The 57,671-nt window shown below is 48.2% G+C and carries 46 protein-coding genes and 1 pseudogene (2 of these 47 running past the window's edge); 20 read left to right on the top strand and 27 right to left on the bottom strand.

Features of this window, described 5'->3' with window-relative positions:
* Nucleotides 1–2,754, top strand: partial view of a PVC-type heme-binding CxxCH protein gene (locus AC1XTG_RS11300; protein WP_484842065.1) — the 3' portion only. The gene continues 138 nt to the left of window position 1, outside the view; the window shows 2,754 of its 2,892 coding nt (coding positions 139–2,892); its start codon lies off the left edge, out of view; the stop codon is at nucleotides 2,752–2,754.
* 80 nt (nucleotides 2,755–2,834) lie between these two features.
* On the opposite strand, the gene AC1XTG_RS11295 is transcribed toward AC1XTG_RS11300, so the two are convergent.
* Nucleotides 2,835–4,031, bottom strand: coding sequence for a DUF748 domain-containing protein (locus AC1XTG_RS11295; RefSeq protein WP_056282649.1), 1,197 nt, complete (start codon nucleotides 4,029–4,031; stop codon nucleotides 2,835–2,837).
* 134 nt (nucleotides 4,032–4,165) lie between these two features.
* Here AC1XTG_RS11295 and AC1XTG_RS11290 point away from each other — a divergent pair, with 134 nt between their 5' ends.
* The gene (locus AC1XTG_RS11290; protein WP_484842064.1) at nucleotides 4,166–4,537 is read left to right on the top strand and encodes a hypothetical protein; all 372 of its coding nucleotides are present in this window, start codon (nucleotides 4,166–4,168) and stop codon (nucleotides 4,535–4,537) included.
* A 36-nt stretch (nucleotides 4,538–4,573) separates the two neighbouring features.
* Entirely contained in the window at nucleotides 4,574–5,041 is a 468-nt protein-coding gene (locus AC1XTG_RS11285) for a GNAT family N-acetyltransferase (RefSeq protein ID WP_056282656.1), read from the top strand.
* Between the two features lie 65 nt (nucleotides 5,042–5,106).
* Here AC1XTG_RS11285 and AC1XTG_RS11280 read toward each other — a convergent pair whose 3' ends face one another.
* Together AC1XTG_RS11280 and AC1XTG_RS11275 are read right to left on the bottom strand one after the other, a co-directional pair.
* Nucleotides 5,107–5,499: a hypothetical protein gene (locus AC1XTG_RS11280; protein WP_484842063.1), complete on the bottom strand. Its 393-nt coding sequence runs from the start codon at nucleotides 5,497–5,499 to the stop codon at nucleotides 5,107–5,109.
* A 157-nt stretch (nucleotides 5,500–5,656) separates the two neighbouring features.
* Complete coding sequence (locus tag AC1XTG_RS11275) at nucleotides 5,657–6,397, bottom strand: lysophospholipid acyltransferase family protein (protein WP_484842062.1); 741 nt, start codon at nucleotides 6,395–6,397, stop codon at nucleotides 5,657–5,659.
* Between the two features lie 142 nt (nucleotides 6,398–6,539).
* Here AC1XTG_RS11275 and AC1XTG_RS11270 point away from each other — a divergent pair, with 142 nt between their 5' ends.
* Nucleotides 6,540–7,526, top strand: coding sequence for an acyl-ACP desaturase (locus AC1XTG_RS11270; protein ID WP_056282664.1), 987 nt, complete (start codon nucleotides 6,540–6,542; stop codon nucleotides 7,524–7,526).
* A gap of 50 nt (nucleotides 7,527–7,576) precedes the next feature.
* On the opposite strand, the gene AC1XTG_RS11265 is transcribed toward AC1XTG_RS11270, so the two are convergent.
* The 10 genes from AC1XTG_RS11265 to iolB form a co-directional block, all read right to left on the bottom strand.
* The gene (locus AC1XTG_RS11265; protein WP_484842061.1) at nucleotides 7,577–9,568 is read right to left on the bottom strand and encodes a T9SS type B sorting domain-containing protein; all 1,992 of its coding nucleotides are present in this window, start codon (nucleotides 9,566–9,568) and stop codon (nucleotides 7,577–7,579) included.
* Between the two features lie 163 nt (nucleotides 9,569–9,731).
* Complete coding sequence (locus AC1XTG_RS11260) at nucleotides 9,732–11,165, bottom strand: S41 family peptidase (protein ID WP_484842060.1); 1,434 nt, start codon at nucleotides 11,163–11,165, stop codon at nucleotides 9,732–9,734.
* Nucleotides 11,166–11,348: 183 nt separating this feature from the next.
* Nucleotides 11,349–12,251 (bottom strand): myo-inosose-2 dehydratase, encoded by a 903-nt coding sequence (iolE, locus tag AC1XTG_RS11255; protein WP_484842059.1) that lies wholly within the window; start codon nucleotides 12,249–12,251, stop codon nucleotides 11,349–11,351.
* Between the two features lie 163 nt (nucleotides 12,252–12,414).
* Nucleotides 12,415–14,280 carry a 3D-(3,5/4)-trihydroxycyclohexane-1,2-dione acylhydrolase (decyclizing) gene (iolD, locus tag AC1XTG_RS11250; protein ID WP_484842058.1) on the bottom strand — a complete coding sequence of 622 codons (1,866 nt, stop codon included), beginning with the start codon at nucleotides 14,278–14,280 and terminating at the stop codon, nucleotides 12,415–12,417.
* Between the two features lie 25 nt (nucleotides 14,281–14,305).
* Nucleotides 14,306–15,256 (bottom strand): class II fructose-bisphosphate aldolase, encoded by a 951-nt coding sequence (locus AC1XTG_RS11245; RefSeq protein WP_484842057.1) that lies wholly within the window; start codon nucleotides 15,254–15,256, stop codon nucleotides 14,306–14,308.
* Nucleotides 15,257–15,428: 172 nt separating this feature from the next.
* Nucleotides 15,429–17,042 (bottom strand): sodium:solute symporter family transporter, encoded by a 1,614-nt coding sequence (locus AC1XTG_RS11240; protein WP_056282679.1) that lies wholly within the window; start codon nucleotides 17,040–17,042, stop codon nucleotides 15,429–15,431.
* 146 nt (nucleotides 17,043–17,188) lie between these two features.
* Nucleotides 17,189–18,226, bottom strand: coding sequence for an inositol 2-dehydrogenase (gene iolG / locus AC1XTG_RS11235; protein WP_484842056.1), 1,038 nt, complete (start codon nucleotides 18,224–18,226; stop codon nucleotides 17,189–17,191).
* 66 nt (nucleotides 18,227–18,292) lie between these two features.
* The gene (locus AC1XTG_RS11230; protein ID WP_484842055.1) at nucleotides 18,293–19,759 is read right to left on the bottom strand and encodes a CoA-acylating methylmalonate-semialdehyde dehydrogenase; all 1,467 of its coding nucleotides are present in this window, start codon (nucleotides 19,757–19,759) and stop codon (nucleotides 18,293–18,295) included.
* 98 nt (nucleotides 19,760–19,857) lie between these two features.
* Nucleotides 19,858–20,865, bottom strand: a complete 1,008-nt coding sequence (gene iolC / locus AC1XTG_RS11225; RefSeq protein ID WP_484842054.1) for a 5-dehydro-2-deoxygluconokinase — start codon at nucleotides 20,863–20,865, stop codon at nucleotides 19,858–19,860.
* A 158-nt stretch (nucleotides 20,866–21,023) separates the two neighbouring features.
* A complete protein-coding gene (gene iolB / locus AC1XTG_RS11220) occupies nucleotides 21,024–21,884 on the bottom strand; it encodes a 5-deoxy-glucuronate isomerase (RefSeq protein WP_484842053.1) in 861 nt (286 codons plus the stop codon).
* 125 nt (nucleotides 21,885–22,009) lie between these two features.
* Between iolB and AC1XTG_RS11215 the strand changes: the two genes are divergently transcribed.
* From AC1XTG_RS11215 to AC1XTG_RS11195, 5 genes and pseudogenes are all read left to right on the top strand, one after another.
* A complete protein-coding gene (locus AC1XTG_RS11215; protein WP_056282691.1) occupies nucleotides 22,010–23,041 on the top strand; it encodes a LacI family DNA-binding transcriptional regulator in 1,032 nt (343 codons plus the stop codon).
* Between the two features lie 235 nt (nucleotides 23,042–23,276).
* Nucleotides 23,277–24,134, top strand: a pseudogene (locus AC1XTG_RS11210) (DUF3857 domain-containing transglutaminase family protein); the annotation flags it as partial.
* A gap of 15 nt (nucleotides 24,135–24,149) precedes the next feature.
* Nucleotides 24,150–25,748 carry a DUF2569 domain-containing protein gene (locus AC1XTG_RS11205; protein WP_484842323.1) on the top strand — a complete coding sequence of 533 codons (1,599 nt, stop codon included), beginning with the start codon at nucleotides 24,150–24,152 and terminating at the stop codon, nucleotides 25,746–25,748.
* A 39-nt stretch (nucleotides 25,749–25,787) separates the two neighbouring features.
* Nucleotides 25,788–26,675: a helix-turn-helix domain-containing protein gene (locus AC1XTG_RS11200; protein WP_484842052.1), complete on the top strand. Its 888-nt coding sequence runs from the start codon at nucleotides 25,788–25,790 to the stop codon at nucleotides 26,673–26,675.
* Nucleotides 26,676–26,763: 88 nt separating this feature from the next.
* Nucleotides 26,764–27,765, top strand: coding sequence for an aldo/keto reductase (locus AC1XTG_RS11195; RefSeq protein WP_484842051.1), 1,002 nt, complete (start codon nucleotides 26,764–26,766; stop codon nucleotides 27,763–27,765).
* Between the two features lie 101 nt (nucleotides 27,766–27,866).
* Here AC1XTG_RS11195 and AC1XTG_RS11190 read toward each other — a convergent pair whose 3' ends face one another.
* The 6 genes from AC1XTG_RS11190 to AC1XTG_RS11165 form a co-directional block, all read right to left on the bottom strand.
* Nucleotides 27,867–29,558: a RagB/SusD family nutrient uptake outer membrane protein gene (locus AC1XTG_RS11190; protein ID WP_484842050.1), complete on the bottom strand. Its 1,692-nt coding sequence runs from the start codon at nucleotides 29,556–29,558 to the stop codon at nucleotides 27,867–27,869.
* A gap of 10 nt (nucleotides 29,559–29,568) precedes the next feature.
* A complete protein-coding gene (locus AC1XTG_RS11185) occupies nucleotides 29,569–32,544 on the bottom strand; it encodes a SusC/RagA family TonB-linked outer membrane protein (protein WP_484842322.1) in 2,976 nt (991 codons plus the stop codon).
* A gap of 365 nt (nucleotides 32,545–32,909) precedes the next feature.
* Nucleotides 32,910–33,143, bottom strand: a complete 234-nt coding sequence (locus tag AC1XTG_RS11180) for a hypothetical protein (protein WP_484842049.1) — start codon at nucleotides 33,141–33,143, stop codon at nucleotides 32,910–32,912.
* A gap of 3 nt (nucleotides 33,144–33,146) precedes the next feature.
* Complete coding sequence (locus tag AC1XTG_RS11175; protein ID WP_484842048.1) at nucleotides 33,147–33,608, bottom strand: DUF6932 family protein; 462 nt, start codon at nucleotides 33,606–33,608, stop codon at nucleotides 33,147–33,149.
* A gap of 33 nt (nucleotides 33,609–33,641) precedes the next feature.
* Entirely contained in the window at nucleotides 33,642–36,185 is a 2,544-nt protein-coding gene (locus tag AC1XTG_RS11170) for an ABC transporter permease (RefSeq protein ID WP_484842047.1), read from the bottom strand.
* A 13-nt stretch (nucleotides 36,186–36,198) separates the two neighbouring features.
* Nucleotides 36,199–36,867 carry an ABC transporter ATP-binding protein gene (locus AC1XTG_RS11165; protein ID WP_031527537.1) on the bottom strand — a complete coding sequence of 223 codons (669 nt, stop codon included), beginning with the start codon at nucleotides 36,865–36,867 and terminating at the stop codon, nucleotides 36,199–36,201.
* Nucleotides 36,868–37,052: 185 nt separating this feature from the next.
* Here AC1XTG_RS11165 and AC1XTG_RS11160 point away from each other — a divergent pair, with 185 nt between their 5' ends.
* Nucleotides 37,053–37,739, top strand: coding sequence for an arylesterase (locus AC1XTG_RS11160; RefSeq protein WP_484842046.1), 687 nt, complete (start codon nucleotides 37,053–37,055; stop codon nucleotides 37,737–37,739).
* Nucleotides 37,740–37,819: 80 nt separating this feature from the next.
* On the opposite strand, the gene AC1XTG_RS11155 is transcribed toward AC1XTG_RS11160, so the two are convergent.
* Nucleotides 37,820–37,984 carry a lmo0937 family membrane protein gene (locus AC1XTG_RS11155; RefSeq protein WP_082489155.1) on the bottom strand — a complete coding sequence of 55 codons (165 nt, stop codon included), beginning with the start codon at nucleotides 37,982–37,984 and terminating at the stop codon, nucleotides 37,820–37,822.
* 172 nt (nucleotides 37,985–38,156) lie between these two features.
* On the opposite strand from AC1XTG_RS11155, the gene AC1XTG_RS11150 reads away from it, so the two are divergent.
* The 5 genes from AC1XTG_RS11150 (at nucleotide 38,157) to AC1XTG_RS11130 (ending at nucleotide 44,290) form a co-directional block, all read left to right on the top strand.
* Nucleotides 38,157–38,984 (top strand): alpha/beta hydrolase, encoded by an 828-nt coding sequence (locus AC1XTG_RS11150; protein ID WP_484842045.1) that lies wholly within the window; start codon nucleotides 38,157–38,159, stop codon nucleotides 38,982–38,984.
* Nucleotides 38,985–39,080: 96 nt separating this feature from the next.
* Nucleotides 39,081–40,325 (top strand): L-fucose:H+ symporter permease, encoded by a 1,245-nt coding sequence (gene fucP / locus AC1XTG_RS11145; RefSeq protein ID WP_056282722.1) that lies wholly within the window; start codon nucleotides 39,081–39,083, stop codon nucleotides 40,323–40,325.
* 190 nt (nucleotides 40,326–40,515) lie between these two features.
* Entirely contained in the window at nucleotides 40,516–41,415 is a 900-nt protein-coding gene (locus tag AC1XTG_RS11140; RefSeq protein ID WP_056282725.1) for an ROK family protein, read from the top strand.
* 73 nt (nucleotides 41,416–41,488) lie between these two features.
* Nucleotides 41,489–42,679 carry an acetyltransferase domain-containing protein gene (locus AC1XTG_RS11135; protein ID WP_484842044.1) on the top strand — a complete coding sequence of 397 codons (1,191 nt, stop codon included), beginning with the start codon at nucleotides 41,489–41,491 and terminating at the stop codon, nucleotides 42,677–42,679.
* Between the two features lie 72 nt (nucleotides 42,680–42,751).
* A complete protein-coding gene (locus AC1XTG_RS11130) occupies nucleotides 42,752–44,290 on the top strand; it encodes an SMP-30/gluconolactonase/LRE family protein (protein WP_484842043.1) in 1,539 nt (512 codons plus the stop codon).
* Nucleotides 44,291–44,338: 48 nt separating this feature from the next.
* On the opposite strand, the gene AC1XTG_RS11125 is transcribed toward AC1XTG_RS11130, so the two are convergent.
* A complete protein-coding gene (locus AC1XTG_RS11125) occupies nucleotides 44,339–44,815 on the bottom strand; it encodes a group II truncated hemoglobin (RefSeq protein ID WP_484842042.1) in 477 nt (158 codons plus the stop codon).
* 28 nt (nucleotides 44,816–44,843) lie between these two features.
* Nucleotides 44,844–46,958, bottom strand: a complete 2,115-nt coding sequence (locus AC1XTG_RS11120; RefSeq protein ID WP_484842041.1) for an alpha-amylase family protein — start codon at nucleotides 46,956–46,958, stop codon at nucleotides 44,844–44,846.
* Between the two features lie 166 nt (nucleotides 46,959–47,124).
* Here AC1XTG_RS11120 and AC1XTG_RS11115 point away from each other — a divergent pair, with 166 nt between their 5' ends.
* Nucleotides 47,125–48,237, top strand: a complete 1,113-nt coding sequence (locus tag AC1XTG_RS11115; RefSeq protein ID WP_484842321.1) for a BamA/TamA family outer membrane protein — start codon at nucleotides 47,125–47,127, stop codon at nucleotides 48,235–48,237.
* Here the strand turns inward: AC1XTG_RS11115 and AC1XTG_RS11110 are convergent.
* A complete protein-coding gene (locus tag AC1XTG_RS11110; RefSeq protein WP_484842040.1) occupies nucleotides 48,234–49,370 on the bottom strand; it encodes an MFS transporter in 1,137 nt (378 codons plus the stop codon). The two genes, AC1XTG_RS11115 and AC1XTG_RS11110, sit on opposite strands and share 4 nt — an antisense overlap.
* Before the next feature lie 72 nt (nucleotides 49,371–49,442).
* Here AC1XTG_RS11110 and AC1XTG_RS11105 point away from each other — a divergent pair, with 72 nt between their 5' ends.
* Entirely contained in the window at nucleotides 49,443–50,192 is a 750-nt protein-coding gene (locus AC1XTG_RS11105) for a DeoR/GlpR family DNA-binding transcription regulator (RefSeq protein ID WP_484842039.1), read from the top strand.
* Between the two features lie 32 nt (nucleotides 50,193–50,224).
* Nucleotides 50,225–50,455 carry a DUF433 domain-containing protein gene (locus AC1XTG_RS11100; RefSeq protein WP_484842038.1) on the top strand — a complete coding sequence of 77 codons (231 nt, stop codon included), beginning with the start codon at nucleotides 50,225–50,227 and terminating at the stop codon, nucleotides 50,453–50,455.
* Nucleotides 50,456–50,526: 71 nt separating this feature from the next.
* Here AC1XTG_RS11100 and AC1XTG_RS11095 read toward each other — a convergent pair whose 3' ends face one another.
* The 3 genes from AC1XTG_RS11095 to AC1XTG_RS11085 all read right to left on the bottom strand — a co-directional run bounded on the left by AC1XTG_RS11095 (nucleotide 50,527) and on the right by AC1XTG_RS11085 (nucleotide 53,519).
* Nucleotides 50,527–52,248, bottom strand: coding sequence for a GMC oxidoreductase (locus tag AC1XTG_RS11095; protein ID WP_056282747.1), 1,722 nt, complete (start codon nucleotides 52,246–52,248; stop codon nucleotides 50,527–50,529).
* Between the two features lie 27 nt (nucleotides 52,249–52,275).
* Complete coding sequence (locus tag AC1XTG_RS11090; protein WP_056282750.1) at nucleotides 52,276–52,806, bottom strand: gluconate 2-dehydrogenase subunit 3 family protein; 531 nt, start codon at nucleotides 52,804–52,806, stop codon at nucleotides 52,276–52,278.
* Nucleotides 52,807–53,180: 374 nt separating this feature from the next.
* The gene (locus tag AC1XTG_RS11085; protein WP_056282753.1) at nucleotides 53,181–53,519 is read right to left on the bottom strand and encodes a DUF3592 domain-containing protein; all 339 of its coding nucleotides are present in this window, start codon (nucleotides 53,517–53,519) and stop codon (nucleotides 53,181–53,183) included.
* A 173-nt stretch (nucleotides 53,520–53,692) separates the two neighbouring features.
* Here AC1XTG_RS11085 and AC1XTG_RS11080 point away from each other — a divergent pair, with 173 nt between their 5' ends.
* Nucleotides 53,693–54,742, top strand: coding sequence for an aldo/keto reductase (locus tag AC1XTG_RS11080; RefSeq protein WP_484842037.1), 1,050 nt, complete (start codon nucleotides 53,693–53,695; stop codon nucleotides 54,740–54,742).
* Nucleotides 54,743–54,746: 4 nt separating this feature from the next.
* On the opposite strand, the gene AC1XTG_RS11075 is transcribed toward AC1XTG_RS11080, so the two are convergent.
* Entirely contained in the window at nucleotides 54,747–55,391 is a 645-nt protein-coding gene (locus AC1XTG_RS11075) for a response regulator transcription factor (protein WP_484842036.1), read from the bottom strand.
* Between the two features lie 547 nt (nucleotides 55,392–55,938).
* Between AC1XTG_RS11075 and AC1XTG_RS11070 the strand changes: the two genes are divergently transcribed.
* Nucleotides 55,939–57,671 carry the beginning of a putative Ig domain-containing protein gene (locus tag AC1XTG_RS11070; RefSeq protein WP_484842035.1) on the top strand. Its footprint extends 1,897 nt past the window's final position, so the window shows 1,733 of its 3,630 coding nt (coding positions 1–1,733); its start codon is at nucleotides 55,939–55,941; its stop codon lies off the right edge, out of view.

Below are 57,671 nucleotides of genomic sequence, written 5' to 3'. Positions count from 1 at the left end.
GATTATGCGCTGGAAGCTACTATGCTCGGGTTTTTCGCGCCTGATGGTGCACGCAATCCTACTTTGAAGGCAAAAAAGGGCGAGCGGGTCAGGATTAGGATTACGAACGGTGAGTTGATGACCCACGATATTGCACTCGAAAAGCTGGGCATTAAAAGTAAGGTTATCCTCGAAAAAGGATCAAGTACCGCCATTCAATTCGAGGCAAAAGAGAGCGATACCTATTTTTGCTCGGTTCCGGGGCACCGTGCTGCCGGAATGGTGGGCAGCTTTGAGGTAGTCGAAGCCGAGATCAACCAGCAGACCGTGGCCGGGCAGCTTCCTGTACGGAATGGAAAACCGCTGAACCTCAATTTTGAAACAGGCAATCTGACGGACTGGACTGCGCAGGGTGAAGCTTTTGCTAATCCGATTTTCAATGCGGATCCATCTCCGGTACATGAAAAAGAACTCCACATTGGTTTTGACGGGAAATACTTTCTGAGCAGCGGTGGTAATACCAATGCCAGGCTGACCGGAACACTTACATCCGCACCTTTTAAGGTTACCCAGCCTTTTGCCGCATTCAAAGTGTCAGGCGGCGCCTTGCAGGATACGCGCGTAGAGCTGGTTCTGGCGGGGAGCGACAGTATCATTTACCACATCACCGGTCAGGGGAGAGCGACCTTGCAGCCCGCGGTGGTCGATCTTCAAAAATACCTGGGTCAGGAGATTTTCATCCGCATTATTGATAATGAAACAGGCATTTCACAGATACCCTATATTCCAAATGATAAATGGGCGCACATCAACTTTGACGAATTCCTGTTCTATCCGAGCCGCCCCGCGTTTGCCAATGAGCTGAAACCTGCGGATATCATTATCCTGCCGCCTCTGGATCTGGTACTGAATGCAGGGCTTTCGGGGGAAAAGGCAGCAGCAGCAATGACGCCGCCGAAAGGCTTCAAAGTCACACTGGCCGCGGCGGAGCCGGATGTGGTAAAGCCGATCAGTTTTACGATTGACGCAAAAGGCAGGCTCTGGGTTGTGGAAGGACATACTTACCCAGTGCGCGCCCCGGAAGGGCAGGGCAGGGACAGGATCCTGATCCTGGAAGATACAAATGGGGACGGTACCCTGGATAGCAAGAAGGTTTTCGCAGAAAACCTGAACCTGATCAGCGGAATAGAAGTGGGAATGGGCGGAGTCTGGCTGGGTTCAGCACCTTACCTTATCTTTATTCCCATTGATCCCAAAACCGATAAACCCGCCGGCCCGGCGCAAACGCTGCTCGACGGCTGGGGTCTGGACGATACGCATGAGGTACTCAACAACCTGCGATGGGGACCGGACGGCTGGCTATATGGTACCCACGGCGTTTTCACCCACTCTAATGTAGGGAAGCCGGGTGCAACAGACGCACAGCGCACAAAGATTAACGCGGGCGTTTGGCGCTACCATCCAACTGCGCAGACGTTTGAGGTTTTTGCAGAAGGTTCAAGTAATCCCTGGGGCATTGATTTCAACGACTATGGTCACCCCTTCATTACTGTATGCGTGATCCCGCACATGTACCATGTAATTCAGGGTGCGCGCTACCAGCGGCAGGCGGGCAAGCATTTCAACCCGTATACTTACGACGACATTAAAACGATAGGCGACCACGTGCACTGGCTGGGCGAGCGCGGCCCGCATGCAGGTAACTTCCGGTCAGCAGCAGCGGGAGGCGGGCATGCACACGCCGGTGCGATGATTTATCTTGGACATACCTGGCCGAAAGAATACCGGAACGAGATATTCATGAACAACATCAACGGCGCGCGGTTGAACATTGACCATTTTGAGAAAAAAGGCTCGGGCTATGTGGCCCAGCACCGTCCCGACTTTATGGCGATGAACGATTCCTGGTCGCAGTGGCTCAATTTCAAGTACGATGCAAGCGGTTCTGTGTGGGCGATTGACTGGTATGACAAGAACCAGTGCCACAGCCCCAATCCCGACGTGCACGACAAAACAATGGGCCGCATTTTCAAGATTACCAATGAAAATGACAAATGGGTGAAGGTTGATCTGACGAAAGCTTCGGATATGGAGCTTGTCAACTATCAGCTGAATGAAAACGAATGGTATGTGCGGCAGGCGCGGACGATCTTGCAGGAACGCGGCGCAAACAAGAAAGTACATAAAGCACTCAAAGAAATGCTGGCCAGAAATCCGGATGCAACAAGAAAGCTGCGCGCACTCTGGACTTTGCATGTCACGAAAGGTCTTGAAGACAAGGACCTGATAGAACTGCTTTCCAGTGACAGCGAATATGTGCGCAGCTGGGCAGTTCAGCTGATGATGGAAGATAAAACAGTATCACCCGAGGCACTGGCGAAGTTTGCAGATATGGCGAAAAACGACCAGTCGGCGGTAGTGCGGCTGTATCTTGCATCTGCCATGACCCGGATCGATCCCGCGCAGCGCTGGGACGTAGTGGATGCGTTATCCCAAAGAGCTGAGGATAAGGATGATCATAATCTTCCATTGATGGTCTGGTATGCCGCAGAGCCGCTCGCCGCGATTGATATGAAGCGGGCGTTACAAATGGCTGAAAAATCAAAGCTGCCAAAAATCCTTCCCTACACGATCCAGCGCGTCGCTGCGATTGGTACCGAAGATTCTAAAAAGGCTTTGAAAGAACTCAATGAAAAGCTCGGCCACAGCGGATCTCACGAAAATCACGAAAACCAGCTTTTAATAGGTAAAGTGCTGGAAAGCAGTAGCAAATAAAATTTACAATATCCCATTAAAATAGCGGCGCCTGCATTACGAATGCAGGCGCCGTTTCAATAAGAGGTAAGAGAGGAACCTCAATCCTTCTTCTTTTTCTTCTCTTTCCGTTCCTCTTTCTTACCCTTTTTATCATCGTCCTTTCCGAATACTTTCTGTAAAAAGGTCTTTTTATCCTCTTTTGGCGCTTTTACTGAGCCTATGGAAATTTCATTGTCAATGGAAGGCTGCAATGCGTGGATGAATGCATTCTGTAAAACAGTAGCTATGGCCAGCCACATATTGGTCTTGGGATCATCAAGCCGGCCTCTAAACGGAATTTTTGTAGCTACCTGATCTTTACGCTGGTTTTCAAAAAGCTCCCCAACTCCGCCCGCAACAGCTTCCCACATTTTACGGAACAAGTTATCTTTCCTGTCTTCCTTGCCCAGAATGTCGAGATTCTGAATAACCGGTTTGACGTAACCTGTAAATGCTTCATCCTTCGCGGCAACTTCTGTGTACAAACCGAAAATGCCATCGTTGACATCAATTTTTGCATATGCCTGAAAGAAGTCGTTCATCTTTACAAGGTTGGTGTTTTTCAGCTCCGCACTCATGTCAAATGTCGGGGAATCGGCAAGCGGGTTCAGCTTGGCGTCGGCTCTTAAAGTACCGTCGTACAAGTTGGCCGTCATGTTCACGGATGCGGGTAGCACAGAGCTGGAATCGTAGCTGTTTCGCAGGTTACGCGCTGTCAAATGCAGGTTTGTCATTTCCAGACCCACATTGGGCTTTGTTGTAAAATCGTTATACTGGATTTTCCCGCCATTGATTTCGGCGAAGTTAATGTTAAGCGGCATGAACTTGTCAAGCACTTTCCTGAAATCAGCAGAGTCCTTTACAATTTCTTTGGGCTCCACTTTATCTTTTGTAAAAACCAGATAAGGTTGTTGCAGGAAAACCTGACCTACGATCTCACCTTTGAAAAGCGCTTTCCATTCTACCGCAAGATCAATCGCATTTGCTGCGAAGAATTTCGTCTGCTTGCCTGTGATAGTATCCGATTTGTTGAGGTAAATGCTGTCAATGCGATATGCGCCGCGAATGATAGCCAGGTCGATATCGTCAATGTGGCCGTAGTAACCATTGATATTGGCCAGACTTTTATTCGCATAATGAAGTACAACGTAGGGTAAAATAAGCCTGATCACAACCAGCAGCACCACGATGCCGATGAATATGTTCAATGCGCGCCTTTTCCTGCTTTTTCTGTGTGTAGTTGATTCGGGGGCCATATTTTAAAGTTTAAATCTGAAATCAACGTAATGCACTGTGCTTTATAAACAATCGTACCAGCTAACCTTTGTACTTATTACAACTTTCCAACCAGGCTTCGTGTCTATCGGGTAATACTATTCCGTTAGCAACTATGAAAAAAGCATTACCTTTTCTGCTCCTCGCTCTTCTTACCTTTTCCTGTAAAGAAAAAAACGTATCCAAAAATGTTGAAGTGTGTGGGGTGAAGGACCCGATCCGGAATCTCCCGTGGCTGCGCGACCTGGTTGAAAAAGCCAAAGCGAACAAGGAAGACAGAGCAATGACGATCAGCCTGGTTGAGCTTCGCGGTGAGCCGGTTATCAATTATACCTTGTCGTACATGTCCTGTATAGGTTGCCATAATTTCCATTGCGACGGCAGCCGCGTCGATATGAGCAGCTATACGGAGGCCGAGATTCAGGAATTCCAGAAGAACATTTGGGATGAGAAGGGCAAGCGAATCGTACTCTGGCCTGAGAAATAGTTCTATTTTTGCTGTTTCAAACACTCAACACTCCTGATGAAGCAGCCGATGATCAATTCAAGTCAACTCCTTATCCGAACCGCAACAGACGAAGACCGCAATGCAGTATACAAAATGATCTGCGGGCTTGAAAATACAACAATCGATCGGCAGGGTTTTGATTTTGTTTTCGATAAGAACTTGAAAAGTAATAACATACGTTACTTTCTGGCATTTTTGGACAACAATCCTGTCGGCATGGTGAGCTGCCATATCCAGCCGCTCCTGCACCACGCTGCGCTGGTATCCGAGATACAGGAAATGTATGTGGAGCCTGAGTACCGGTCTTTACAAATCGGTAAAGCCCTGGTAGAACGCGTAGTGAATTTTGCCAGGAAGCAGGGTGCTATCCAAATGGAAGTTACCTCACGCAATATCCGCGAACAGGCGCACCGCTTTTACCAGCGGGAGGGTTTTGAAAAATCACACGTCAAGCTGGTCAGGTATTTCAAGGATGAAGCATAAAAAAAGCGCCGGATCAGTGACCCGGCGCTTTCCATATTACCCTAAACCTTCAACTGCCATAAATATTAATATCTGTCTCTGCGGTCACGCGCCCAGTGATCGCCCCGTCTGCTGCTCATTCTTCTGGTATCCGCCATCAGGTTTTGCAGATCTTCGCGGATCATACGCGCTTCGCGTGGGGACAATCTGCCGCGGTGACTGAATCTGTGTTCGCGCGCCTCAATCCTTTCATACTGGCTCATCAGCGCATTGGCTTCACGGGACGAAAGCGTTCCGCGCTGCACGCCCATTGCGATTTGCTGGCGAACTTCCCTTTGCAGGTGGTTAATGTCGGAGCCCCGGCCGTTGCGTTCACTATTGTGGTAGTCACCGCGGGTGTCGTAACGGGGACCGTACTGTGCATTAGCGGAAGAAAACCCAAGAACAAGTACTGCGGCGGCAAAAAGTATCTTTTTCATGACCAATAAATTTTAAAGTTCGTTGGTTAGAGGGCCGCACGATATCTAGGTTTAAATGGCCATTGTTAACAATTGTTAAGGCAATGAAGCTTGGTGGAAATTGGTTGAGGGGAGTACTTTGAAAGGGAGGTAATGCGCTGTTTTTCAGTGCTGTATTCTATTCAGAAATGCGGATAACCTTTCTGATTTCTTCCTGTGCTTCGGCGAGAACTTCCTCGACTTTTCTTCCGGCGGGTTCAATGCCGGGCAAGACTGTCCAGCTCAACCGGGCGAAGGATTTTAGTGGGAAAACTCCCTTGGGGTTAAATGCGCCTGTACCGTCGATTGCAACCGGGACGATCAATGCGTCGGGAGCGCGTTTCAGCAAAGTAGCTACGCCTCCCGTCAGAAACGGTCGCATTAATCCGCTGGCTGTGCGGGTACCTTCGGGGAAAATGATAACCGACGATTTCTCTTCCTGAATCAGCTTGCCCAGACGGGCGATTTCCGTGATAGCCTGCTTGCCGTCCTTGCGGTCGATCAATGCGGCACCGCTTTTCCGCAGGTTGTAAGAAATGCTTGGAACGCCATTTGCAAGGTTGATTTTGGATACAAACCGCGGCCTGTACTTTCTCAGGTACCAATAAATAGCGGCGATATCGTAGCTGCTCTGGTGGTTGGCAACAAATATAATGGGACGGTTGTCGGGAAGTGTGGTGCGTTTTTGAAGGGTAATCCGCGCACCTGTGAGGTACAAACCGAATGCGAGACTGAAATTGAGCCATTCTACGGAAGTCCGGTGCGCTTTTGGACCGAAAACGTTAAAAGCAATTACCTGTACTACGTGAAATACGAGAAGCGTAACACAAAAGTGAAGCAGATATAAGACACTTAACAGATAATCGAGGATTTTTTTCATTCGTATTTTTTCTGCAAAAATAACCTAAAACTGTTTTGTTGTATCCCAAAATCTGGAATTCGAAATGACTCCTGTCATGTAAAACTTACAGATTATTGACGTTATTTGTAAAATATAATTGAGCGTTAAAACGAATTTGACAATGGACATCGCACTTTCAGCAGAGAGGCTTGAAGTCATGAAGCACATAGGAAAGGACCTGGATGCACTGATAGCCGAATATCTAAAGCCAATTGACGAAAACTGGCAACCTTCCGACTTTCTTCCGGATTCAAGGAGAGAAAACTTTGCCGATGAGGTGAAACTTTTACAAGAAAGCTGCCGCGATCTGCCATACGATTACATTGCAGTTCTGATAGGGGATACCATTACGGAAGAAGCATTGCCGACTTATGAATCCTGGTTGGTGGATGTGATTGGTGTTAATCAGGTTGACGAGCCGGAATCGGGCTGGGTGAAATGGGTGAGAGCCTGGACAGCGGAAGAAAACCGCCACGGTGACCTTCTGAACAAATATTTGTACCTGTCTGGCCGCGTGAACATGCGCGCCATGGAGGTATCTACCCAATACCTGATCGCCGACGGTTTTGATATCGGTACCGACAGAGATCCATACAGAAATTTTATCTACACTTCTTTTCAGGAGCTTGCAACAAATGTATCGCACAGACGTACTGCAACCCTGGCAAAAAAATTCGGAAACCCGCATTTGTCAAAAATATGCGGCGTGATCGCGTCTGACGAAGCCCGTCATGCAAAAGCCTATAAAGCGTTTGTGACCCGTATCCTGGAAGTGGATCCTTCCGAGCTGGTACTTGCTTTGGAAGATATGATGAGAAAGAAAATCGTTATGCCCGCTCACTTTATGAGGGAAACGGGGATGAAGATGGGAGAGACATTCTCGCATTTCTCGGACGCAGCCCAGCGGCTCGGCGTTTACACCACACAAGACTACATTGAAATACTGGACAGCCTGCTCGTGGAGTGGGAAATCGGAGCGGTGAAGGGGATCAACGAAAAAGCTGAAAAAGCGCGTGACTACCTGATGGCGTTACCCACAAGATTGAGACGAATTGCAGACCGCACGCGGGTTCCAGACCTGAGCTACGAATTCAGCTGGATCAGCTAGTATTCTCAAACGAACTTCAAACGCTCTTCTTTCGGGAAGGGCGTTTTTTGTTAGTGGAGCAGCATCACAGCGCCTTTCTTCTGAATGATCCTGCCTTTTCCGGAGGTACCCTCAATTTCCCAGACGTAAGTTCCGCTTACCGGTTTGGCACCTTTAAAGCGTCCGTCCCAGCCGGTATTCAGCTGGTCGGTTACAAATACCACTTCTCCCCAGCGGTTGTAGATCCTGAAATATTGAATGGACGTAATGTCGTTCAGGACAGGCAACAGTACTTCATTCTTGCCGTCTCCATTTGGCGTGAATGCGCCGGGAATGGAAATGCTTTCTGTCCGTTTGATTTTCAGATTAACCTGTCCGCTTCCCTTGCATCCATATTCGGAAGTAATCTCCACATTGTAAGTCCGATCTTCCTGCAAAATGGTTACCGGGCTCTGGCTTGCCGGATTATTCAGCCCATCGGGCGGCGACCAGGCGAAGGTAGCGCCATTCAGATTCAGGATCTGCGGCGACGACGCACTGAGCTGAAAAGGAACATTGTACTCAATGGTCGCGTCGGGCGTGACGCTCACCTGAATGTTCGGCAGCACCTCCACACGCACCGTATCCGAGATTGTGCAAAAACCTTTTGTAGCAGTTACCACATATTGCGTGCTGCTTTCAGGAGTTGCTGTGGGTGCATTGGACAGAGGATTATCCAACCCTGCATCAGGTGACCATAAGAAACGCTCTCCATTTCCGGTTGCGGATAATGTCACCGACTGGCCTGTGCAAACGACTGTATCAGCATTCACATTCAGGTTAATATCGCTTTTGAAATCCACAGCTATGGTTTTCGCAACGGTGCATTCGTTCTGGTCTTTTACAAACACGCGGTAACTTCCTGTCGGTACTACAAACACGGGATCCGTCTGGTAGTTGACCGAATCGAGCGAGTATTGGTAAGGTTCAACACCTTTGCTTCCATTCAATGTGATTTTGCCGCCGCTACCCGTTTCACAGGTGCCCGACAAGGAAGTAGCTTCCAGGTCCAGCGTACTGATCACAGCTTGTTTTCGGTTGTAGAGGGAATTTCCGCAGGCATTATTGACAACCGTCAGCGCAACATCTTTTGAACCGCCGCTATCCCAGCTTACCACGTACGGCCCCATTCCTGATCCGGAAATAACCTTGGCATCGCCCCATTCCCAGTTGAAGCTGTAACCTGTTCCCGGTGCCGGAATAATGCCGGTGTAGGTAACTACGATGTTCTTGGGGAAGCCGCAGCTTGGATTTGGTGAAATGGAGAAGTCGGCGTAGGTATTGACATTGGCCACAAAACAAATGTCGCGGTAACTAGCGTCAACATCGGTTTGGGAAAAATACTTGTTGCTGAAAGACAGGTAAGCGAAGTTGGCTGAGCCCGATTCGCAGGATTTAAGCCTGTCGTCGCGGAATATGTAAATGGGCGACCCGGCTTTGCCAACATACCTTTTCTGTGCATCATTATAGGAAGTGAAAAGCGTATTGTTGACATACACATCCATCATTCCCGTTTGCCCGTTCCGCGTGAATGTGAGCAGGTAATAAGTGGATTTGTTGAAAAACGGACAAGCGCCGGCAATGCCCGACGGATAAAAATCAATACAACGGTCTTCGGAACCCGGCGTACTTTTGAAATAAATCCCCTCGTCCAATGCACCATTCGAGAAGTCGATAATGCGCGCCCAGGTAGTACCCCAATCCGTCACCTTAATGTACATCTGAATGGAATAATTGTCGGTGATCGCGCCTTCGTCATTCGGGTAGGAGAGCCCCCAGTTGAGCGTGTTGTGGTATACCGTTCTTTGTACGCCGCAGGGAAGCCGGTCATCCGGATAAGTACCTCCCGTGGTACCAGCCGCACAAGATCCCAAAGCCTGCACAGGCGTAAGTGCCGGTCCGCATTCAGGCTGGGCTACAAGCAGGTCTTTGTAAAAACGGTAAGTATGCCGCACAGACTGTCCAGCCGCAGTATGTATGAAGTAAAGGAAAAAGAGAAGAACAGGTAGAAATTTGAATCTCATAGAACAGCCACAACCAGAAACGATGAACGTGAGCAAACAGTAACAAAATTACTTCAAATGCAGGCAAATCAGTGAGATGCCAGCCTTTTTTGTTTTGTTCAAAATAAAGGGAAGCCTGATAATCAGACCTCCCTTCCCTATAACTTATCAACTTTAAGCCTTATTAATTGAGCAATGCAGGTTTTTCCGTGCGGATCATCAGGTTGCGGGGACCTTGCAGATCGTCGCGAAGCGATTTACGGAAAGAGCTCACCGTTTTGGTTGCACCGACGCGCAGGTTGTTGCTGGCAGGAATTCCCATCACATCCATCGCCTTCCGGAGTAAAGTTTCATTTTCGTCGCCGAATGCAAGATAAGGTACTTTCGAATCCTCGGTCAGGTAATCCGGTGTCATACCATTTACAGTGCCGTAATCCGACTTGTCGTTTGCATTCACAGTCTGGCCGAGCATCAGGTATACCCCCCAGTTCCATCTTTTCTGGTCATCGTTTATCAGCGAACCGAAGAGGTTTTTCCCAGCCGTATTTTCCCCGATCGTGATAACTTCCATATAAGGTTCAAGTCCGTTGATCACGAGCTCACTTGCCGAAGCGGTACCATTAGAGGTAAGTACAAAAACGCGGTTAAGGTTATTCCCGATGTTGTTGGCCTCGTTTTGAAATTTATAGTTGAGTGCATCTGCACCTTTCGTGCGTTGCCAGTATGCATTGTATTTGTCATTCCAAACCTCTTTATAAAAGACTTTGGAGGCGGATATGTTTTTGCCGATCAATGAAGCAAGCGTTTTGGCAGAGCTGATGTACCCGCCTGAATTGAGGCGCAGGTCAAGCACCAGTTCGTTTACACCTTTGCTTTTAAAATCTGCGAATATCTGGCGCAGCTCGTTGTCGTACTTCTCTTCATCTGCGGCAGTGCCCGGCACAAACTGGGTGTAAACCAGGTACCCGATTGTTTTACCGTATGCCGGCTTAGAAATCACGGATGAGAATGCAACCGGATCCTCGGTAACCTCCGCTTTTGTGATTGAAACAGTGTTGGTCGTCGCTGTGATGGAGGTACCCTGCAATTGTCCCAATGTAAGTGTGATGGTTTCGCTGGCATTAAGCAGCGTCGCATAATTGCTGGCTGTGAGCTGGGTACCATTTACTTTTAGAAGAATATCGCCGCGTTTCAGGCCAGCCGCAGCAGCGGGACTGCCTTTTACCACATAATTCAGGAACACACCAATGTTCGAGTTTCCGTTATCAATGTAAGACAGCGAGTAGCTGATCCCGAAAATCTTGCTGATCCCGTCAAACTCATTCTGTAATGAGGCAATATCATTGGTTACACCCGAAAATCGGTCGACCGTGGCGCGTTGGTACACAAGCTTCTCAAAGTACTTATAAGGATCAGTATTGGCATCCAGACTTAATTTGGCAGGCATTTCTTTGTACCAGAAGTAGGCATCGTCCATGATCTCATACAGCCAGTTATTGACAGCCACATAGTCGGTACCCGCAGTAGAATCGGCAGCGGTTTGAATATCCGGCGCAACATCCTTCTCCTTGCATCCTGCGGCCAACAGCGCCGGCAGGAGTACATAGAGTAAATTCAATCTTTTAACATTCAGCATATTAGTAGGTTTATATTTTAGGTAAACTACCAGTCCATAAGCACGATCAGATTTAGCGTTACATTAACGAATCTGATCGGTATTACGTATGCATCCTGTTAAATGTGGCGCACTGCCACTGAAAATCATCCGAGTAGGTGCTGCGGAAAGCGGGATTGAAACAAACTAGATCCCAGTTAAGCCTCTGAAAAAGTTTCTGGCGATGATGGCGTATTCCAGGGGGTTTGCTTTTGCGGGGTCTTGCTCGGCTTCGAGTACAATCCAGCCATGGTAATCACTTTCTTTGATGATCGCGAAAAGAGAAGGGAAGTCAATGCAGCCCTCAGGATCGCCCGGAACGGTGAAAACACCGTTTTTTACGGCCGTTAAAAAGCTTAGCCTTTCATCATGTACCCGCTGTAACACATTCGGACGAACATCTTTCAGGTGAATGTGGGCAGTTCTTCCAATGTATTTAGCCAGCGCCTCTACCGGATTTTCACCCGCAAAATGGAAGTGACCGCAATCGTAATTCAGGAAAACATTCTCGGGATCTGTCTCGTTGAGCAGCCGGTCTGTTTCTTCGATGGTTTGAATGCACGTTCCCATGTGATGGTGAAATGCAAGCTTCATCCCGCGATCGCGTGCAATCTTTCCCAGTTCGTTCAAGCCAAAAGTGAAACTGTCCCATTCTTCTTTGGTTTTCAGCATACCTTTTCCTTCCAGGACAGGTACGTCCATTCTTCCCTGACAGCTGTTGCCCGTCTCACCGCCGCCGATCACTTTCGCGCCCATCGCTTCCAGAAAATCAAGGAGCCCGGTGAAGTTTTTTCTGTTTTCTGCAAATGATTTGGTCGTAAGTTCGTAGCTGTTCCATTGGTTGCAAATCTGCAAACCCCGAAGTTCCAGCGCTTTTCTGAGTACATTAATGTCGCGCGGGAATTTATTGCCGACTTCGCAGCCTGTAAATCCAGCCAGCGCCATTTCGCTTACGCATTGCTCAAAAGTATTCTCACCGCCGAGTTCCGGCATATCGTCGTTGGTCCAGTTAATCGGCGCAACGCCCAGTTTGATGTTCTCGAAGTTCATTTTTTTATGGAGGAAAGGGAGGAAGGAGGAAGGGGAGGATGTAATTTTTCCCATTCCAGTCTTCAATCCTTATCCTATGTTTTAAATTGTAGTTAATAGTTAATTTTTCCCCTCCTTCCATTCTCCCTTTCGTCCCTTTCCTCCATTCTCCCTTTCCTCCCTTTCAAAGAAAAACCCGCTGTGTCTTCTTGTTTTCCTGGTAGGTTTCAAATGCTTGCTGTACCTTTTCCGAAGTCGATACTTCTGCTATCGGCACTTCCCACCAGGCGTGGTAGCCTTTTACAGTCCGGTACAAACTGGTTTCAATGTAAATAACAGTTACCCTGTCGCTCGTCTTCGATGCGGCCAGTGCAGCTTCAAGGGAATCCTTGTCAGTCGCCTTGATCACGTTTGCGCCCAGGCTTTCTGCATTTTTGGCAAGATCTACTGGAAGAAAACCGCCGGAAAGCTGGCCCGAGTTTTCTTCCCTGTATTTATACATTGTTCCAAAACGTTCACTGCCAATGCTTTCAGAAAGTCCTCCGATGCTGGCGAAACCATTGTTGTTTAGAAGCAGGATCGTAAATCGCACACCTTCCTGGGTGGCAGTGACGATCTCATTATTGTTCATCAGGTAGCCTCCATCGCCGCAGATCACGTAGACTTCCCGCGTCGGATCAGCCATTTTTGCGCCCAAACCTGCTGCTATTTCATATCCCATACAGGAGTAACCATATTCGAGATGGAAGTTCTTCGGATCAGTTGCGCGCCACAATTTATGCAGGTCGCCCGGCGCACTGCCTGACGCATTGATCATCACGTCGCGATCGTCCATAAAGCTGTTGAGCGTGCCGATTACAATCGCCTGGTCAATTGGTGGCGTGGTACTGTTGCCGTCGAGGTAAATCTGAGTAACTTCATCATCCCACGCCTTGTTCATATCGGCAACACGCTGGCGGTATTCTGTCGGCACCTGATAGTCGCCGATCAGTTCCAAAATCTCTTCCAGAACAACCTTCGCGTCACCGGTAACAGGTAAGCCGGCATGCTTGAATGCATCAAATTCGCAGATATTGATATTGATAAATTTAACCTCCGGGTTTTTGAAAATAGACTTGGAAGCCGTTGTGAAATCACTGTACCGAGTTCCGATGCCAATCACAAGGTCGGCTTCGTTCGCGATCTCGATCGCGTACTTGGTGCCCGTCGCACCTAACCCGCCAATGCTGTAAGGCGCGTCATAACGCACTGCGCCTTTACCTGCGAAAGTCTCTCCGACGGGAATGCCGGTTTTGCTGGCAAATTCGTGTAAAGTATCAGTGGCGCCACTATAAATTGTACCACCGCCTGCCACGATCACGGGATTCTTGCTCGCTCTGATCCATTCAGCTGCTTTTTGCACAGTCGAAACATCGGGTCTTGGCCGACCTACATGCCAGACTTTTTTATGAAAAAGGGCTTCCGGGAAATCGTAAGCATGCGTTTGCACATCCTGCGGCATCGATAATGTCACAGCGCCCATTTCGGCTTGAGAAGTCAGGACACGCATTACCTCGGGTAAAGAGTAAATCAGCTGCTCGGGGCGATTGATGCGGTCCCAGTATTTGGAAACAGGTTTAAAACAATCATTAACTGAAATATCCTGCGTAGAAGCACTTTCAAGCTGCTGTAAAACGGGGTTAGGCTCCCGCGTGGCGAAGATATCGCCGGGTAACAAAAGCACAGGCAGCCGGTTGATCGTCGCCAGCGCAGCGCCGGTGAGCATATTGGTTGCCCCCGGACCAATCGACGTTGTACATACAAATGCGCCCAGCCTGTTTTTTACTTTGGCATAAGCAACTGCAGTGTGCACCATGGATTGTTCGTTCCTGCATTGGAAATACCGGAAGTCCGGATTTTCCTGCAAAGCCTGTCCCAGACCGGCCACATTACCGTGACCAAATATGCCAAAGCAGCCTCCAAAATAGGGGACTTCCACGCCGTCGCGTTCGATGTATTGATTTTTCAGGAATGTAATCGTAGCCTGGGCTACTGTAAGTCTTCTGGTCATAATCCTAAAATTTTCTGAATCTGGTTCAGGAGTTGATGTTCTTAAATTCTCCGGCCTTGCCTGTGCAGCCGAAAAGCGCAAATTTTTTCAGCATAAACTGCTTGTATTCTTCCATAAACAGCTTCCCTGGCGTAGTAGGGGCAAATTCGTCAGGACGGTCCCGGAAAAACTCACGGTTTACCATTGTCCAGAGCAGCCGGGTATCAGTCGCAATGTTGATCTTGCAGATTCCCAGTGGGATAGCCTTTTTTACTTCCTCTTCCTGAACTCCCTTTGCATCGGTTTTAAGCTGGCCGCCCGCCGCATTGATCCGTGCGATCACTTCGGGGATGACATTGGAGCCTCCGTGCAAAACGAGCGGAAAGCCGGGCAGTCTTCTCTGGATTTCTTCCAGAATGTGAAACTGCAAACCTTGTCCGCCTGAGAATTTATAAGCGCCGTGACTAGTACCCACTGCAATGGCCAGACTGTCACATTTTGTTGCATTTACAAAATCAACTACCTCCTGAGGATTTGTGTAAAAGGAATGCGCAGCATCGACTGTCAGATCATCTTCCACACCTGCCAAAACGCCCAATTCAGCTTCTACACTAATGTTTTTAGCATGTGCCCGTTCCACCACCGCCCTGGTCCTGGCTACATTCTCGTCAAAACTATCATGTGAAGCATCGATCATCACGGAAGTGTAGCCGCCTTGATCAATGGCGTCAAAAATGTGCGCTTCGTACCCGTGGTCCATGTGGATCGCATAGGTCACATCCGGGTAGATCCGTGCGGCGGCGCCAATCATCGAGAGTAGCATTTCGGGGTGCGCATAATCTCTTGCAAATGGCGTCGTCTGAACAATAAACGGCGCCTGAGCTTCCTGCGCCGCCGCAAACAGACCATGGATTTCCTCCATAAAAAACACATTCACCGCCGGAATCGCATAGCGGGAGTAACATTGGGCGAAGAGTTGTTTCGTGGTTAGGAGCATTTTTTTGCAGTAGGCCAGGGGCTATTGGCTTTTAGCCGTTAGCTGTTAGCCTCTTTTTTTGCTTATTAATCTATTTAAATTCGTTTGAGCCGAACTCTTATGTACATGAATCATTTCCTAACAGCTAACAGCTAACAGCTAACAGCTAACAGCTAACAGCTAACAGCTAAGTCTACCAAAACACCGCATACAACGCCGCTATTACTCCGCAAATCAATATCGAACCTATTACAAAGCTTTGGCCGGGCATGAACATGGACTTTTCTATTTTCAAGCCTTTCGGATTGTTCCGGCTTTTGGGATCGGCTAGTGTGATTGCAACGATGATCGCGCAGAGTATCAGGAATATGTAGCCCATTCTGTCGAGAAAAGGTACTTCCGGTGCCAGGAATTTTCCGGCGGTTGATAGCGGGATAGTGAGCAATGCGGCTGTAAGCGCGGCTGCGGAAGTTGTTCTTTTCCAGAACATTCCTAAAATAAAGATCGCGAATACACCTGGTGTGATAAAGCTGCTGTATTCCTGGATAAACTGGTAAGCCTGGTCCAGCACACGTAGCTGCGGCGCGATCAGCACGCCGATTGCCATCGCTACATAAATGGTATACCGACCAATGCGCACCAGCTGTTTTTCAGAGGCATTTGGTGCGATGTATTGTTTGTAAATGTCGAGCGTAAATATGGTCGAGATACTGTTTGCTTTTCCTGCCAGCGAAGCTACTATCGCGGCTGTCAGTGCAGCAAAGGCCATTCCTTTCAATCCCGCCGGCAGCAGGTTGAGCAGCACAGGGTAGGCGTGATCGGGCTTTACAACACCCGCTCCATCGAGCATTTCCTGCTGGAACATCCCGTTTTGATATAAAACAAAAGCAGCGATTCCGGGAATTACCACGATGATCGGGATCAACAATTTAAGTAAAGCAGCAAACAGGATTCCCTTGCGCGCCGTGGGTAAGTCAGCTCCCAGACTGCGTTGAATGATGTATTGATTGCACCCGAAATAAGCCAGGTTATTGATCCACATCGCACCTATGATCACCGTCAGGCCTGGTAAGTCTTTGTAAAAAGGGTTTTCCTTTGGCAGGATCATGTGAAAATGCGAGTCGGCCTGGTCTCTGAGCAGCGCAAGTGCATTAAAGATCCCGGGTTTGTTGAAATGCGTGGAGACGAGGTCTAATGCAAGATATGTAGTAGCCAGCCCACCCAGCACAAGCACAACTACCTGAACCACATCCGTATACCCGATCACTTTCATGCCGCCGATCGTGATGATAACCGCGAAAACCCCCAGTCCGATGATTGCGTAATTGAAGTCCAGCCCGGCTGTAACTTCCAGCGCAAGCGCCCCGAGGTAAAGGATCGAAGTAAGGTTTACAAAAACATATAACAACAGCCAGAAAACCGCCATAATCGTCGCGACGGTAGGATTATACCGCTCACGAAGGAACTGCGGCATCGTGTAGATCTTGTTTTTGAGATAAACCGGCAGGATAAAGACCGCCACTACAATCAGCGAAGCCGCCGCCATCCATTCATAGGAGGAAATTGCAAGTCCGATCGCAAACCCCGATCCCGACATGCCGATAAAATGCTCGGCAGAGATGTTGGAAGCGATAATGGAAGCACCTATCGCCCAGAATGTGAGAGAGCCTTCGGCAAGGAAATAATCTGTTGAACTGACTTCTTTTGTGGTTTTCTTCTTGTAAATCCAGTATCCGTAAGCTGAAACGCCTATCAGATAAATAAAGAATACAACGTAATCCAGCGATTGCAATCCGGTAGTGGACATTCGGGTATTAAGGGTTAGGGTAAATTATTGGTCATTGGTAGTCATTTGTTGTCATTTATTGTTTCGGAAGCTTTTGTTGATTTACGAAAAACAAAAGTGAGTTTAAAAAATAAATGACCACACCTGACCATAAATGACAATAAGTGTCAAACTACTCTTGCCTCTGCCATCTCCAACACCTCACTCATTTTCACACTTCTGCCTTCTGTAAGTGACCGCATTGCTGCAATGCCGATCGCAGTTGCCATCAGTCCGTCATGCGCATCAACAGGGGATGGTTTGTCATTCAGCACGCAATCTATAAAAGATTTGAGGCAAACGCGGTACGCAGTTTCATACCTTTCGAGGAAGAAATGCAGCGGCAATGAGCTGTGGCCGCCATTGCTGTCGAAGTGGATCAACGTATCTGTGGTGTTGTTTTCGGCCTTTGCCATTCCTTTCGAGCCGAAAATTTCCAGTCGCTGGTCGTACCCGTAAACTGCCTTGCGGCTATTGTCAATCACGCCGATTGCGCCGTTTTCAAAGGTCAGAACGATCACGGCAGTATCAATATCTCCAAATTCGCGGATTTCCGGGTGGATTAACGCATCTCCTTTTACAAAAACTTCTTTCACCTCACTGCCCACAATGTAGCGTGCCATATCAAAGTCGTGGATCGACATATCCAGGAAGATCCCGCCGGATATTTTCAGGTATTCAACAGGCGGCGGCGCAGGGTCGCGGCTGGTGATGCGGAGTATGTGCGGTTCTCCTATTTTGTTCGCCTCAACCAGCGTTCTTACATTGTTGAAGTTGGCATCGAAGCGGCGGTTAAAGCCGAGCATAAGCTTTACCCCATTCTCACTTACCGCTTTTTCAGCCGCCTGAATGGCTTCCAGTGTCACGTCCAGGGGTTTTTCACAAAAAATATGCTTTTTCTGTTGCGCTGCCGCCACAGTATAAGGAACGTGGAATGGAGTAGGGGAGCAAACGATCACAGCTTCCACATCGGGGTGGTTGATCACATCGTACGCGTCGGTAGTTACTTCTTTTACGCCCAGGTTCCTTGCAAATTCATGCGATGCCTGTGATACATCCGAGGCAATGATCACTTCTGCGTCCGGCATATGATGCACAAGGTTGCTCAGGTGGATTTGTCCGATCCGGCCAAGTCCGATCACACCGGTTTTAAGTTTCTTTGTCATTTGAGTATAACCTTGCCGTCGACTTAAGTCGACGGGCATGGATTGAGATGAATGTTTATTTATTTTTTAGAATTTCCTGTTCCATTCTTTTAGCCAGCGCTCGATCACCACTTTGGTTTGGGTGAAGAATTCGACGGCGTGTTTTCCCTGACCGTGCAGGTCGCCATAGAAGCTCTCTTTCCAGCCTGAGAATGGGAATTGCGCGACTGGTGCAGCTACGCCGATGTTGATCCCGATGTTACCGGCCTCGGCTTCGTGGCGGAACTTGCGTGCGCTGGAACCGCTGCTCGTGAAGATGCACGCCATATTCCCGTATTTGCCGGAGTTGATAAAGCGGATCGCTTCGTCAATTGTATTAATATGTACCAGACTGAGAACCGGTCCGAAAATTTCAGTAGAAGCCAGCTCGCCGTCAAGCGGAATATCTTCGATAATGGTCGGATTAATAAAGTTACCCTGCTCGTATCCATTTACTTTCGCATTCCGGCCGTCAACCAGTAAACGTCCGCCTTCATGTACCCCTTTTTCAATGAGTTGCTGTACGCGGTTTTTGCTTTCACTGGTAATTACTGGTCCCATCAATACGTCGTTATCAAGACCAAAACCTGTCTTCCTGTTTCTCGCAGATTCTACCAGGCTTTCGGTAATGTCTTTGTGTTCACCTACTGTGATGATGGTGGAAGCCGCCAGACAACGCTGTCCTGCACAGCCGTAAACGCTGTCTATCACAATTTGCGAGGTCATTTCAATGTCTGCATCCGGCAAAACGATAACAGGATTTTTGGCGCCGCCTTGTGCCTGTACGCGTTTTCCGTTTGCTGCGCCTTTGGAATATACATACCGGGCTACATTCGAAGAGCCTACGAAGCTGATCCCTTTGATAACAGGATGTTCCAGGATCGCGTCTACCGTTTCACGTGCTCCTTGAACCAGGTTCAGTACACCTTTCGGCAGGTCAAGCTGCTCCATTAAACTCACGATCTTCGTCATTGTAAGCGGTACTTTTTCAGAAGGTTTGATGATATAGCTGTTGCCGCAAGCCAGTGCGTAGGGCAGGAACCAGAAGGTGATCATTCCGGGGAAGTTGAAAGGCGCAATGCAGGCGCAAACGCCCAAAGGCTGCCGGATCATGTATTCATCGATTCCCTTTGCAATATCCTCCGAGAATTCACCCTGGATCAGGGTAGGCGTACCGCAGGCATTCTCCACATTTTCGATCGCGCGCACCATCTCCGCTTTTGCTTCCACGAAGGTTTTGCCCGATTCAAGGGTAATCGTCCTCGCAATGTCGTCCAGGTTGTCTTCCAGCAATGTTTTGAGCTTAAACAGATATTGTACCCGTTTGGAAACAGGTGTACTTCTCCATTCCTGAAATCCCGCCTGCGCAGCTGCGGCAGCATCCGCCACGTCCTGGTAGTTACCATAAGGCACGAGTGCTAGTACTTCCTGCGTAGCCGGGTTGACTACATTTGCAAACTGCCCCGAGTGGCTGTCCACCCATTTCCCATTGATATAGTTCTGTAGTTTTTGCATGTGACCTAGTTACCGATGTTGTGTCCCTACGGGACTTTTACCTATATGATGTCCCTGTGGGACTTTTCTACCTTTTGTTTTTCCTCCCTTTCCTCCTTCTATAATCCTCCGTACGAATCCGTGAACTCCATTACCTCTTCCAGAGTCGGCATGAAGTTGGCGCAGCCTTCGCGGGTTACGATGATCGCGCCGCAGGCGTTGCCCATTCTAACACTTTTGTACAAATCCCAGCCATTTAATAATCCGTAGGAAAAGCCTGCACAAAACGCGTCGCCGGCGCCTAGTACATTCAATACTTCTACCGGGAATCCGAGTACTTTAACTTCTTCCTTGCCTGGCTGAAATATGGATGCACCGTCTTTGCCGCGCTTGACAACCAGCGTTTCTACACCCGAAGCCAGGATCTCCTGAATTCCGTTTTCGATATTCCCCCTGATTTCCGGAGCTGATATCTGCTGGTGCTTGATCAGCAGCTGTTGCTTGTCTGTCAGGAATGTGGCAAGTATCTCTTCTTCCGTACCCACTACGATGTTGAAGCTACCAAGCGCGGCGCGCAGTGTTACGCCAAATGCACGGGGATCAAACCACTGATCAGCACGGAAATCGATATCCAACAAGCGGGTTACATTGTTTTTCTTAGCGAGTTCCAATGCATAAAACATCGCCGTCCGGCTTGGGTCTTTGCTGAATGCAGTTCCTGAAAAGGCAGCTGCTTTGAATTGCTCGAACGGAATGGCAGCAACGTGGTCGATATTCAGGTTGATATCCGCACAGTTCTCGCGGTAGTATACCAGCGGAAAGCGGTCAGGCGGTTCAATTCCCAAAACCACGGCAGAACTGCGCGTCCCTTCAATCACAGGCACCCAATCCGTCGAGATACCTTCCTCTGTCAGGAAATGTTTAATAAAATTGCCCACCTGATCGTCACCAATACCAGTGAGAATGGCAGTTTTAAGACCAAGCCGCTGACTTCCCGTAGCGATATTCAGCGGGCAACCGCCCACAAATGCATTAAATGCTTCGATCTTTTCAAATGGACTGCCCACATTCGCCGAATACAAATCAATAGAAGAGCGGCCGAGGGTAAGGAGATCGTAGGTTTTCATTAGCAGTCAGCTTCCGGCAGTCGGCCGTCAGCGTTTGGAGTTTAATGGGTTGTTCTTTTTTGATATTGCACAGGCCTCACAAGGCAGCTCGGGTTGTTCAGATAGCCTTCTTGGTTCCTGCTGGCCGAAAGCCGACCGCCGAAAGCCGACAGCTTACCTCACCCATTCATCTCCGCCGTCACAATCGGCAACCTTGGATCCTGACCTTTCCAGGTTCCGTAAATCCAGTCGTGGTCGGGGTCGGAGGTGTTGGCGAGTGACTGGTCGCTGCCTGCCAGGAAATTGAGGTAGTAAACATTGTAACCGTGCCCGGCTACGACGGGGTGATAGCCTTTCGGGACCAGTACCGCTTCATTGTGCCGCACCCTGACGATCTCGTCGAGTGAGCGATCTTCGGTGTAAACCTGCTGAATGGCGTAGCCCTGCGGTTTGTCGATCTTGTAAAAATAAATCTCTTCCAGATTGGCTTCGAGCAAAGTGCCGTCGGCGGCCACTTTTCTTTCGTCGTGTTTATGTGCAGGAAATGAGCTCCAATTGCCAGAAGGCGTATATACTTCCACGCAAACGATCTTGTGACAGTCAAAGCCGGGTTCCAGCAAGCTGTTGATCTGCCTGTTCGCATTGTCGCCGCCACGGTACTCTATCGCTGCTTCTTCCGGGCGCTTCATACGCGGCGGGTGGTCTTCGTCCGAGCGGACTTTGCAAATGGCGATGTCTGTGTTGGCTGCCTGTGCGGTGAGTACGAAAGCGGTGTTGCGGGACAGGTACATCGCGTGGCCGATGCCGCTGAAAACATCTTTCCTGCCATTGCCTGTTTCCCAGGTTTGCCCTGCCGCCTCTACCTTGAAATTCCCGCCTAAAAGCACAAAACAATATTCATATTCTCCGGTATGGCCGGTAAATTCTTCATTTACATCCAGTATTTTAGCCTCAAAGTTCAAATAGCTCCACCCGGCCTGCTCCGCTGTCAGCGAATGGTAGGTTTTAGCACTTTCAGGTTTAATCAGTAGGTCACTCATTGCGGTAATCGGATAGATTTGCACAATGATAGTGTTGTATAAATTAAGTACAAAATGTAAATATGTTAATACTGAATGCAAACGTTTGAAAAAATTTTAAAAAATCAATCGCTATAATTCGACAAATGAATTCCTCCCGACCCGTTACCATTAAAGATATTGCACGTCGCTTCCGATGCTCTCCGTCGACCGTTTCAAGGGCCTTGAACGACCATCCGGCGATCAATGAAGACACCCGGAAAAACATCCAGGAATATGCCCGGGAGGTCGGTTACCAGCGAAATGAAGTGTCGCTCAGCCTGTTGAACAAGAAGACCGCCTCGCTCGGTGTGGTAGTGCCGACGATCAGTAACTATTATGAAACCGCGGTGATAGAAGGTCTGCATACGGTGTTACAGCCGCTGGGCTACACGCTCAATATTTGTGTTACCAATGAAAACTACCTGCTGGAAAAGGAATATCTGGCTAAGCTGCTGTCCAACCGCACAGAAGGAATTTTCCTGTCGGTATCCCAGGAAACTTACGATTCCGGCTATTACGAGCATTTGGAAAGTGTGATCCTGCGCAAAACGCCGCTGATTTTTATAGACCGGGAATATGAGGATTTTGAAACCAGTCGGGCGACGGTTGACGACTACCACGGCGCATTTGCGGCGGTGGAGCATTTAATCAATATCGGGTACAAAAAGATCGCCCATTTAAAAGGTCCTAACGGACTTACTGTTTCCGAGCAGCGGTTGAAAGGCTATGTAGACTGTCTGAGAAAATACGAAATGCCGGTGCTCGATGAGCTGATTATCAATACAAACTTCAAAGTTGAAAGCGCGATTCTTCCCACCAAGCGACTGCTCGAAATGCCTGTCCCGCCAGATGCGATATTCGGGGTGAATGACCAGGTGGCGATCGGGGCAATGCGGGTAGTGAAAGACAAAGACCTCAAAATACCACAAGAAGTGGGATTGGTGGGCTTTGACAACTCGCCCATTTCCGCTTACACATTTCCTTCCTTAACCACCGTCAGCCGCCCGGGCCGCAAAATAGGAATGGAAGCTTCCAGGCTGTTCCTCAACCAGGTAAACGGTTCCGGCGATTTTTCCCATGAAAGCATTGTACTGCCCTCAGAGCTGGTAATCAGAGAATCCACTTTGCGGATTTGACCTTTAATCTAAAAACCGCTATCCTTCATTTCGCTTGATTTTTCACCTTACCTCCGCCAGAGTTTCTCTGCCTGCATTGCTTTGCCTGCTGCTATTTGCTCCCTCCCTGTTTGGTGCGCCGAGAGTCAACATTACGCCCGCGCCAAGTTGGATTGTTCCGGTTACACCTGCGGGAAAACCCGCTTTACCCAAGGAAGTTTCGGGTGGATATTATATCTCATTTTCAGATTATCAGGTGAATCTCGACGAGCAGTCGGACTACACCCGTTTCACCAGGCAAATCATTTCTGAAAGCGGCATTCAGAACGGTTCTGACATCACCGTCGCATTTGATCCTACCTATGAAAAGCTTGAATTTCATCAGGTTACTATCTGGCGGGATGGGAAAAGTATTTCGCAACTGCAACTGGCAGAAATCAAGTTAATGCCGCTGGAAACCGACCGCTAGCGCTTCATCTATAACGGGTATTACACTGCTTCGATCATTCTCAAAGATATCCGCAAGGGAGATCGCATTGAAGTAGCCTATTCACGCAAGGGCTGGAACCCGGTATTTAAAGGTAAGTACTCGGATTTCTTCCATTTCGATTCATTCGATTATACGCAGTACCAGCATGTCGCGATTGTAGCCGATCCAAAAAGGGCTTTGATCTTCAAGGATTTTAATAAGCCTCCGGTCAGAAAAGTCGCTGTCCGGAATGGCCAAAATGTTTATGAATGGGAAGCGACCAATGTAAAAGCCATTACTTACGATGATTACGTGCCGGAATGGTACAATAAAACTCCGTTTGTGCAGGTAACCGAATTCAAAACCTGGAAGGAAGTAGTGGATTGGGGATTAGGTTTTTATGGTGAAACAAAACTTGCCGGAGCAATCAAAAGCAAGGTAACAGGGTGGAAAAAGGAAGGGGAAAGCGACGCGGAGTTTATTGGTAAAGTCGTACGGTTTGTGCAGGATGAGATCCGCTACCTGGGTGTTGAAAGTGGCTTGAATTCGCATCAGCCGCATTCGCCTGAGCAGGTATTCCGGCAGCGTTACGGGGATTGTAAAGACAAGTCATTTTTGCTGTGTGCAATCCTGCGTGACCAGGGGATCGAGTGCGATCCGATGCTGGTCAATACCTATAAACGCTCACATCTACCCGAGTACCTGCCCTCACCAATCGATTTTAATCATGTCGTGGTGCGCATTCAGGAGCATGCTGGTATTCCCGGCAGACCGGAAACGAAAGTATTCATATTTGTAGATCCTACCATTGCTTTGCAGGGTGGCAGTTTAAGCACAATGAGCTTTCCGCCTTACGGTCGCGGGTTACTGCTGCGGAAAGGACAGATCCAGCCGATCTCAATTCCATTGCAGGGCACGGGCAATATTTCCGTCACCGAGGATATCTTCCTACCGCTTCGCGGCGATACCTCGGCACAAGGTCAGTTCCAGGTAAAAACGGTGTATTTTGAGTCGCTTGCAGATGAGATACGGTCGACGTTCCAGCAAAATATAACATCGAAAACCGAAGAAGCTTACCTCAATTATTACCGCGAGGTTTACAAGCATACGGAACTGGACCTGGCTGATACGCTCACCTACTACGACCAGCGCGATGCGAATAACTTTTCATTGCTGGAAAATTATACAATGCGAAATGCATGGCAGTATGATTCGGCCACCGGGCGTGAATACTTCCACGCGCCGGGACAATTGCTCTACGACCAGCTGCGCATTTTACCTAAGAAGTCGAGAAAAGATCCGGTAGCCCTGCAATATCCTTATCATAATACTTACAAGATCCGGGTCCATATGCCCGAATATTGGAGTATCAAAAAGGAAGCCTGGCGCATTGAGCGGGCCGCTTACACGGTGTCGTTTAGCTCGGATTACATTCCAAAAGAGGCTGTATGGGAACTCTCGTATGAGTACAGGATCCTGCAAGACCATGTTGCCGTTGAAAATATTGCCGAGTTCAGGAAAGATATGTTCAGGTTGGCAGAAAACCTTGATATGGAACTCCGGGCGCCGATTTTAAATTCATCTTCCGGCTCGTCCACTAACTGGGCGGCATTGCTGCTGTCGCTACTCACTGCAGCAGGCTGCGCAGTGCTTTTTCGCAGACTTTACCGCTACTCGCCCCTCAACGGACAGATTTCTGAACCCGCGCTGCCCTTCGGTTCCTGGATACTGCTGACTGGTGTTCAGATTGTCATTTTTCCGTTTGTTACCTTCATAAACCTCACATTCACGGGAGGTGTGCTCTATTTTACAACTGCCGGATGGAATGTGATGACCGGCCACTCGGCGTTGATGGAGTCTCTCTACAAAGCTTCGCTGGTGTTTGAGATAGTTGTATCCACCATTATTTTTTGTTTTTCAATCTTTCTGGCTGTTTTGTATTTCAAAAAGCGTGATTCTTTCCCGCAGCTTTTTTCCTTTTTCCTGATTGGAAATGTTGTATTCGCCATCATCGGTGTCATTGAAGCCCGGACTGTTTATGCAGAGATCGCGGGCTTCGAGGCTGATATTGTCTATAAACAGATCGTCAGGACGCTCATTTCAGCGGCAATCTGGGTGCCTTACTACTATCAATCGAAGCAGGTAGCGGAGACGTTTGTTAATACTTACCCACCGGCAGTCCAGGCGGAATATGCATACGAAGAAAGCCAGGATGAATCAGAAAGCGATTCCGGTGAAATGCGCCATGATGAGGCTTAATGCAGCGCACATTCTCCTTTGAAATTCTTAACTTTGGAAATGCTGGAAACAAGACAACCTCTGCCTGTAAAAGTACCCTCGCCGACCATTGCTGCTCAGACAACGCAGTTCAGGGTATCAGGCGCCAATGAACAAAGCTGTGACCTCGGATCCTATAACCGCCGGGATTTTTACAAGATATCTTTAATCATCGAAGGCGACAGTCAATTGCTTTACGCCAATCGCGGCATCGTGATCGATCGGTCGGCGCTGGTATTTACCAACCCGCTGGTTCCTTATTCCTGGGAAGCGACCAAGCCCCAGTTTGACTGTTTCTTTTGTGTGTTTACGCAGGAATTTCTGAGGGCGGGCAACAGAATGGAGAGTTTTCAGGAATCTGTTTTGTTCAAGCCAGGTGGTGAACCGGTGTATTTTCTAGACGATAATCAGGTAAGCTACCTGCGTGGGATCTTCCAGCGAATGTGCCGGGAAATGGAGAGTGATTACATTTATAAATATGACTTACTCAGAAATCATGTTAATCTCATTATTCACGAGGCTATTAAAATGCAGCCTGCTGTGGCGTATTTCAATCCGCCTAATGCAGCAGCGCGGATCAGCAAGTTATTTCTGACGTTACTCGAAAAACAATTCCCGGTCGAGTCGCCGCAGCACAGTATATCTCTGAAAAAAGCGAGTGAATATGCCAGTCAGCTTTCGGTGCACGTGAACCACCTCAATGCGGCAGTACAGGAAGTCACGGGTAAGTCAACCACCGCGCATATCAACGAACGGATCTTGACAGAAGCAAAATCCTTGCTCACCCACACGGACTGGAGTGTTGCAGAAATTGCATTCAGCCTGGGCTTTGAATATGCCTCCTACTTTAACAATTTCTTCAAAAGACACGCGGGTACCACGCCGCTTGCAATCCGGAAATCACTTTGAAAAGTGTAATAATCACTTTGAAAGTCTTAGCAGCCGCCGCCTGAACTGCGTCTACATTTGTGCTTACTAAAAAACAAATAGCAAGCACATGAAAACGACACAATTAGGAAGTCAGGGACTGCAAGTGCCCGTTCAGGGACTGGGCTGCATGGGAATGACTACCATCGCAGGCGGAAATATATACGGTCAGGCAGACGAAAAAGAATCAATCGCTACCATTCACCGCGCATCGGAGCTCGGTATCAATTTCCTCGATACGGCCGATTTGTACGGTCCGCTGCTAAATGAGAGGCTGGTAGCAAAGGCGATTCAGGGAAACCGCGACAAGTATATCGTAGCTACGAAATTTGGTTTTGAAGTGGATGACAATGAGCAGCTTACCTGGGGTTTCAATGGCAAGCCCGAGTATGTTAAAAAGGCGATAGACAGGTCACTTAAGAACCTGGGTACAGATTACGTCGACCTGTATTACCTCCACCGCCTCGATCCCAACACACCCATTGAAGATACAGTAGGCGCGATGTCGGAACTGGTTCAGGCTGGTAAAGTGAAGTACATCGGACTATCGGAGGTATCAGCTGCAACGATCCGGAAAGCACACGCGGTTCATCCGGTGACTGCCGTTCAGACGGAGTATTCACTGTTTGAAAGAGAGCCCGAAGTAAATGGCGTACTGGATGCGACGAGAGAGCTGGGTATAGGCTTTGTGGCTTATTCTCCGCTGGGAAGAGGCTTCATTACAGGGCAGATCAAAAGTCCGGACGATTTCGAAGAAAACGATTTCAGAAGAGGGATACCCCGTTATCAGGGAGATAATTTTTACAAAAACCTCGATCTGCTGAAAGAAATAGAATCCATGGCAGCAAGCAAAGGTATTACCCCTTCGCAACTGGCACTTGCCTGGGTTTTTGCAAATGACATCGTCGCAATCCCAGGTACCAAAAGGATCAAGTACATCGAAGAAAACGCAGCCGCCGCCGAAGTGGTACTTACAGCCGGAGAGAAACAGAAGCTGGAATCAATCGTGCCTGTGGGTGTCGCGGCAGGTACCCGGTACGAAGCTTCGCAAATGCAATGGGTGAATGTGTAGTGCCAGCTGAAAAGCATTGGTTGACAAAAAGCGCGAATTCAAATCAAAAAAACGCCAGCCTGACAGCTGGCGTTTTTTGCATTTATAACAATCAAACAATATCAATACCCTTCGTTCTGAACCAGGTATCCGGGTAGGTTCGAGGCACCGTCGATGGCTGTTTGTGGAATTGGGAAAATACGTTTGCGGACGTCGGAGTTGGTTTTCTCAGCCCATTTGCCTTCATATTTTCCAAAACGGATCATATCCGTACGGCGCAGCATTTCCCAGTAGAATTCAAATCCCCGTTCACGGAACAGCAGGTCAAGGTTCATGCTGGTCAATGCAGGTGGCGCGAGCGTGGCCGTGCGGGAGGCGCGTACCAGGTTCACATCTGTCAATGCACTTGCTGCATCACCTTTACGCAGCTTGGCTTCTGCACGCATCAGGTAAACGTCTGCAAGGCGAACAATCACAATATCCGCTTCGCCTTTGTTCCGGCCCGTGTTGGACTTGCTGCTGAATTCATATTTGGCAACGCGGTATCCTGTATTGTAGTTGCTTCCCACCGCACTGAAATTGATCAGCTCTGAAAAACTTACAGGAAGATCGGGACGGTTGCGCGTCAGGTAAGTAAGCTTGCCTACTTTCAGTCTCCCGTCGGGGCAACGAAGGAATGCGCCATTCACACGGAGCGCACCAAATTGCTGACCTCGCAGGATACCCCGGTTGATCTTATAGTCTGCGTCATTCACGCAGGTATCTGCCGCATTGGTGTAAATGGACATATTTTGCTTGTAAAAGCGCGGGTCGCGGCTTGGGTCAACCGCGCCGTAAGCCTGTACCCACGACTGGTAAAAGTCTGACGTAATACCTGGTCCGTCCGTACCATTTGCGGCGGGGAATTCAGCTAATGGAAACTGGTCTCCCGAGATCGAGAAATACGCCATACGGTTGTGACCATTCAAATCTTCACGCTGGTCCACAGCAAAGATCAGCTCTTCGTTAGTGTGGTTGTTGTTTCCGAATATTGAAAAATAATCAGCCGATAATTTCGCTTGTCCGGACGCAATTACCTTATCTGTATACTGGATTACCTTGTCAAGATCTTCGTTACGGAACTCGATCGCAGGCGCATAACGGTTGCGGTAAACCCCCGCATTCAGGTATAGTCTTGCCAGCAGGCTCCATGCAGCAGCCTGGTTCAACCGACCCGGACCAACAGCTGCTTTCGGTTTAAGCAAAGGCTCGGCGGCGAGCAGCTCACTTTCAATGTACTTCACAGCTTCTTCGCCGCGGATGATCGTGGACGTTGTCCCCGGATCTTCCTTTACAAACGCAATCCCGAACATGTCAAGTAAAACCATATTGTAGTAAGCGCGCATTGCTCTCGCTTCTGCCAGGTAAATGGCCGCACTCGGGTCCGTAGACTGTTTGTAGCTCGTAATCGCCGTAATGGAGCGGGAAATGGATTGTACCAGCTGGTTCCAGGTGTTGTTCACGTTGGGATCGGTGGCGGTGGTATTGTGCTGGTGCAGCGCCAGGTAAATCCCGTTGTCGCCCCAGTCGGTGCCGCCACGGTAGGGAAGGATCGCTTCGTCCGTGCTGATTTCCTGCAATGCAAAATAATTGGTATGCAGGAACAGGTTGGGTAGCAATGCATAAACAGGCGCGATCAATCCATTCGCTTCGTCCTGGGGAGAAAGCTTGTTGCTCAGCGTTTCGTCCAGAACTTCCTCCTGCAGATTGGTGCAGGCAGTGGTAAAATATAGCAGGCTGGCTGCCGTGAATATGAGGGATAGTCTCTTTTTCATTTTATAATAGTTAAAAACCAACATTGACACCAAACAGCACAGTTCTCGCTTTCGGGTAGCTCAGGTAGTCGATACCATAGGAAGTAACACCTTTGATTTCACGGTCGTTGTTTACTTCCGGATCGTACCCGTTGTATTTCGTCCATACAGCCAGGTTCTGACCGGTAACTGAAAGCCGAACGGTTTGCACCCATTTGTTGATGCCCAATTTGGTCGTGTTCAGGTTGTAACCCAGCACAAGGTTGTTCAACCGCAGGAATGCGCCGCTTTTCAAAAACCTGGTGGATACCGGCGCTGAGTTGTTGATCGATTCCTCCCCGGTAGTCAATGCGTCACGCGTTACATTCAGACCTTTTGACAATTTCAATTTGTAGAAATTCGAGTTGGCTGTGTTATCGTAAACCTTATTGCCTGCTACCCCATTGAAATTGGCCGCAAGATCAAAGCCTTTGAAGCTTACATTACCATTGAAATTGTACATGCGGGTCGGCAGTGCGGTACCTGCTGCAATGCGGTCGTTGTCGGTAACAATGCCGTCGCCGTCCACATCGCGGAACTTGCTGATCCCGTTTTCGTCAAATCCAATGTGTTCTTTGAGGAAAAACGTACCAATCGGTTGGCCGCTCAGGTAACCATTGATCGTCGCAGATGTAAGTCCCGATCCCTGCGCAGAACCCGAAGGAATAACTGAGTAAGGAGAGCCTGTTACTTCATTTTTGATGAATGTAATGTTTCCGCCAAGTCCGTATCTCAAACCATTTTCAAGCGAATTCCGGTAGTTCAGTTCGAGTTCAACACCGCGGTTAACGATGCGCATATCAGGTACATTGGTCCAGAAAGTTCCTGCAGGCTGCACGGGATCGGCCGGGATTACTTCCAGCAATATCTTTCTTGAAGCCTTGGAGAAATAGTCGATTTCTCCGCTTAATGCACCTTTGAACAAACCAAAATCAAGTCCGATGTCGGTTTGCTGCGATACTTCCCATTGAATGTCAGGATTGGCGAGACGCGTGTAGGTAGTACCTGCCGGATAGGGGCTGGTACCGTCGAGCGGGTAGCTGGTTGTTCCTGATACCACGGAAGTAAATCTCGCCTGTGTGATTTTGGAAGGGATTTCCTGGTTACCCGTCGATCCCCAGCCGGCGCGTAATTTCAACTCCGAAAAGGGTGATGACTTCATAAATGGTTCTTCCGAGATCCGCCAGCCGAGTGAGAAGGAAGGGAAAGAGCCATATTTATTGTTCGCACCAAACTTAGACGAACCATCAACCCTCAATGTAGCCGTAGCGAGGTACCTGTCCCTGAAACCGTAGTTTACACGTCCAAAGAACGATTGCAGCTCATTGATCGTCGCGAAACCGCCAGGTTGGTTCAGTACCAGCGTCAGGTCCTGTCCCAAACCTGGGTTATAAATGGGTTCAATGTCCGAGATCGGGAATTTATTGATGCTGAAATTTCTCTCCTGCAGGAAGATACGTTGGTAAGAATGTCCGGCCAATGCGCTAAAACTATGAACCTTGCTGTTGAATGTATAGGTCAGGTAATTCTCGATCAGGCGGTTGGAGTTTTTGTTGCTCCAGTTTTCCAGGCGGCCAATTTCGTAAGGCACTGTGTTGGGAAGCGTTTGCTTGTCTTCCACTGAAGTAGAGTGGTCAAGACCAAAGTTGAGCTTGTATACCAGTCCTTTGATGATCGTAACGGAAGGCGAAATGCTCGCCAGCACGCGGTTGGTGTTCACCAGTTCTTTATAAAGCCGCAGCGAAATCAGCGGGTTTGTACCATCCTGGTACTGGAATGGTTCCCCATTGTCAGCATACGGTTTGTAAGTCGGGTTCGCTGTAATTGCGCCACCGATGATACCCTGGATATTTGGGCGCTGTGTTTTGGTGTTGGTCGCATTCAGGTTTACATCCAGGGTAACGCGGTCATTCAGCAGCTTTTGCGAAATATTGATGCGGCCTGAGTAACGATCCTGGCTGCTGCCCCTCAGGATACCCTCCTGTTTTTGAGCGCCAAATGATGCATAGTAAGTCATGCGATCGCTTCCGCCACCAATAGAAAGGTTGTGGTTGTGGGTTTTGGCTGTCCGGGAAATCTCCTTCTGCCAGTCCGTATCAGCTCCTTCGTTGATTACTGTACTTCCTAGTTTCTTGGCCTCGGAAACGAAATCAGGGCCATTCAGCACATCCAGCGGGCGCGCCATTTTGGAGATGCCCAGGCTACCCGAGTAAGTAATACTAGCCTGTCCAGACTTACCCTTTTTGGTAGTGATCAGGATAACACCGTTTGCTCCCCGTGCACCATAAATCGCAGTGGCAGAAGCATCTTTCAGCACATCCATTGACTCAATATCCTGCGGATTAAGGAAATTAAGCGGGTTACCGTCTCCACCTGTGCTGCTGTTGTCCAGCGCCATTCCGTCTACCACAAATAGTGGTGTACTTCCTGTACGCACGCCACCCGGGCCGCGGACGGTTATACTGTTTTTCGCGCCCGGTTCACCTGTAGCAGAGGTAACATTGACACCGGATACCTTACCTTGAAGCAATTGTTCCGGCGAGTTGATGATACCGGAGTTAAACTCTGTGCTTTTAAGCGACTTAACCGAGCCCGTAATATCTTTTTTAGCGGTACTTCCGTAGCCTACCACTACTACTTCGCCCAGGTTTTCAGCCGTTTCTTTGAGGCTAACCTGCACCGAAGCTGCATTGGCCTCGGTCAGAAGAAAGTTGGAAAGTGTTTGTTTTTCAAAACCGATATAGCTGAATTCCAGATTGTAACTTACTTCTGTTTGCAGGTTTGCAAATGAGAAGCTACCGTTTTCGTCAGTTGTAGCACCCTGCTTGTTGCCACCATTCACGTCCGAAATAACAACAGTAACGCCTGGAAGCGGCTCGGAGCTGCCTGCTGCAAGTACTTTTCCTTTGAGGGTCACATTCTGCATTAACGGGGCCGGTGCTGCGTACGCATGCAGGCTCAGCAGCATCGCAAACAGCATTGCATAACTTCGCCACAGACCAGTTCCCACTGATCGGGATAGAGTTTTCTTCATACTTGTGGATTATTAAATTGGAACAACATTAATGGTGAGTATTTATAAAGAAGGATTGAATGCAAGATTGCAATTGTATTTTTGAAACAAATTATAGAATATAGCTAATACTGATTTCAAACGTTTGAAATTCTGTGCAAACGTTTGAAAAAATAGAGGAACAAATAGGATGAAATTGATATTGCTGTCAACTCGCTGGATTTAGGAGCGCGCAAAAGTGGCAGTTGCGTCCGGAATGAAGGCAATCAGCAAGTTTAAGGAATTGTTAAATTGTGGCAGGAGGAGAAGTAAAATCAGTGTTATGCCGCGCTTTCAAGCGGACTGATCTTGATAGTGAGACCATAAGCCTGCATCAACTCGTCGAGCTCCGTTTTATGCTTTTTTAGCAAAGAGCGGTAGTCATTAACCTGACTTTGCGGGCTGTTATGATCTTCATGGAGCTTCAAAGTCTGATTGGTCAGTGCAATCAGTTCCAGTAAACGGGATACGCGAAGTCCCCATTCGTGAAGTTGAGGTAATTCCTGTTCCTGCATAACTTAATATCTTAGTTCTATAATACCCTTTTTCTTGTCTGTTCTTGATCTTCCGAAAAGATACTGCCATTGAAGCTGGTCAGCCTCATACAGGAACCTCTTTGGATGGCTGTGCGGATATACCGGCACAAAGTAGCCATCCATTCCATTATCATGCATATTCCTCATTTCCCTGAGACGATCAATCTCGATTTGATTGTTAATATAAGTCTTAAAATCGACAAATGTAACAAAGTCGATGTCCCTTGGATTTAGCTTGTTTGTAATGAAACTTCCGCCGATCCATTGATGAAAATCCCCTTGGAAAATGCTCTTTACATTCAACATATACTTCGAAAAATGAGAGAACAATGCAGCTCTGGTAGCAGACTTTGGGAACGATGAGACAAATACTGTCTCGAAAGTTGTCCAGTCAGTCTGAATTATTTCAGAAGGTTGCAGGTTGCCGTAAATGTCAAATTCCACAAGCTATACTTTAAGAATGGTTTGATCGCAACCCTAAACATCCTGCCGCAATACTTCCAGTGGCGGGCGGGACAGGATTCCGCGGCTGTTGATTAATCCGATGATGACAGTCAGCAGCGAAACGAAGAAAAACACGCCTAGCACCGGGAGCAGCTCTGGTTTGAATTCAGCTTCAAAGCTGAATTTGGCCAATGCAAAACTGCCGATCAACGCGATGATAATGCCGGTCAATGCAGCCAGCGCACCCAGGAAGAAGTATTCCAATGCGGTGATCGCGAAAATTTGTCTGCGGCTTGCACCCAGTGTCCTGAGCAAAACGCTCTCCTGCAAGCGCTGGTATTTACTGATCATCACAGAAGAGATCAGTACGATCAGCCCCGTCAGAATACTGAAACCAGCCATAAACCGGATCACAAAGCCTATTTTATTGAAAATGTCATCGAGCAAACGCAGCACCAGTGCCAGGTCAATAATGGCGATATTCGGATACTTCCTTACAACTGCCTGCTGAAATGTAGCAGATACCTCCGGACTGGGCACGTGCGTGAGCATGGCGTGGAACTGCGGCGCATCTTCCAGCACACCGGTTGGGAATACCACCAGGAAGTTGGTTTGTACTTCGCCCCAGTTTACTTCCCGCAAGCTCGAAACGCGCGTATTCATCAAGGTACCCTGCACGTTGAAAACCATGGTATCTCCAAGCTCAATCTTGCTGCGGTCGGCGAAGCCCTCTTCGAGCGAAATGGGCACGAGTCCTGCCGCGGGATCATATTTTCCTTCCCATTTACCTTTTGTAATCTTTTCGGAAGAGGTCGTCGAGTCGCGGAATGTGACGCGGTACTCTCTCCCGAATATCCTGCGCGATTGTTCCATGGTGGTATCGCCCTCAAAATCCGCCGCCGTTTTTCCATTCAGTTCTTCCAGTCGCATATTCACAATGGAAACACTTTGGTTCACCGGCACGCGCTGCGCCTTGGCAATGGCGAGTACGCCTTCCTTCTGGTGGCCCTGGATATCAAAAAGCACGATGTTGGGCTGGTTGCCGCTGGTCGATAGCTTGACGCGTTCCAGCAAAATGCTTTGTACAAAAAACAGGGTGCAAATGAGCGTCGTGCCCAAACCAATGGAGACGATCAGTATCGTGGTTTGGTTGTTGGGCCGGTAGAGGTTAGCCAGTCCCTGGCGCCATAAGTAGCTCCATGAAACCGGAAAAAACCGCCGCACAAGCCAGGTAAGCAACAGTGCCATTCCATACAGCACTAAAAACGACCCGAGGATACTCGCTGTAAATGCCAGCGCTTCGACCCACGTACGCATTTGTAAAAACGAAAACCCGAAAATGAACAGTACGATTAAAACATATAGCAGCCAGGTAACCGGGTCTCTTTCAAGCTTCACGGGATCAAGTGAAACGCGTAGCACGTTCAGCGGTGAAACGCTGCGAATAGAAAGGAGCGGGGGTAATGCAAAAAGTACGGAGATCAGGATGCCGATCGCCAGTCCTTGCGCGATCGCGGTCCAGGAAATCGCGGTTGTAAGTTCAAACGGTAGTAAGTCTTTGATCACAACCGGTAAAAACTGCTGGATCGCGGTACCGAGTGCGGCTCCTGTTACTGAACCTATAATGCCGATCCCGAGGATCTGGATCAGGTAAATGAGGAATGCCTGGGATGCTTTTACACCCAAACACCTGAGAATAGCAATGGATTTGAGTTTTTCGCGAATGTAAATGTGAATGGCGCTCGCGACTCCGATGCAGCCCAGCAGCAATGCAACAAAACCGACCAGGGCAAGAAACCGTGTAAGATCCCGGAAGGAGCGGCCCGTGTCTTCCTTCTGCTGCTGCACAGTGTTATGATCCAGGTCAAACTTTTCAAAACGCGGTTCCAGATTTTTGACCAGCTTTTCAACGTCGGTACCCGGCGCAAAACGGAAATAGTAGCGATAAGCCACGCGGCTCCCTTTTTGCATTAAGCCTGTCTCACCGAGATATTGCATCGGAATGTAAACCGTGGGCGCGACGGAGCTTGTGATACCGGTTGCTCCCGGCGCTTTTTCCAGGATACCTGCGATCGCGAATGTCACTTCACCAATCCTCACAGAGTCGCCTACCTGGGCATTGTACTGCAGCATCAGCGTCTGATCCACCAGCGCCTCGCGTTTGTTCCTGAATGTTTTTTCAGCTGTAACCGGAACGGTCTCGAATTTTCCATAATACGGAAATTCGCCTGACAATGCTTTTACCTGAGCCAGCCTGTTGCCGCCGCTTTTTGTAAAATAAACCATGGAGGCAAAGCTGCGCTCCTCCGAGCGGATCTTGCCCAGTGAGTCCACCAGCTCTTTGGCTTTTCCTTCTACTGCGCGGTTCCCATAAAGCGCAAGATCCGCCCCGATGAGGGTAGCGGCCTGGTTGTCAATGTTCTCTTTCAGGTTGTCACCCAGGGCGTAAATGGCGACCAGTGCGGCTATGCCGAGGATGATCGAAGAAATAAAAAGTACCAGGCGGGAGCGGTTTTTCTGACTGTCGCGCCACGCCATTTGCAGCAGCCAGGATATATTCAGGTTGTTGGAGTCCATCAGGGATTCGGGGTTATGCTACCAGTTTTCCGCCTTTGATGCGGATGATCCTTTGCGTTTTTGCGGCCAGTTCCAGGTCATGTGTTACTACCACCAGCGTAGTCCCGGCTTCTTTATTGAGGTCGAAAAGCAGGTTAACTACCTTCTCGCTGGTTTCTGCGTCGAGGTTTCCGGTAGGTTCGTCGGCAAAAAGGATTTGTGGTTGATTGGAAAAGGCGCGGGCGAGTGAAACGCGCTGCTGCTCTCCGCCGCTCAGCTGGGTAGGGTAGTGGTGGCTCCGCTCTGCAAGTCCAACCTTATCAAGCAGGTCAAGTGCGCGGGATTTGATATTTCTTTCACCCCGGAGTTCAAGCGGTACCATTACGTTTTCCAGGGCTGTGAGGGTGGGCAGCAGCTGGAAGTTTTGAAAAATAAATCCTACATATTTGTTTCTCACCGCAGCGAGCTGGTCTTCATTCAATCCGTTGAGCCTGGTACCATGCAGTTCCACATTCCCGGAAGTAGCCCGGTCCAAACCTGCGCACAAGCCGAGCAGCGTCGTTTTTCCGCTTCCCGACGGACCTACAATGGACATTGTCGAACCTGCTGCTACTGAAAAATGAATGTTGTCTAATACGGTCAGCGACCGGTCACCGCTCTTATATATTTTACTTACCTGCTGCAGATCGAGTATGGTATCCATCTAATGTTCCTATTTTTATGATTTCTTGGTGCTAAGCTTGGGCAACCTGTTTTGGTCTAATTTGGTTCTTTTGGTTTTATGTCGATTATAAATATAGGTTAAACGGCATTGAAAACTGAATGAGCGGTTTGAGGGCATTTCCGGGAGGGTTTGTCTTTTTATTTCAGTCAAAATCAATTTCTATTATGAAGCGCATTTCATTCTTTATTTACACACTCATCATTCCGCTGCTGTTGTTTTCCTGTGATAGCGGGAAAAAGGAGGGAGCTGAATCAGGCGAAGAAACAGCCAAGGCGCCAGCCCGGCAGGTTTCCGCTAAGAAGAAGACCATCGTATTTTTCGGGAACAGTCTTACCGCAGCCTACGGGCTCGACGATCCTACGCAGGGTTTTGTTGGATTGATCCAGAAGAAAATAGATTCACTCGGGCTTAACTATAAGGTAATCAATGCGGGGGTGAGCGGCGAAACTACCTCCGGCGGAAACAGCCGCATTGACTGGCTGTTGAAGCAGCCGCTTGATGTGTTTGTGTTGGAACTCGGCGGGAACGACGGCTTGCGGGGTATTCCTGTGCCTGAAACGAAAAAGAACTTGCAGGCGATGATAGATAAGGTGCATTCAAAATATCCCGAAGCGAAAATTGTGCTCGCCGGAATGCAGATACCGCCCAACATTGGCCAGAAGTATGCTTCGGATTTTCGTGCGGTTTATGCTGATTTGGCTAAAAAGAACAATATCACGTTGATCCCGTTTTTGCTGGAAGGGGTAGGTGGCGAAGCCAAGCTCAACCTGCCCGACGGCATTCACCCTACCGCAGAAGGTCATAAGATCCTGGCCCAGAACGTGTGGGTGATCATTGAAGACCTGCTTTAAGCGTACTGCCTTAAAAACAGAAAGGCCCGGAGCTGCTTAAACAGTACTCCGGGCCTTTTTTATTTCAATGTCTCCTTGCTCTACACAACCCTGTCGCCACGAATCAAACGAAGAATAATCGCCACTACGGCAATCACTAAAAGAATGTGGATAATGTTACCAAGTCCAAAGCTTGCGAAGCCGAAATAGCCTATCAACCAAAGGATTACAAGGATGACAGCTATTGTATAAAGAAGATTTCCCATTGTCTTGTGTTTTGAGTTAGAGATGTTAGAGATATGATTACATGCTATCAATTTAGATGCCAGCAATAAATACCTGCATTTCGCGCCCTAACTTTCCCCGGATTCTACAATATTTGCGCTGCATTGAAATTACATAGCCATAAGTTGTAGAAATTTATCTCAAAGCTCTTCTATGAAGCGAACATTACTAAGCCTGCTCATTCTTTTAACAATTTCTTTTTCCACAAAAGCTGCCGTTGTCGATACTGTGGACACTTACAGTGCCGCAATGAAGAAAAATATCAAGGCAGTTGTGATCCGGCCGGACAACTATGCGACCGCCGGCGAGATGCCCGTCGTTTACCTTTTGCATGGTTACAGCGGCAATTATGCGGACTGGGTCAAGAAGGCAGCCGGTTTTCAGAAGGCGGCGGATTTGTACCAGATGATGATTGTTTGTCCCGACGGCGGCTTTGGAAGCTGGTACTGGGACAGTCCTGATCGGGCATTTAAATATGAAACCTACGTGGCCAAAGAGCTCGTGGCGTTTGTGGATAGCAAGTACAAAACCATCAAAGACCGAAAGGGCCGGGCCATTACAGGGCTGAGTATGGGCGGGCACGGCGGGTTATATCTCGCTTTCCGGCACCAGGATGTATTCGGCGCGGCGGGCAGCATGAGCGGGGGAGTGGATATCCGTCCTTTTCCCAATAACTGGGATATGGCGAAGAGATTGGGCAAATATGCCGAGAAGCCGAAAGAATGGGAAGAAAATACAGTGATCAACATGCTGCATTTGCTGACCCCGAACACATTGTCTTTAATTATTGACTGCGGCCGCGAAGACTTCTTTTTTGAGGTAAATGAAAAACTGCACCGCGAGCTGGCCTACCGCAACATTCCCCACGATTACATTGTCAGGCCCGGCGCGCACAACTGGGCTTACTGGACCAATGCAGTACAATACCAGCTGCTTTTCATGAGTAACTTTTTCAATAGAAAAGAAGCAGCAGCCAAATAAGTTGTATTTTCAATTGTATACAGATTTTAAATTTCTCTCATTTACATTTGCACAAAATAGAATTAACCTACCTTTTAATTTTACTATTCAGCTATAATGAGCAATTATTCCTCTCCTGCACCGGCTGGCGCTCCCAAATTCACTGAAAACAGATACCTGATTACCCTCATTTTTGTCACTTCGCTTTTCATGTTCTGGGGCATCGCCATTACCATGGGAGATGTTTTGAATAAGCATTTTCAGCACGTACTCAGCCTGACCAAGACGCAGTCTGCTTTTGTGCAGTTTGCGATTTTCGGGGCTTATGGTGTAATGGGGATACCAGCGGGGCTTTTTATGAAGCGTTTCGGTTATAAAAATGGGGTACTCTTCGGTCTGGCGCTTTTTGCACTCGGATCGTTTTTGTTTGTTCCCGCGGCGGCGGCGGCTTCATTCCCGTTTTTTGGTGGTGCATTGTTCATTCTGGGCTGCGGGATTTCCACACTCGAAACAGTAGCGCACCCGTTTGTAGCTTCCCTCGGCGACCAGCGTACCAGCGATATGCGCATCAACTTTGCGCAGGCATTTAATGCATTGGGTACCATCATCGGTCCGGCGGTAGGTTCTTATTTTTTGTTGAGAAACAATGTTGAAGGCAGCACTGACCTTACTTCGGTTAAAACATTATATATCGTAATCGGAAGTGTTATCGCGACGATCGCCGTGCTTTTTTCTTTCGTTAAGGTACCTGCATTAACTGACCCGCACGTGGCAGCAGATCCCGCGGCTGCGAATGTGGATACCCACCCTGAGAAGGGTCTTTTTGAGCATACGCATTTTAAGTGGGCGGTATTTGCGCAATTTTTCAATGTAGCCGCACAAGCAGGTACCTGGGCGTTTTTCATTAATTATGGTCATGAGAAAATGGGCTTCACGGATGCGGTCGCAGGTAACTGGATGATCCTCTTTTTCGTGCTGATGCTTGCCGGCCGTTTCATCGGCACGTTCCTGATGCGTTTCATCGCACCGCCTTCCTTACTTGCCATTTTCGCAGCATGTAATATCGTGATGTGCCTTATTATCGCGCAAAGTCTGGGCTGGCCGTCGTTTATCGCATTGCTGATGCTCAACTTCTTTTTCAGCATTATGTTCCCGACGATTTTCAGTCTGGGTTTAAAAAACCTTGGAAAACATACGCAGCAAGCTTCTTCCTTTATTTCAATGGGTGTAGTAGGAGGCGCATTTTTCCCATTCGCAATGGGAGCGGTAGCAGAAACCAATGTAGCACACGCCTACTACCTGCCGATTATCTGCTATACTGTGATATTCCTGTTCGGATATAAGTTTTATAAGGTAAAATAACTTCGGCCGTCGGCAGTCGGCTTTCGGCTGTTGGCTATTAGCCGTTAGCTTTTAGCCATTAGCTAGTCAAGGGTACATAGGATATATTACAGTTAAGTAGATAGCAAACGCTAACAGCTAACAGCTAACAGCTCATAGCTGACAGCTACCAGCTACCAGCTAAAAACATTTAAACAAGAGATTACAAACAATGAAACTCTGGGGGATTGACTTAGGAGGTACTAAAATAGAATGTGCGGTGCTGGACTCTGCGCAGAATCTGGAAGTAATTGCGAGAATGCGCCTGCCGACTGAATCGGCGAAAGGGTATGAGCATATTTTGTCTCAGATCAAGAGACTGATAGATATGGTAGCAGAACAGGTGGGAGAGCGCCCGACCAAAATCGGGTTTGCTACGCCAGGAGTACTGGAACCGGATTCTCAGCTGATGAAAAACTCCAATACTACCTGCCTGAACGGAATGCCGCTCAAAGCTGATCTGCAGAAAATTCTCGATGTACCCTGTCAGCTTGCAAATGACGCCAACTGTTTTGCATTGGCAGAGGCGCTAATGGGAGCGGGCAAGGAGCACCATGCAGCCGAAGTTGTTTTCGGTGTAATTATGGGTACCGGCGTTGGTGGCGGATTAGTGGTTAATAATAAAATCATTGCCGGTCACCACGGTATCGGCGGCGAATGGGGCCATAATATATTGGAAGAAAACGGCCAGCCTTGTTACTGCGGTAAAGCCGGTTGTGTGGAGCAGGTTATTTCTGGTCCTGCATTGGAGAGATTTTACGAGCAGCAAAGCGGCGAGCGTCTTACCATGAAAGTGATTCTGGAAAGGTACCGCGAAGGAAATGACGTGCACGCGAGTGCTACGATCGAGCGGCTGCTTGAATATTATGGCCGCGCTATTTCTACATTGATCAATGTGATCGATCCGGGATTGATCGTAATTGGTGGTGGGGTAGGTAACGTGGACCTGCTTTATACAGCGGGCTATGAGCGGATCAGAAAGTACATTTTTAACAAAGGTGTGGTTACCACTCCGATTGTGAAACCCAAGCTGGGCGACAGTGCGGGTGTTTTTGGCGCAGCTTTGCTCTAAAATTCACGCTAGCGGAACCAGTGCCGGTCTGTCGTTTGAAAAATAGTTCGTTAAACCATAACGCTCCATTACAGTGACAAACGCGAAGGCAGTTCAGCGTATCCAATCCATTGACATTGTCCGGGGCCTGATCATCGTGATCATGGCGCTGGACCACGTCCGTGATTACTTTCACATTACCGCTTTCACCGGCGACCCGCTCGATCCGAAGACTACGACGGGAATGCTCTTCTTTACGCGCTGGATTACCCACCTTTGCGCACCTTCTTTTATGTTACTTTCGGGCATTTCCGCCTATTTGTCCGGGCAGAACAAAACGCCGGCAAATACCTCTTCTTTCCTGATCAAGCGCGGTTTCTGGCTGATCCTGGTGGATATAGTCTTCATGACATTCGGCTTTACCTTTGATATTACCTTCAAAACAATCCTGCTGGCGGTACTCTGGGCGCTGGGCGGGAGTATGATCCTGCTTGGTTTGCTGGTACGTTTCCTGTCTCCGAAAGCTATTTTAGCTGTGGGGCTGGTTATCGTATTTGCCCACAACCTCCTGGATTACATTCAGGTGGTGCCCAATTCTCTTGCCGGCATTGTACTCGGTATATTCTTTACGGGAGCAGGTACGTTCATTCCCCGGGGTGATGGGGGTAACATTGCATTTTTGTACGTGATTGTGCCCTGGGCTGGCATTATGATGTCCGGCTACGGACTGGGTACGCTCTATAACCGGAGCTTTCCAGCTGAAAACCGCAGAAAGATCCTTGTGATCACAGGTATCCTGCTGACGATCCTTTTTGTTTTGCTGCGTTTTATCAATAAATATGGCGATCCTGCGCCGTGGAGCGTGCAGCAGGAGAGTTTCCGTACTTTTCTGTCTTTCATGAATGTCCGTAAATACCCGCCTTCGCTGATATTCACACTCGCAACACAAGGTCCGGTACTGCTGCTGTTAGCCTTTTCAGAGCGTTGGAATAATGCACTTACCCGCTTCTTCACGGTTTATGGAAAAGTGCCGTTTTTCTTCTTTTTGGTACATTTCTACCTGATACACCTGGTGAGTGCAATCGCGGTTCTAGCTTCGGGGTACACCTGGGCGCAGGCTACGGATGATAAGCTGTTTTTCAAGTTTCGTCCTGATGATTTTGGTTACGGGCTTGGCTGGGTTTACATCATCTGGATCCTGATCGTGCTGGCTCTTTACATTCCCTGTAAATGGTTTGGTGAATACCGGGCCCGTGAGCGCAAATGGTGGCTGAGCTACTTATAGCTTGTCTCTTTCACCCTGGCAAGTAGAATTTTATCATCTTCATTTTATTACAACAACCTAAACATTGCTGTAATGAAATACCTGTTTTCACTGGCTTTGTGCCTGTGCGCTTTCCGGAGTTTGGCGCAAGACAATGCTGAAACTTACCCGGTTGATCCTGCTTCGCAACAACAAGCGAATGTACCGAAAGGCGAAATCCTGAAATTTACATTTGAACAATCCAAAATATTCCCCGGTACCTGGCGCGAATACTGGGTGTACGTGCCTGCACAGTACAAACCGGATCAGCCTGCCTGTGTGTATGTGAACCAGGACGGGATCCAATGGAATGCGCCAATGGTCTTTGACAATCTTATTCACAGCAAAGAAATGCCGGTAACAATTGGCGTATTTGTGATGCATGGAAAGGTACGAGCCGCTGATCCGGCAAAGGCAAATGACCGCTTTAACCGCAGTTTTGAGTACGACGGATTAGGCGATGCTTACGCAAAGTTTATCCTGGAAGAGCTTCTGCCGGAAGTAGAGAAGCAAAAAACAAGCGACGGAAGAGCAATCCACCTTTCAAAAAGCGGGAACGACCGTGCGATCGGCGGATCAAGCAGCGGGGCAGTTTGTGCATTTACCGCCGCCTGGGAGAGACCGGATGCATTTACCCGCGTTTTCAGCGCAATCGGGACTTATGTAGGTCTGCGGGGCGCCGACCGTTACCATACATTGGTCCGCAAATTTGAACCAAAACCAATACGGATCTACATGCAGGACGGTGCTAACGATCTGAACATCTACGCTGGTGACTGGTGGATGGCGAACCAGACCATGTTGCGTGCGCTTACATTTGCCGGCTACGAGGTGCTGCATCAATGGGGCGAAGGCGGGCACAATGGAAAACACGGCACGGCTATATTTCCGGAAGCAATGCGGTATTTATGGAAAAATTGGCCTGAACCTGTGAAGAAAGGTACTTCGCAAAATCAGGTATTGTCTTCGATTTTAATTCCCGGACAGGATTGGGAAGCAACTGGCGAAGCCCGGCCTCAATACATGCGCGCCAAAGCTTCTCCAATCAAGAATGATACTTTAAAGGCAGTTAATGGCAATCAGTATATTTTTGAGCACCTTAGAAAGATCAGGCCAACGATTTATTTGCTTAAACCGGGTCAATCTAAAAAGGCGCTCGGACAACAAGATCTAGACTTTGCCGGAATGGCCTTGTCGCCCGATCAGACATTGCTGTACATTTCAGAGAAATCCTCGCATTGGATTTGGTGTTACCAGATTCAGCCGGATGGAACGCTGGCGCATAAACAAAAATTTGGGTGGCTGCATGTGAATGACAATGCAGAAGACGCCGGCGCGGGTACTATGACCTGTGATCTCGAAGGCCGGGTTTACGTGGCTACGAATTCGGGTGTTCAGGTCCTGGATCAAACCGGCCGGGTAAATGCAATTATTCCGATGCCGGAAGGTGTGCCGCTGAAGGTTGCATTTGGCGGAAAAGATTCAGACGAATTCTACGCAACGACATCCCGCAAGACCTACAAACGTAAATTAAACATAAAAGGCACAACCGCATCCAAAGCCCCAACAAAGCCCGCTCCACCAAAATTATAAAGCATCAGTATTCCCAAAAGGGCCCACTAGGGCCCAAACATCGGTAGATCAAATATAAGGGCCGCCCGGCACGCCCCAGCCCCATTTCGGCATCGGTTCGTCCGGGTTCATTTCAAGTGTTTCGGCATTGGAATTGATCACCGCAATGCGCGTGCCCCATTCAATGTAAGCGACGAATGCGGATCGGAATTCGGGATCGTCGGGCAGGTTAAGTTCATCAGCAGTTTCCAGCAGCAGCGCGACCCAGCGCTGGCGATGTTGTTCAGTAAGGTGTTTGGATAAATGTTTTTGAATCATTTTGAAGTGGCTGCCTTCTTCGCTGCTGTACATTGCGGGGCCACCGAAAACCTCTGCAAGGAAATGGGCAACGTGTAGCTGATGTTCCGGCGACATGTATTTGAATACCGGTTCCAGCAACGGGTCATTCAGCACCTTTTTGTAAAATTGCTGCGTCAGGTTTTCAAAAGTGGACATTCCGCCGGCCCATTCGTACAAGGTAGGTACTGGTTTTTCGGATTCACTCATTTCAATGCTGTTTAGCGATGTTAATCTGTCAATTCCACTCCATAATAATCCCATCAAATCCATTCATCCCGGCAAGTTCAAGTTGAATCTGGCCATTTTTCCAGACAAATTTCACAGGTTTCCCGCTTGCCAGGGAGAATACCTTTTTAGGTTTTTTCTCGCATTCAAACTGAAAATTCAGATTGTACAAAGGCAAAGGTTCAAAATAGGTGTTGCCACTGAAACCGGTCAGATTGATCAGGTGCAGGATCAAACCGTCGCTTGTTTGTCCGCTGCTATTATTGTTGACGGTATTCCGCGTAAATTCCTTTAAAATAGTTTCAACTCTTGCCGGCGCATTGGTTCTGATCTGACGTGTGTTTTCCGGTAAAACATAACTGATTGCGTCCAGAAGCAGGTTTTTGTGTTCCTGGTACCCGTGCATGTAGTAGATTTTACCAAGGTTAACAGGGAAAATAAGCGCCTTGCTTTTCGGGTGGTTTTTGATTCCCATCGCATAGTAGCCTGTCGGATCGTGGCCGCCGATGATTTCGGGCGGACCGGGGCGGCCTTTTGCAAGTACCGGCAGCAGCTTCTGGTCAGCACCTGACAGGTCGTACAAACCGAGATTAAATTTCCAGAAAATCATCTTCTGTCCAGCAAAACTTTTGAATATCGCGCGGTTGTCGGGCACAAGGTAGTTGCCCGCGCCGTCATTGTCTTTCTTTTCGATCTTTGCGCCAAACAGCGTTTGCAAAGTTTCCGGACTGTCGAACAGGGTGCGGTTCGTGGCGATCACGTGCGTGCCTGCATTGACGGCTTCTTTCAAAACCTGCAAAGCCTCGGGTTTAAGGTAAGTGATCTCAGGCAGGATCAGCAGCTTGTAGCCTTTCACTTTCTCTGCGAGGTGGTGTATCTGCCCGTCTTCAATGATATCAAATGGGATATGTGCCTCACGTAGCATCAACTGGATGCCGCGGTATTCCTGCATCGGATCGCCGCTTGGCCAGGCCCCGGGAGCTACGACAGCAATTTTCGCGATGGATTTATATTTGCCAAAATAGGGCTCATGCTTCTTGTGAAACGCATATACCTTTCTGAAAACCTCAAAATTGCGCTCGTCTTCATAGCCGCGCATATCGCCCATCATGCTCATATCCAAGCCTGATCCATTTGCAATATTCTCATAGAGCCGGATCTGTACTTCCTGCGGTTCTACTGCATTGTACCTCGACTGAAAAGAAATTTGCTGGATACTTGCATTGCTGATAATGTGGTCCGGAAAGGAGTTTACCGCATTGCCAACATTGTCGCTCGCGGAATACGGCCAGTAAGGAAGGGTTGTCATGCTCTGGGATTCGTGGCGGATAATATCCACGAACTTATCCGAATAGGTGCAGATCGCAACTTGTTCGTTTTTGGACTTTACCAGCTTATGCAGCCGCTCCGACCAGTCTTCGACAGTATGTTTCTTGAATTCCAGGTATCTCTGAAAAAGCGGGTCCGCCTTGTTTTCTTCGGTAGGTAACTGCTGCCCGCCTGAAAACGCAGCAAAGCGTTTCTTGTCAAATTCATTCTGATCAATGCCGTGGTATTTGCCCTCATAGGGATTATTGACCTGGTAACCCGGCATATTAAGGAAAATACCATCGATCGGAAATTTGTCCATCACTTCTTCGATGATCTTGAAGGATTTCTCCTGCACATAAGGCGCATTGATGGAAACCACGTACATATCGGTATTGATGATCCTTTCGCCCTTCGGTGAGATATAGCACCATTCAGGATGCGCCTTGAAAATCCTTTCATGCACACGGCTGAAATCGAAACGGACAATTACTTTGATCTGCTGTTCATGGCATTTTCGTATGATATCGCCGAGCACATTGTTTTTTACGTGTGGATTCTGATAATGGAAGTCCAGATTGGTAGGGTAAAAAGCCATAATACCGCCCGCATTGATGAGCAGCGTGTTGGCTGAACACTTGATAAGGTCTTCCACAACAGAATCTGCGTGAATGGTAGCTGCCTCGTAGTCGGGCAGGTTCATTTGAATTACGCGCAGGTTGTTCCTTTTCCACCAAAGCTCCTTGTTTGCAGTGTTTTGGGCAAAAGTGATCGTGGAAAGTAGTAGCAGAGCGGTCAGGAAAAGGTATTTCATCATAAATGTTCATTTCGCTGAAAAGGGGCCGACGTTTTTGTATCTACTTGGAAAATCGCATTTCAAGGTATCTCCAGGAGCCAAATAGAACCTGGCTTAATTTTTTAACATAGTAAGCTATTGCTACTCATAACTTCTAAGTATCCTGAAATTGAACAAGTTTGCATTTCTGTTCCTGCTTGCGTCTGTGGTGACGAACATACCTGCCGCTTTCGGCCAGGGTGACTGGTTTAAGCGTTTTGTTGCAAAGACGGTATCGGATACTACTTCTCCTGGCGAGTCGAGTTTCAGGATTTATCCCACATTAGGCTATTCTCCTGAAACGAGCTTTGAGTTTGGCTTGTCGTCGCTCCTGATTTTTCAGGCAAAAAAAGATACACTCAACCGCCTGAGCGAAGTTCAGGCTTTTACGTTTGTGACTTTGGAAGGACAGTATGGTATCTGGCTCGACAATGCGATTTACGGAGATAAGGATAAATGGTTTTTTCTCGGACGCACCCGGTTCCAGCGTTTTCCATTGCTTTATTACGGTATTGGACCCAAAACACCGGATAAAGATCCTGCGCTGATCGACGCGAACTACATTCTTTTAAGACAAAGGGTTTTGCGTAAAATAATACCTAACCTGTTTGCAGGACCTGAAATTGACTACCAGCAACTTTATAATACCGGTTTCGAACAGCCCGACGATCACTTTTATGACAAGCCGCTTGGTGCCGACGGAGCCAGAAATATCGGACTGGGCGCGGCGCTCGTGTATGATACCCGGCACAACGTGCTTAATGTGAGAAAAGGGTTTTTTGGTGAAATATCTTTTCTGAAATACAGTCCGGCACTGGGTAGCAATCAAAATTTCCGCACAATCAACCTTGATGTGCGCGGATCACATCCGACCAGTATCCGGAATGTACTTGCCTGGCAGGTTTACGGAAATTTTAACACCGGCAATGTTCCTTTCAACCAGCTGGCATTGATGGGCGGCGAAATGATTATGCGCGGCTATTACTATGGCAGGTACCGCGACAAGAGTATGCTCGCTACGCAGGTGGAGCACCGTTGGCTTCCATTTGGGTTCAGCAAACGTTTTGGTGCCGTTGCTTTCGCGGGTACAGCGGTAGTGGGGCCACGGATCAGGGATTTTTCATTCAAGTACATCCGCCCGTCTGGCGGTGTAGGCTTGCGTTACCTGCTCTTCCCCAAAAAAGACATATTCCTGCGTCTGGATGTTGGTTTTACCAAGGATGGTCCCGGCTTTTACCTGTTTACAGGAGAAGCTTTTTAATCGCGGTGCTTATAACCAAATGCAACTATAAAAAGCAGTATTCCTACCAAGCCCAGCGCCGCTGAAAGCGAGGTGATCTCTGCAATGATCCCGATCAAAGCCGGTCCGGCGAGTTGTCCCGAATAGCCGAGTATGGTCACTGCCGATAAGGCAATGGAAGGAGGAATGCCGGGAATGCGGCCAGCAGCTGTAAAGAATACCGGAACTACATTGGCAGCACCCAGTCCTACAAGTACAAATCCGAACAAAGTAGTAGCAGCCCACGGAGCCAATACCGCAATCAGAAAGCCGGTACCAGCCAGCAGTGTTCCGTATAAAACCACTTTTGCAGGTCCCAGCTTATGGATGATCCCGTCGCCGGCAAGTCGCATGACGGCCATTGCCACTGAAAATGCAGCATAACCCATTCCTGAAAGTGATGGATCAAAATCACGGGAGAATTGCAGGAAAACCGCACTCCAGTCGAGCATCGAACCTTCCGCAAGGAAAATAATGAAACACATAATACCGAGCACCAGCACAGGTCCTTTGGGTAATACGAAGTTGGTACTATCCATTTTAGCCTCCTCCGAATGTGGCAGCAGGTGTTTGATCTGGGTGACAGTTATGAGCACGAGCATCGCTGAGATCGTCATTGCGGCAATGTTGGGCGACAATCCTGCCTTAATCAAAAAGCCCAGTCCGATCGAACCAAGCAGCCCGCCCACACTGAATAATCCGTGAAATGAGGACATAATGTGGCTTCCGAAACGATCCTGCACGAGTACCGCTTGTGCATTCATCGCTACGTCAATGGAACCTACTCCTGCGCCGAAGGCAAACAGGGCAGCGGCAAGCTGGTAGGAGGAAGTAGTCAGCAGCAATAAGGGGAGTAACGCAGCGATCACGAATGCGGAAATCAATGCGATAAGTCTGCTGCCATATTTGTTGATCAGAAAGCCCGAAACCGGCATGGTAAAGATCGCTCCGGCGCCAAGTGCGAGTAATACAACGCCCAGATCGGCATCATTGAGGCCCAGCCGGATTTTGGCAAAGGGTACCATAGGTGCCCAGCTCGACAAGCCAATGCCGCAAACCAGGAAGATGAGTAAAACTGCTCTTCGTGCCCGTTTGATCTTCAATTGTTCATTCATCAGGATAGTAGTTTGTATTTCCGTTTTGCGAAATAATGCAAATTTGCATAATATTGCAAAAACTATTTTGTTATGTTAAAGGAGAAACGTTTCTCTTATATCCTGGCCAAATTGCAGGATAACCAGCAAGTCGGTTTTGCAGAACTGAGTGAAGCGCTGCAGGTATCTGAAGATACGGTCAGGCGGGATATTGATACCTTGTCGAACAATGGCTTGTTGATGAAGGTGCGGGGAGGGGCTATTCCCCGTTCGCATAATCCATTGACATTCAAAGAGCGGATCAGCTACCTGAAAGACGATAAGGAAGTGATCGCATTGAAAGCCCAGTCGCTTATCAAAAGCGGACAAACGATATTCCTCGACGGTGGTACCTCGGTTTTTACGCTTGTTTCGCTGCTTCCTACGGACATCAAATTGACGGTTGTTACCAATAATACTGCAATTATCCCGGCACTTTCTGCCTATCCGGGTATCAGGTTGATTTTATTGGGAGGCATTTATTTTCGGGAGTCGGAGACGATCTTGGGGACGCAGGCAATTAAAATGGTCATGAACTTTCAGGCGGATTTGTATTTCATGGGTGTTTGCGCGCTGGATGTGAACAAAGGTGTTACTGCCAGTTATCTGGAAGAGGCCGAGCTGAAACAGGCTATGCTTCAAAACGCAGCCAGCGCAGTTGCATTAAGCACCTTTGAAAAGCTCGAAACTTTCGAAAGCTATCGCGTATGTGCGATCGCTGACCTTCAATGCATTATTACCGAATTGGATGCCGCAAATCCAAAGTTGCTGCCGTTCCGGGCAGCGGGTGTTAAAGTTCTTTGAGAATATGTATTTTTGAGTAAAACAGAGATGATATGAAAAGCTGGCAAGAACGAATCAGTATAGATAGTCAGGTGCGTTTTGGTAAACCGTGCATCACGGGGACGCGCATTGCAGTTCTGGATATTTTGGGCTGGCTGGCTAATGGTATGTCTTACGACGATATTATGGCAGACTTTCCATCATTGACCAGAGAAGACATCCTGGCTGCCCTTGCATTCGCTGCTAATCGCGAAGAGAATACACGGATCTTAGTATCTGCCTGAAAGCAAGGTATTCTTGAAATATTTTGAAACGTAAAACGGTCGCTTATTAAAGGCGACCGTTTTACGTTTTACTAGATATTCTTCTTCTTACTTTCTTTAACAGCAAAGTCAACTGCGCGGGCGGTGAGCGCCATGTAGGTGAGCGACGGGTTTACGCAAGATGCGGAAGTCATGGAGGCTCCGTCTGTTACAAACACGTTTTTCACAGCATGCAACTGGTTGTTTCCATTCAGGACAGAGGTTTTAGGATCACGTCCCATTCTTGCTGTGCCCATTTCATGGATCGCCATTCCCAGATAAGATCCGTTATCATAGGTTTTTACATTTTTGACTCCTGATTTTTCCAGCATTTCTGCCGCATCATTCATCATATCCACGCGCATTTTCTTTTCATTCTCGCGAAGATCTGCATCGAAAACGACAGTCGGGATACCAAACTTGTCTTTCTTCTCTTTGCTGAGGTACATGTGGTTTTCATGGTAAGGAAGTGTCTCCCCAAAACCGCCGAAGCCCATTGTCCAGCTTCCGGGTGTGGTAAGCTCTTCTTTGAAATCCGCACCGAAAGCGAGTTCGGCCACATTGCGTTGCCAGCCCTGACGGCCGCCACCACCCTGGTAGCCAAATCCACGGAGGTAGTCGCGTTTGTCGGATCCGATGTTGCGGTAGCGCGGTACATAGATACCGTTTGCGCGCCGGCCGAAGTAATATTTGTCCAGGTCACCTTCCCAGACGCCGCTTGCGCCGGTGCGGAAATGGTGGTCCATTAAGTTATGACCCAGCTCGCCGGAATCGTTACCCATTCCATTTGGAAAGCGGTCGGAGGTGGAGTTAAGCAATAATGCCGCAGAAGCAATTGCGCTGGCACAAACGAAGATGATACCCGCGAAATACTCTCTTTCCTGCAATGTTTTAGTATCCACCACCCGCACGCCGGTTGCTCTTCCGCCTGCTTTTTTGCCGTCGTACATAATTTCCTTTACAGCAGAATCAGGACGCAGTGTTAGCAAGCCTGTCTTAACCGCAGGTGGCAATGTACTCGATTGTGTACTGAAATAAGCGCCGTACGGACAACCGTAAGAGCAGCGGTTGCGGTACTGGCACGGAGAGCGGCCCCCTTCCAGTTGAATTTTCGTAGGCTGGGACAAGTTAGCCACGCGGCCGATTGTCATTGTGCGTCCGGGGAATTCCTTTTCCAGGCGCTTCCTTACCTCTTTTTCCACAAAATACATATCCATAGGAGGAAGGAACTCGCTGTCCGGCAACTGTGGCAAGCCCAGCTTTTCGCCCGAGATACCCACGTGTTTTTCAACATAAGAGTACCAGGGAGCAATGTCTTTGTAGCGGATCGGCCAGTCAACTGCGATACCATCTTTCAGGTTTGCTTCAAAGTCGATGTCACTGAGCCTGTACGATTGTCTTCCCCACATAATGGACTTACCGCCGACGATATCAGGACGGAACCAGTCGAAGCGCTTTTTCTCTTCGTAAGGTGCGTCCATATCGTTCATCCAATACTTCTCGGTATTCTCATTATAGGGATAATCGCGGGAAAGGAACGGGTGTGTTTCTTTTTGTTTTACGGTTAAACGGCCGTTGTACTTGGTTTCCCAGGGTGCTTTCAATGCATTTTCGTAACCTGTCACGTGTTCCAGGTTCTTGCCTTTTTCGAGCATCAGTACTTTAAGCCCTTTTTCAGTGAGCTCTTTTGCGGCCCAGCCGCCGGATACGCCCGAACCGATCACGATTGCGTCGTAAGTGTTTTCTTTTAATGCGTCAATATTGAGATTCGCCATTTTTGATAGGTTTAGCAGGGTTTTGGATTAAAGTGCCCAGCTTTTCTGGCCTTTTGGCATTTGCCAAGAACCATCAAAGCGGCCAGGGATCGGCAGGTAGTCGAGCGCCTGCGTAGCGCCGATCTCGGAAGTAAAGTAACCTGTCACAGTTAATCCTTTCATCTGCAGGAAAAAAGGCTTGTCAGCAACGGTAGTTTTCTTGATGATCTCGTTCTTTTGCGTTTGATCGAGTGAAACAAATCCCTTGTTGTAAGTCTGCTTACTCAATGCATCCACCTGATCGAGGCCGGCATAAAACTTCTTCTGCTCGTCGATCGCGTAACAATCCTGCAATACGCGGGTTATAAATTTCTCTGCACCGGCAGCTTTGGCGCCTGGCGTGCTGGTAGTGGGAATAATTACGTCAGCAACTTCTGCCAGAAGCGCTTCCTGGCTTTCTGTAATGGAAATAGAAGGGCCAAAATTCAACTTTTCCCCCATGATCCCGGCCATTAAAGGGGCCGAGAGGGTACCTCCCATGAGGAAGGTTATTTTTTGAACAGCTTCTCTACGGTTCATGGATTGGGTTTGATATGGTGAAATACGAAAAGGTATAATTGATCTTTAAATATAACACTGATCTCTTTTCAAACCAGCAATTTGGGACAGGAATGATGGAAATTCCCGATTGTTAATCCAACAGCGCCGCTTGCTCATCAAATATTTGAAGGTAGATTTTGAGGTAGCATATTTGAAGCATATTCTAGGCCTTTCTAGATCGCCGATCTCCCCGGTCGGCATATGACTGAAAAGGTTAAGTAATAGAGGAACGTTGAGTAAATAATGCAAATAACTTCTCTGAGATTTCAGGGAAGTTATTTTTTTGGCTCAAAATGAAGGCCGAATCATTATCCTGCCAAGTCTTAAAATGACGTTTCCTATGCCAGAAGGCATTAAAGCATAATCACCCGCTTTGGTTTGCTGGGATCATATTTTACGTGAATGCGCGCGCCGATCCGCAATGCGGCCAGTTCTGACACTTTTGTCCACCGGTCCAATTCAATCACGTAGTTCCGCATTCTTTTTGGCTCGACCTGCAATCTCAGCCTTATTTTGGCAATCGGGCCGCTGCGCGCTGCATTCAGCATTTCAACATCCAGGATCGTAGCCGCAGTTTCTTCGCCATGCGTTGCGATATCGCTCTTACATTGCTTTATCAGACGTTTTCGGATCACTTTTAAAAGTGTCGAAATGCCGAAGACAATAATGCCGGTCAGTAAGAATGTTTGCATATTTTTAGTTTAATTGAGCGCAGCTCAATTAAGGACGGCGGAAAGCCTTTCGCAAACGCGATTATTCAAAGGCTGAACAGCAATGAGCAACCGAAATAAGTTTGTGATGGTTTGTAGTAAATGTTCTATAATCCTCGGGGGCAACTTATCTAAATTATTAAACTGTCATTGATATGGAATACAGACAATTGGGCGCATCGGGCTTGAAAGTGCCTGTGCTGAGCTTCGGTACCGGGACTTTTGGCGGTGGCGGAGACTTCTTTAAGGCTTGGGGCAACACACAGGTGGACGAGGCTAAACAGCTGGTGGGCCTGTGCATGGACGCTGGAATCAACTTTTTCGATACTGCGAATGTGTACTCACAAGGTGCAGCTGAGGAAATACTTGGTAAAGCGATTATCGGAATGCGCGACCAGATTATCCTGTCTACAAAGGCTACATTTAAAATGGGGAGCAAGCCCAACGATTTCGGCTCGTCGCGGTTTCATCTTGTAAAAGCCTGCGAAGATAGCCTGCGTCGCCTGCAAACCGACTATATAGATATTTACCACATGCACGGTTTCGATGGCGTAACTCCCGTTGAAGAAACACTAAGTGCATTGGACGATCTGGTTCGTGCTGGAAAAATCAGGTATATAGCCTGTTCTAATTTCTCGGGCTGGCATCTGATGAAATCCCTTTCCGTTTCTGAACGGTATGGTTGGTCGAAGTACATTGCGCACCAGGCACATTATTCTTTGCTGAGCCGGGAGCTTGAATGGGAGCTGATGCCGCTTGCGTTGGATCAAAACGTTGGTACCATTGTGTGGAGCCCGCTTTCGGCTGGCCGACTGGGAGGTAAGTACCGCCGCAATCAGCCCATTCCCGCAGATGGCCGCATTGCGCAGGGCGGGGGAGAGGGGCCGGCTATTCCGGAGGACTTTTTCTATAATCTGATCGACGTGCTTGACGAGGTGGCGGGTGAAACCGGGAAAACAGTCGCGCAGGTTGCATTGAACTGGCTTTTGCAGCGCCCAACAGTGAGCAACATTGTTATTGGTGCCAGAAACGAGGACCAGCTGAAACAAAATCTCGGCGCTATCGGCTGGAACCTCAGCCTCGATCAGGTAAAGAAACTCGATGCAGCTAGCGAGAAAGCGCCTGTATATCCGTACTGGCATCAAAGAAAAAATCCGGATCTCAATCCGCTCCCTGATTTTTACGATCGCTTGAATCGCAGCTAGCGCCTTATTGCTTTTGCAGCTCGGGAATGAAGAGCTTGTGCTGGATTGCGTACACGATCAGATCAGTCGTGCGTTTCACCTCCATTTTGTCCATTACACTGCGGTGGTAATACTGTACGGTATGCACGCTCAATTTGAGATCGTATGCAATCTCCTTGATCGTGTGGCCGCCGCATACCCGCTGTAATACTTCATTTTCCCTGGGCGACAGGTGAAAAGCGAGCTGCTCGCCGGCAAATACGCTATTGATCAGCATATCCTTCAATGCTGTGCCAATAAACTGTTTGCCGGCGGCTACTGCAAAAATGCATTCACTGAACTCTTCAAATAAGGTATACCTGGACAACACGCCGTGTGCTCCGCGTTTGATTGTGCTTTTTACTACGTGAACGTCAGGCTCGTCGCAAAGCACGATTACTTTCAGCCCGTCGGGCAAAGCTGATTTACACTTTTCGAGCATATCGTGACCTTCCTCATCTACTATTGATGAGTTTACTACTGCTACGTCCGGACACTCGTCTGCCAACTCTTCCAAAAAGTCTTTTCCGGTAATGAATGTGTTTATACTATCGAACTCCGGATTTTGTAGTAGCAGCTGTTTTAGTGAGTCAATTAAAAGTAGGTTTACGTCTACAAGTGCAATTCTCATATCATTTTCGTGATTGGCTTCAAAGTCAGGCTTTAAAGCTTTTACATGTGTCTGCAATCTGGTTTTCAGTTACGCAGATAACACGATTTTAAGTGTTCAAATGGTGAATAATGCCTAAATAAAGCCATTTATTCGGATTAAGCTTCATTTTTCCTTCGAAAAATAATACTATTTATTTACCGGACGAGGCTATTCCTGTCGAAAACACCTTTCCTCTTTGTAGCTAAAATTAATTCGATACCTACTATAAACAACTGGTAAAATTATAGTAAAAATATGCGGGTTTTCTTTGATGGTTTAATGGACAATATTTGTGGCATATAGAACTATTGCTGCGCATAAATAGGACTATATCTGTCTATTCACATCAATTTAATTCGCAAACTATGTCTTCATCAGCTACCTAATTACCAGTCGCCTTTCTAACACGTTCTTCGGGGCTTTGAACAGGAAGCAATCCCGCCAAGCCGCGGGCCTTCTGTTCTGCGATCATCTCAGCATACAGGTTTTCCAGCCTATGCCATTACTCTACTAACTCATCTTTTCTATGACGACACGTTTTCAAAACCACTATCTATCGGGATATTCAGGCCGCCACGACGCTGCCATATTCTCAGATCAACCAGGATCTTTTAAAAAATATGCGGGCAAGTTCTTTGCTTTGATGCTGAGCTTGTTAATGCTGGCGCAAGCTTCCTTTGCGCAGCAGTCAAATCTGGTTTGTAACGATCAGACCAACTTTTCGGCACCAACGTTTGCCAATTTGACGGTAACGACAACAGTAGCCCCCAATAGCGGAGGAAATCAAACCACTGTAGCAAATACCTCTAATTTGACGGACAATGATGCTGCGACATCTGCTCAGGTTACACTGCGGGCGACCCGAAGTGGCACACTGTGTGGTACGGCCACAGATGCATCAGGAGTGATCAGGGTGGAAAGTCCCTCTGGTACTACTTACCAGCTAGGCAATTACGTAGGATTTATAACCAGTAATGATCTGGCGGATTTTGCCAGTGTGAACGTGGCAGCGACATTAAACGGGACCAGTGTCTCATCAACTTCAACCCCAATAATCTCTCAAATCGGGTCAAACCTTTATGAAGTTGGATTTGTAACAACAGGTAGCGGTAGTTTTAACGGTATTGAAATATCGCTCACTTTGGATGCACAACCATTACTTACCGGCTGCGGTACCGTTGAAGAATCCGTGAACATATACAACGCATTTCAGGTAAATTACTGCACAACGCCAGGTTTCCCTGTTAATATTGCCAAAAACGCGAGCTTACCTGATTTTAATGTAACTGCATCCAGTAGTGGCGGGAACCTCGCTCAACTTTTGACTGTGGGCGGAATCGTTGATGAAGGAAATGCGATCAGCAGAAGTACAGATGATTATGCGCGCCTTGTTCAGTTGGTAGGTAGCCTAGGAACTAAATTCCTTCAGGTTCATGATAATGTCACTACTTATCCCTCCGGAACGTTTGCCGGATTTGAAATAAGTACAGCAAGTACGCTGCAGGTTAATTTGCTATCTGATATTACCATACAAACAAGCCTGAATGGAACAGTTGTTGACTCTGAATCGGGCACCGGCCTTGTCGTATCGGGAGAGTTGCTGTCGGCAGGCAACAGGAAGACAATTGGTTTCACCTCTACCGGACCTTTTAACGAAGTTCGCATTATTTTCAACGGCTTGGGATTACTCGTAGGTGAAACGCGAATCTACAATGCGGTTTTCCAGCGCTTCGCAGAAGGTCCCGCGCTGGCGTGTAACACACCTACGCAACTGACAGCTCCTGCTTATCCGCTTACAGTCGGTCTTACCAATACCGGTCTTTCCGGAACTGCCTGTGTGGCTTGTTCGATCTCGGATCAAAACAATGTGATAGACGCAGATGTAAATACCCCGGCCACCATTAACGTTCTGGCTGCTGTGGGTGCAGAAGGTTCTATATCTGTTAAAAAAGAAGGGATTTCTTATCAGGCTGGTACTTTCGCAGGGTTCTCGATTGGTAATGCGCAGCTGGTTGGTTTGAGCCTTTTCAAAAACATTACCATTACGACTTACCTGGACGGAGAAGAGCAGGAATCTCAAAGTGGCACGGGAGGGCTGATCAATGTCGGCGTAATCACCGGCTCCCGTCAAACTGTCGGTTTTGTGACGAATGAAGAATTTGACGAAATCAGGATCACGGTCGAGCAAACGGCAGATGTTACTTCTACAACACTGGTTTACGGACCTGTGATTACAAACTTCTGTAATGATGGGGCGCT

The organism is Dyadobacter sp. HNCC25DJ183, assembly GCF_056895175.1.
This window is presented reverse-complemented; position numbering and strand designations above follow the sequence as displayed.

Excerpts from the sequence above, each read along its gene's own strand:
- iolG (WP_484842056.1), bottom strand. The coding sequence starts at position 18,226 with ATGACAAAGAAACTTAAAACCGGTGTGATCGGACTTGGCCGGATCGGA.
- AC1XTG_RS11085 (WP_056282753.1), bottom strand. The coding sequence starts at position 53,519 with ATGCAAACATTCTTACTGACCGGCATTATTGTCTTCGGCATTTCGACA.
- iolD (WP_484842058.1), bottom strand. The coding sequence starts at position 14,280 with ATGACCAGAAGACTTACAGTAGCCCAGGCTACGATTACATTCCTGAAA.
- iolE (WP_484842059.1), bottom strand. The coding sequence starts at position 12,251 with ATGAACTTCGAGAACATCAAACTGGGCGTTGCGCCGATTAACTGGACC.
- AC1XTG_RS11290 (WP_484842064.1), top strand. The coding sequence starts at position 4,166 with ATGAAAAAAGCATTACCTTTTCTGCTCCTCGCTCTTCTTACCTTTTCC.
- AC1XTG_RS11075 (WP_484842036.1), bottom strand. The coding sequence starts at position 55,391 with ATGAGAATTGCACTTGTAGACGTAAACCTACTTTTAATTGACTCACTA.
- AC1XTG_RS11095 (WP_056282747.1), bottom strand. The coding sequence starts at position 52,248 with ATGGCGAATCTCAATATTGACGCATTAAAAGAAAACACTTACGACGCA.
- AC1XTG_RS11100 (WP_484842038.1), top strand. The coding sequence starts at position 50,225 with ATGAAAAGCTGGCAAGAACGAATCAGTATAGATAGTCAGGTGCGTTTT.
- AC1XTG_RS11170 (WP_484842047.1), bottom strand. The coding sequence starts at position 36,185 with ATGGACTCCAACAACCTGAATATATCCTGGCTGCTGCAAATGGCGTGG.
- AC1XTG_RS11110 (WP_484842040.1), bottom strand. The coding sequence starts at position 49,370 with ATGAATGAACAATTGAAGATCAAACGGGCACGAAGAGCAGTTTTACTC.
- AC1XTG_RS11200 (WP_484842052.1), top strand. The coding sequence starts at position 25,788 with ATGCTGGAAACAAGACAACCTCTGCCTGTAAAAGTACCCTCGCCGACC.
- AC1XTG_RS11165 (WP_031527537.1), bottom strand. The coding sequence starts at position 36,867 with ATGGATACCATACTCGATCTGCAGCAGGTAAGTAAAATATATAAGAGC.
- AC1XTG_RS11270 (WP_056282664.1), top strand. The coding sequence starts at position 6,540 with ATGGACATCGCACTTTCAGCAGAGAGGCTTGAAGTCATGAAGCACATA.
- AC1XTG_RS11230 (WP_484842055.1), bottom strand. The coding sequence starts at position 19,759 with ATGCAAAAACTACAGAACTATATCAATGGGAAATGGGTGGACAGCCAC.
- AC1XTG_RS11140 (WP_056282725.1), top strand. The coding sequence starts at position 40,516 with ATGAAACTCTGGGGGATTGACTTAGGAGGTACTAAAATAGAATGTGCG.
- AC1XTG_RS11265 (WP_484842061.1), bottom strand. The coding sequence starts at position 9,568 with ATGAGATTCAAATTTCTACCTGTTCTTCTCTTTTTCCTTTACTTCATA.
- iolC (WP_484842054.1), bottom strand. The coding sequence starts at position 20,865 with ATGAAAACCTACGATCTCCTTACCCTCGGCCGCTCTTCTATTGATTTG.
- AC1XTG_RS11215 (WP_056282691.1), top strand. The coding sequence starts at position 22,010 with ATGAATTCCTCCCGACCCGTTACCATTAAAGATATTGCACGTCGCTTC.
- AC1XTG_RS11120 (WP_484842041.1), bottom strand. The coding sequence starts at position 46,958 with ATGATGAAATACCTTTTCCTGACCGCTCTGCTACTACTTTCCACGATC.
- AC1XTG_RS11080 (WP_484842037.1), top strand. The coding sequence starts at position 53,693 with ATGGAATACAGACAATTGGGCGCATCGGGCTTGAAAGTGCCTGTGCTG.
- AC1XTG_RS11150 (WP_484842045.1), top strand. The coding sequence starts at position 38,157 with ATGAAGCGAACATTACTAAGCCTGCTCATTCTTTTAACAATTTCTTTT.
- AC1XTG_RS11190 (WP_484842050.1), bottom strand. The coding sequence starts at position 29,558 with ATGAAAAAGAGACTATCCCTCATATTCACGGCAGCCAGCCTGCTATAT.
- AC1XTG_RS11240 (WP_056282679.1), bottom strand. The coding sequence starts at position 17,042 with ATGTCCACTACCGGATTGCAATCGCTGGATTACGTTGTATTCTTTATT.
- AC1XTG_RS11285 (WP_056282656.1), top strand. The coding sequence starts at position 4,574 with ATGAAGCAGCCGATGATCAATTCAAGTCAACTCCTTATCCGAACCGCA.
- AC1XTG_RS11130 (WP_484842043.1), top strand. The coding sequence starts at position 42,752 with ATGAAATACCTGTTTTCACTGGCTTTGTGCCTGTGCGCTTTCCGGAGT.
- AC1XTG_RS11245 (WP_484842057.1), bottom strand. The coding sequence starts at position 15,256 with ATGCTCCTAACCACGAAACAACTCTTCGCCCAATGTTACTCCCGCTAT.
- AC1XTG_RS11185 (WP_484842322.1), bottom strand. The coding sequence starts at position 32,544 with ATGCTGCTGAGCCTGCATGCGTACGCAGCACCGGCCCCGTTAATGCAG.
- AC1XTG_RS11125 (WP_484842042.1), bottom strand. The coding sequence starts at position 44,815 with ATGAGTGAATCCGAAAAACCAGTACCTACCTTGTACGAATGGGCCGGC.
- AC1XTG_RS11160 (WP_484842046.1), top strand. The coding sequence starts at position 37,053 with ATGAAGCGCATTTCATTCTTTATTTACACACTCATCATTCCGCTGCTG.
- AC1XTG_RS11105 (WP_484842039.1), top strand. The coding sequence starts at position 49,443 with ATGTTAAAGGAGAAACGTTTCTCTTATATCCTGGCCAAATTGCAGGAT.
- AC1XTG_RS11205 (WP_484842323.1), top strand. The coding sequence starts at position 24,150 with ATGCTGGTCAATACCTATAAACGCTCACATCTACCCGAGTACCTGCCC.
- AC1XTG_RS11275 (WP_484842062.1), bottom strand. The coding sequence starts at position 6,397 with ATGAAAAAAATCCTCGATTATCTGTTAAGTGTCTTATATCTGCTTCAC.
- AC1XTG_RS11155 (WP_082489155.1), bottom strand. The coding sequence starts at position 37,984 with ATGGGAAATCTTCTTTATACAATAGCTGTCATCCTTGTAATCCTTTGG.
- AC1XTG_RS11180 (WP_484842049.1), bottom strand. The coding sequence starts at position 33,143 with ATGCAGGAACAGGAATTACCTCAACTTCACGAATGGGGACTTCGCGTA.
- AC1XTG_RS11090 (WP_056282750.1), bottom strand. The coding sequence starts at position 52,806 with ATGAACCGTAGAGAAGCTGTTCAAAAAATAACCTTCCTCATGGGAGGT.
- AC1XTG_RS11295 (WP_056282649.1), bottom strand. The coding sequence starts at position 4,031 with ATGGCCCCCGAATCAACTACACACAGAAAAAGCAGGAAAAGGCGCGCA.
- fucP (WP_056282722.1), top strand. The coding sequence starts at position 39,081 with ATGAGCAATTATTCCTCTCCTGCACCGGCTGGCGCTCCCAAATTCACT.
- iolB (WP_484842053.1), bottom strand. The coding sequence starts at position 21,884 with ATGAGTGACCTACTGATTAAACCTGAAAGTGCTAAAACCTACCATTCG.
- AC1XTG_RS11195 (WP_484842051.1), top strand. The coding sequence starts at position 26,764 with ATGAAAACGACACAATTAGGAAGTCAGGGACTGCAAGTGCCCGTTCAG.
- AC1XTG_RS11280 (WP_484842063.1), bottom strand. The coding sequence starts at position 5,499 with ATGAAAAAGATACTTTTTGCCGCCGCAGTACTTGTTCTTGGGTTTTCT.